Source organism: Haloferax sp. DFSO52 (assembly GCF_048158745.1).
Lineage (GTDB): Archaea > Halobacteriota > Halobacteria > Halobacteriales > Haloferacaceae > Haloferax.
On the sequence record NZ_JBLOPB010000001.1, the window covers coordinates 1 to 55,557 of the forward strand.

Here is a 55,557-nt window from a genome sequence, read left to right on the forward strand (position 1 = left end):
TCGTGGGTATAAACCCGTCGAACTTCCTCGAGTCAATCCGTGAATCGGGACGCGTTGAAGCGCCCCGAAATCGCGGTGTGTCGTTCGCATTATTCCGAAATGCCCTCGACCACTTAAGGTCGTCGTATCATCGGCACCCCGGGACGGTGTGTCATCCCAGAGAGTGCCAAACGACGATGGGTCGTATGGCGTTCGGTCGAAGCCATCGGGGGGCGTGCCCCCGTGCGCTTCTTCACATTACTTCGAATGACACGGTTACATAAAAGGCCGTCGAACCAATCGCTCTACGTCATGCGGTTTCATGGCGAGAAGTTTCATAAAATCATGATAGATTCGTGTAGACACGAACGTCTCTCGTCAGATGTCTCTCGAGCGTGTTGATATCGCGCGACTGGAGGCCGGCCGTTCATCCCCAGCGTCGTACGTACGGTCTGACCGGGTGTTGGTCGCGCAGGCGGAACTCATTGGGCTGTCGTCAAAGGGGTATCGACTTGTGCGGACTGCGCGTCGTCACCCAGCGCCGTTCGTCTCTGGGTAGATGTCTCTCGTCGTTGCTACACGTGCGTGCGCGTACTGCGCGCAATAAGAAAGTGAGTTACGACGATGAGTTACGACGACTTATTCGTCGAGGTGCTCGATACCCTTCTTGGAGACGTTCCCTTTGGTAATGTCGCCTTCCATCCAGCCCGGCTTGTCCTCGGGAGCACTGCTCTCCCAGGCCCAGGCGTCGAAGATGTGAACCTTGTCGGTTCCCTTCTCACGGAGTCGAATTTCGACTGCGTTGGATTGTGCTGCTTCTTCGGAGTCTGCTGGGTCGAGCCGTCGAGCTGCTTTGAGTGCAGCTTGTCGCGGCATGCTCCCGGAAAACACACTCGTTTCTGTACCGTCCTCCTCTCGGAGCACGAAATTCCGTTTACCGTCCTCGCGTACCATGATTTTCCACCTCTATGCCATTGAACCACATGGCACATCATAAATATATCGCCGATTTTCGACCGACGACGGGCACATACTTATATACTCCCGGTAGTTCGCCCGGTCGACGAGTCATCAAACAGCCGTGATATTTCCAAAAAATACCTCGTATTCGGACGAAAATCGCCGCCGCAAGGGATGACGGAGACAACACTTATGTATCCCCTGCGGCGAACCAACGGATAGACCCCCAGATGGTCCGGAAAAAGAAGCTCAGTCCGAGTGGCGCCAAAGACGAGAATGGCGAGTATCACAACGTCCACGTCAACCTCCACGAAGACGAACTCGCAGTCGCCGGGATGGAAATCGGTGACGAGGTGTTCGTTCGGGTTCGAGACGGGAAGATTATCATCCAAAAAGCAGACCCAGACCAGGTCGAACACGACTTCTGAGACGGGTGTGCCCGACCGTTCCATCAGTACCGTCTCCAGCGAACCGCACGTGATTCCGCGATGAACATCTACAAACTCGCCAAACCGGTTCTCTTCTCGCTCCCCCCAGAGACAGCACACCGGACGATACACGGACTGCTCCGGTCAGTCCGTAATACACCCGCCGAATCGTTCCTCGAACACCGCTACCGCGTCGACGACGCGCGACTCGAAACGACGCTGTTCGGCCTCGACTTCCCCAATCCGGTCGGCGTCGCCGCCGGATTCGACAAGAACGCCGAGATACCGACCGTGCTCACAGCGCTCGGGTTCGGACACGTCGAAGTCGGTGGCGTCACCGCGAAACCACAACCGGGGAATCCTCGCCCGCGCATGTTCCGCCTCCCTGAAGACGAGGCACTCATCAATCGGATGGGCCTCAACAACGAGGGCGCAGACGCAGTCGGTGCGCGCCTGTCCGCGGGCCCGCACCCGGACGTACCGGTCGGCGTCAACCTCGCACTCTCCGAGGTGACGGCTACCGAGGACGCACCCGAGGACTACCTGTACACCTACGAACGCGTCGCCGACGGCGCGGACTACTTCGTCGTCAACGTCTCGTGTCCCAACAGTGAGGGCTTCCGCGACTTGCAGAACCGCGACTCCCTCGAAGCCATCCTCGGCACGCTCGTCGACGCAGGCGCAGCGCCACTCCTCGTAAAACTCTCTCCTGACCTTCCAGACCCTGCCGTCGAAGACGCACTCGAAGTCGTCGACGACCTCTCGCTCGACGGCATCATCGCGAGCAACACGACCACCTCTCGTCCCGACTCGCTCAAAAACCCGAATCAGGCCGAACGCGGTGGCCTCTCCGGAAAGCCAATCGAAGGCGAAGCGACCGAGATGATTCGGTTCATCGCCGACCGAACTGATGTCCCAATCATCGGCGTGGGCGGCGTCTCCGACGCGGAAGGTGCCTATCAGAAGATTCGCGCCGGAGCCTCGATGGTCCAACTCTACACGGGCATGATATACGAAGGCCCGTCCATCGCGCGCGACATCAATCGCGGACTGCTCGAACGTCTCGAACGCGACGGATTCGACGCTCTCGAAGACGCGGTCGGTGCGGACCGATAAGAAAGCGAGTTCTCCAACCGAGCGGTCGCCGTGTTCCGCTCAGTTATTGATGATGATGAGCGCCCCGTCCGTCTCGACGAACTCGCCGTCGCCGGAGTAGGTACGCTCTTCGTTGACTTCGAACGCGTCTGCGCCGAGTTCGACGCCTGCGACGTGGAGTTCGTCGCCGACGAGTTCGTAGTCGTCCTGCGCGAGTGCCGCCTCGATATCCGGAACCTTGCTGCCGAACTTGGGACCGACGATGGAGTAGTCGAGGTCGATTCCCGAGATGACCGACTCGATAGGTGGCTCCTCGTCGGTCGACGAGAGCGAGTCGACGTGCATCACGCCGCTGATGTCGGCTTCGAAGCCGTCGATGTTGCCGTAGACCTCAACCTCGTCGATGCCGGCGTTCATCGAGAGCTGTGAGTCACTCTTGTACTTCCGAAGCGCGCCGACGACGGCCATGGCAGTCTCGCCGGCCTCGAAGTCGGCGTCGAGTCCGAGCGGTTCGGGCCACGACTGCTCGTGGACGCTCTCCGAGGAGTACATCTCGCGCCACAGTTCTTCGGTGACGTGTGCGAGGATGGGCGCGAAGAGGACGAGGAAGCGCTGGTGGGCAGTCTGCAACGTGTAGGCTGCCGAGGGGTCCTCGCCTTCGCGGAGTCGCTGTTTGGCGATTTCGAGGTAGTCGTCACAGAACGTGTGCCAGAAGAAACTCCGCAGGCTATCGCGGGCCTTCGAGAACTCGCGGTTCTCGAGTTTCTCCGTCGCGTACTCGATTTCGCGGTCCATCGAGGCCAGTAGCCATCTGTCGAGCGTCTTCAGGTCGTCGTGGTCGAACGTCTCGGGTGCGTCCTCGGTGAGGCTATCGACGAGTTTCGACGCGTTCCAGAGCTTTCGCATCAACTTCTCGCCCGCGACGAGGCCCTTTTCCTGATATGGGAGGTCGTCGCCGACGGCGCTGCCGGCGGCCCAGTAGCGGGCGGCGTCGACCGGGAACTTCTCCAGAACTTCGTCTGGCGAGACGACGTTGCCGACGGACTTCGACATCTTCTCGCGGTTCTTGTCGAGGACCATCCCGTTTATCATCACGCTGTCGAACGGCACCTCGCCGGTGTGCTCGTAGCACTTGACGACCGTGTGGAACAGCCAGAAGGAGATGATGTCGTGGCCCTGCGGGCGCATGTCGAACGGGTAGAGTTCGGGCTTGTCCATCTCGAACGCCTCACTCTCTGGGTTCCAGCCCCATCCGGCGTTGATGAGTGGCGTGAGCGACGAGGTTGCCCACGTGTCGAACACGTCGTCTTCGGCGACGAACTCGTCGTGGCCACACTCGGGACAGGTGTCGACCGGTGGGTCGTCCGAAAGCGGGTCGACCGGCAGGTCCTCGCGCTCGGCGATGACGACGTGCTCGCAGTCACCGCAGTACCAGACGGGGAACGGAATCCCCGAAGAGCGCTGCCGAGAGATGGCCCAGTCCCACTGGAGTCCCTCGATCCAGTTTTTGTACCGCGTGAACATCTTGTCGGGGAACCACTCCATCTGCTCACCTGCTTCGAGGTACTCCTCGCGCTTGTCGAGCAGTTTGATGTACCACTGGTCTTTGACGAGGAACTCGACGCTCGTGCCACAGCGTTCGTGGACGTTGACCGTGTGCGTGATGGCGCGCGTGTCGAGGAGTGCACCGACATCGTCGAGGTCGGAAACGATTGCTTCGCGTGCCTCGTGCGACGACAGGCCGGCGTAGTCGTCGGCAACCTCGGTCATCGTGCCGGATTCGTCGATGGCGACGCGAAGCGGCAGGTCGTGTGCCTGATACCACTCGATGTCGGTCTGGTCACCGAAGGTACAGCACATGACGAGACCCGTTCCCGTCTCGAGGTCGACGCGCTCGTCTTCGAGGATGGGAACCCGCTGACCGAACAGCGGCACCTCGGCTTCCTGTCCGACGAGGTGCTGATTGTCGTCGTCGTCGGGGTGGACGAAGACGGCGACACACGCGGGCAGGAGTTCGGGACGCGTCGTCGAGATGACGAACGAGTCGTCCGAGTCGGCGACGCCGAACTCGATGTCGTGGAAGTGCGAGTGTTGTTCGTCGTCTTCCGTCTCGACTTGCGAGATTGCCGTCTCACACTCGGGACACCAGATGGCAGGGGCGCGCTGGCGGTACTGCCGGTCTTTCTCGTAGAGGTCGACGAACGAGAGTTGCGAGATTCGCTGAACCTCCGGCGAGATGGTCTGGTATGTCTGGTCCCAGTCGATAGAGATGCCGAGATTCTGCATCTTCTCGGTGAACTCCGCTTCGTACTTCGAGGTGACCTCGCGGCAGAGTTTCTGGAACTCGCGTCGCTCGTAGTCCTGGTGCTTGATACCGAGTTCCTCTTCGGTCAGCAGTTCGGACGCGATTCCGTTGTCGTCGTATCCGAACGGGAAGTACACCTCCTCGCCGCGCATCCGGTTGAACCGGGCGACGAAGTCCTGGAGGGTGAAGCCGTAGACGTGGCCCCAGTGGAGACTCCCGGACACCGTCGGCGGCGGCGAGTCGATGGAGAAGACGGTGTCTGGGTCTACCGCACCCTCGGGGTACGCATACAGGTCTTCGTCGACCCACCTCTCTTGCCAGTTCGCCTCGACGGTTTCCGGGTCGTATTCTCCGCTCGGCATTGCGTTGGCGTATCTACCACTGGGTAGACTGTTAAACAACTCGGTTAGCGGCCCAGACAAACGGGTTGGGGCCGTGGAAGGAGTGCCGACGCGACCTCAGACCGACGCCAGTGCCGCGTCGAGGTCAGCGAGCAAGTCGTCGACGTGTTCGACCCCCACAGACATCCGAAGCAAGGAATCAGAGATACCGAGCGCGTCCCGTTCAGTCTGTGCGAGTGGGGAGTGCGTCATCGTCGCCGGGTGTTCGATGAGACTCTCGACGCCACCGAGACTAACCGCCAGAGGGAACTCGCGGAGATTCCCGAGGAACTCGGCCGTCCCATCGAGGTCCGTATCGAGTTCGAACGAGAGAACCCCACCGAATCCGGACTGCTGACGGGCGGCGAGTTCGTGTTGTGGGTGGGAGTCGAGGCCGGGGTAGAGCACCCGCGTGACCGCCTCGTTGGATTCGAGGAAGCGCGCAATCTCCATCGCGTTCTCCTCGTGTTGGCGCATCCGGAGCGGGAGCGTCTTGATGCCGCGAAGCGTCATGTAGGAGTCGAACGGCGAGAGCATCGACCCCATGCCGACCCGCTGGAGGAAGGCGAGTTCGTCCATCACGTCGTCGCGGTTGGTGACGACTGCGCCCCCAATCGAATCAGAGTGGCCGTTGAGATACTTCGTCGTGCTGTGGACGACCACGTCGGCACCGAGCGACAGCGGGTTCTGGAAGTACGGACTGAGGAACGTGTTGTCGACGCAGAAGAGCGCGCCCCACTCGTCTGCGACGGCCGCGATGGCCTCGATATCACAGAGGTGCATCAGCGGGTTCGTCGGCGTCTCCATCCAGACGAGGGCCGTCTCCTCGCGCATCGCGGCCGCCACGTTCGCCGCGTCGGTCGCGTCCACGAAGGACACATCGACGTCGAGTCGGTCGGCGAACAGTCGATTCAACATCGTCTTCGTCCCGCCGTAGAGGTCTTCGAACGCGACGATGTGGTCGCCGGGGCGGACCGTCGCCATCATCGTCGCCGCGATGGCCGCCGTTCCAGAGACGAACGCGAGCGCGTGTTCTGCTCCTTCGAGCGCCGCCAGGCGGTGTTCCAGCGCGTTCCGCGTCGGATTCGACAGTCGCGAGTAGAGATACTCACCCGCGTCCGGGTCGAGGAGTTCGAGGTCCGCGTCGGGGTCTACGTCAGGAATCGAGTACGTAGACGACAGGTGGAGGGGAACGACGACGTCTTCGACACCCGGTGCGGGCGCTCGCCCGTGCTCACCGTGGGTGACTGCCAACGTCTCGCGCATTAGTTCATAATCGTTCATACAAGAACCGCCGTGGAGTTACATCCTAAAGGTTTCTATCATTCTCAAGGTAAATGCACAAAAGGAATGACTGAGAATCTTAAATTACCCAAAGTAATTCTGCTGGCGTCGGTGGAGGATGCGACGGGTCGGTCTCGGAGACGCGCTTCGGTCACCTCGCAAAAATCTGCCTTCGCGAGCCCACGCGAGCGAGGGCTTGTGAGACGCACCGCGTCTCACAGTGGCCCAAAAACAAAGCTAAACCTGCCTACTGCAGCGCAGACAGGTCAAATTCGAACGCTGCGACCGGCAGTTCGAGGTCGTGTTCGACGAGCACCTTCGGGTGGAGTTCGCCGACGACACCGACGTCTTCACCGTCGATGACGACCGCGGCAGTTCGGCCGGGGATGAACGACGGATGTTCGGTTGCCGGCGTCTCCAGTTCGACGCCGAAGTCGCGGCACAACGTCGCGAGACGGGCTTTCGCGTCCTCGTACGTCGCGTCGTAGCGAGCGAGGACGGCCGCGACGTGGCGTGCCTCGGAGACACGAGTGTTCTCGCTGTCGTCGCGGTGGGCGACGTGGCCGATTTCGGCGAGGTCCTGCGGGTACGCGCGGTGGGTGTTGTTCTCCAGTACCATCGTCAGCGACGGGAGCACCCACGTCCGAAGCATCGTGTAGTCTTCGCTGTAGGGTTCGGTGATGGAGGCGGGTTCGCCACCGCCGAGCACACCGCCGGAACTGCGTCCCGGCGAGCTCCCACTCGCTTCGCTCGTGGGAACGTCAGAGCCGATTTCGATACCCATGCGCTCGTAGTTCTCTTCTTCCGAAATCATGTGGAAGTTGAGCATGTCCTCGAACCCGAGGCCGACGAGACTGTTCCGGGCGGCGTCTGCGACCCGCGAGCGCTGGTGGCGCTGGCCGACCGTCCCCACGTCGGGGTAGCGCGGTTCGAGTTCGTTGAACCCGTAGGCGCGACCGATGTCGTCGACGAGGTCCAGCGGATGGAGCACGTCCACGCGGTACGGCGGAATGGAGACTTCGTAGACCGTCTGTTCACCAAGTTCTGCTTCGACACCGAGGCCGGAGCGCTCGAAGAGGTTGATGACTTCGTCCATCTCCAACTCGATGCCGAGAATCGACTCGATACGGTCGTGGCTGACGTGTTTCGTCTCGACGTCGAAGTCGGGTTTGACGACGGTGCCGTCTTCGTACTGGACTTCGACCTGCTCGATGGTCGCCCCGCGGGCGGCCAGCGCGTAGCAGATGATGGTGCACATCCGGTCGATGGTCCACTGGTCGGTGCCGGTGAGTTCGACGAACAGGTCACGCGAGTTCGTCGAAACCTCGGTCCGCTGGCCGTTGATGACCGGCGGGAACGAGAACAGCCCGATTTCGTCGTAGATGGCCGGATAGCGGTCGTACTCGCTGACGAGGTCGGCGTACGTTCGGCCGGTCGCGTGCTGTTCGAGCACTTCGGCCGGCGTGAGTTCCTCGTTGGAGTCGAGTGCGACGAAGGTGTCGCCGTCGGGTTCGATTCCCTTGTACGTGATAGAGTTCCCCGTCGATTGCTCGGAGAGCACGTCGCCTTTCAGCATCGTCAGGTCGTGGATGCCGATGGCTCCTTTGGCGCGCTTGCGACCCATCGTCGCGTGGAGTTTCTCCTGCAGTTGGATGAGCGACTCCAGCGCGGCGTCGTCTAAGTCCACGCCGCGGATGACTGCACCCGTGACGTACGGGCGCTCGTCCGGGACGGACTCGTCGACGACGATGGTCCAGTCGGGGTCGTTCGTCTTCGGGACGGAGACGCCGCGTGCATCGCCGTACTGGTAGCGAAGCGAGCGAGCGACACCCTCGACGGAGAGGCGGTCCAGTCGGTCCGGGCCGAACTCCAGTTGGAAGGCACCGTCGTCGGTGACGCCCTCGAATTCGAGGCCGAGCGCGAACAGGTCTTCTTTGAACTCCTCGTCGGACTTCTCTTCGTGGCCGGTCAAGCGGCGCAGTTCGTCTGGTTGAACGTCGACTACGGGCATTATTTGAGCACCTCCGTCTCGCGGAGCAGGTCGAGGTCACACATCGTTCCGTGGACGTCGCGGATGTCGTCGAAACCGTACATCAGCATCAAGAGACGCTCTAATGCGAGCCCCCACGCCATCACGTCGCACTCGACGCCGAGCGGTCGGAGCACTTCCTCGCGGAACATGCCGGAGTTCCCGATTTCGATGAGTTCGCCCGTCTCGGGGTGTCGGCCGAACAGTTCGAACGACGGCTCCGTGTAGGGGTTGTAGTGCGGTTTGAACTGGATGTCCGTGATGCCGAAGTGCGAGTAGAACTCCTCGAAGGTGCCCATCAGGTCGCGCACCGAGAGGTCTTCGGCCATCACCCAGCCCTCGATCTGGTAGAATTCGAGCAGGTGCGTCGGGTCGAGCGTGTCGTTACGGTAGACCTTTTCGACGGAGAAGTACCGCTGCGGCGGTTCGAGTTCGCCGATTTCGTGCCCCGAGAGGTAGCGCATCGACAGCGACGTGGTGTGCCCGCGAAGGGCGATTGCCCGAGCGAAGTCTTCGCTCCACGGCGAGTGGTAGCCGTCGCCGTCTTCGCCGACACCGTTCAGGTGTGCGTCGCGAACACGGTCGATGAGGTCTTCTGGGATGTCTTCCATCGGCGGCACGTCGAGGGCGAAGCGGTCCCAGTGGGTCCGTGCCGGGTGGTCCTGCGGCATGAACAAACAGTCGTTAATCCAGAAGTCCGCGTCGGCGTGGGGGCCTTCCATCTCGGAGAAGCCCATGCCGACGAGCACGTCTTTCACACGGTCTGCGGTCTGTCGGAGGATGTGTTTCTTGCCGCCGCGAACCTCGGGGGCGTCGGCTTCGACGTTGTACTCGGTGAACTCGACGTCTTCCCACTCACCAGAAGTGAGCATCTCGGGGGTGAGACGGTCCACCGTCTCGGCCGCCTCGACACCCTCCATCATGGCCGTCACACCCTCGTCGGTGAGGGTGACAGCACGGATGGTCCGCTCGCGGAGGACAACGAGATTGCGAGATTCGAGTTGGTCGAGCACGTCGGCGTCGACGTCGTCGCCCGCGACGAGGGCCGCGAGTGCGGCAGCCTCTTCGTCGGCGTCGGGGTCGGCGTCCGCGTCGGGGACGAGTTCGCCCGAGTCGATGTGGCCGTAGCCTTTTCGCGCGAAGTTCGACAGCGCGATATCGACCTGTGGGCCGCCGAGTGAGGACGTGCCGATGACCTGTCCCATCGGGACCGAATCGCCGTCGCCAACGTCCATCGCAGCGCGGTAGAGTCGGATCTCTGGGAGGCCGCTGTCGGCGTATTCGACACCTTCGTCGGTTAGTTCGACGTCTTCCTCGACGGTCTCCGTGACCGAAACGAGGCCTTCGTCGCGCAGGTCGAAGGCGGCACCCGTCACCGTCTCTGGTTTCAGGTCCGTCGCCTCCGCCAACTGTGCTATCGTTCGTTCGTCTGTGGCGCTCGCGGCGTTCAACACCGCGACCTGTGATTCCGGAAGTCGCATCTGATTCGTTGTGGCGTTAGCCGTCTGGGAGTTGGTTAGCAGTTTCGAAGCCTCGCCGTGAGGGCGAGTCTGACCGGATGGGTCGGTTTCGTCCGCCGGGCGTGGTGGCGCCGGGGCGGAGTCCGCCGACCGCAAGCGGTCAGAAGAAAAAGCCGAACCCGGAGGTAGTCGGTTCGCTCACGCGCGGTCCGCGGTCGGGTTCGGATGCCATATGCGACCGAATGTGTGAGACGAGTAAAAATATTGCGCGTCGAGTCGGGGTAAAGATACTTTCATATCGACGGGCCACCCACGGGAACGAAGACGAATGCGCGATTTGACCGCGACGCTCTCGAAGATTCGACTCGGTGAAGAGGCATCACTCATCGTCAAACCACCGAACCGGCCGGACGACAGAGACGACGTGGATGCCGTGTTGGTCCAGTCGTCACCCGCCTACGAGTTCGACGACGGCGAGGTGACCTACCGGGTCGTCGAAGACGGCGGTGGCTATCAGGTGCTCGCCTCGCGCGACGTCGCCGACCCGACTCGGACACTCGGCGAACTCCGGGCCGTCGTCAACATGACCGCCTGACGAGACGGGTATTGACTTCTCTCACGCAACGTTCTCTTCGCTGAGCGTCTCGCCCGACTCGAACCGGTCGAGTGAGAGCGGCGAGATATCCACGTCACAGACATCCTCATCGAGACACAGGTCTGCCACTGCCTCGCCTGTGGCCGGCGCGTGCTGGAATCCGTGGCCGGAAAATCCGGCGGCGACGACGAACCCCGATGCGACGTCGTCTACGATTGCGTGATGGTCGGGAGTCACGGCGTACAACCCAGCCCACCCGTTGCGAATCTTCGTCTCGGGGCCGAAGTACGCCGCGCAGTCGTCGGCCCGTTCTGTCGCTTCGAGCGCCCATTCGAGGTCCATCGATTTGTCGAATCCGTCGGGGTCCACGTCGGGGTCCGACTCGGAGAAGTGGCCGCCGACGATTGCAGTGCCTTCGCGCTCTGGTCGGAAGTACGACCCCGTGTCGAGGTCGATAGTCAGCGGTGCATCGTCGGGGAGGTCACCCTCGGGTTCGACCACCGCAATCTGCCGGCGACGGGGTGCGATTGGCAGGTCGATATCGGCGAGGGCGGCGACGCGTTTCGACCACGCTCCCGCCGCACAGACGACGGCGTCTGTCTCGAACGTCTCGTGGGGCGTCTCGACGCGCCAGCCGTCGTCGGTGCGTTCGATGTCGGTCACCGGCGTGTTCGCTCGAACGTCGCCGCCGGCCTCGCGAACCGCTGCGGCGAGTCCCTGTACAGCGGAGTGTGGGTCTGCAATGCCATCGACTGACGAGTACGTCGCCGCGACGAACTGGTCGGCGCGGAGTTCGGGGACGTATTCGAGTGCTTCGTCGGGGTCGAGGAATCGACTCGGCACGCCCGCGTCGTTCTGCATCGCGACGTTCCGTTCGAACGCGTCGGCCGTCGAGTCGGTCCGTGCGAGAAACAGATAGCCCGGCCGTCGGTAGTCGATATCGACACCGAACTCGTCGGCGAACGACTCCCAGACGGGGATACTCGACAGCGAGAGTTCGACGTTCACGCGGGTCGAAAACTGGGTTCGGATTCCACCTGCTGCACGGCCGGTACTCCCGCCGCCGAGCGACCCTGCTTCGCAGACAGTGACAGACGCACCCCGGTCGGTGAGGGCGTGCGCGCAGGCGAGTCCAACGACGCCACCACCGACGATGAGAACGTGCATTGTCGTCTCTGCCTGTTCCAGCATTATGAGTGTGTCTGTGACATACTATCGAATGCCAATAGGTTCATTTCTGTTACGTGAGTATCGCATGTATGGTCCGCATTCTCTCTGCAGACGCGATCAACGGACTTCTCTCTCTCACAGAACTCTTCCCAGTCGTCGAAGAGGCGTTCGTCAAGCAGGGCCGCGGTGAGGTGGAGCGGCCATCACGACCACATTTTCCGGTGGGTATCGACGTCGACGGCGTTCGAAACGGCGTCGGAACGCTCGACCACGACGGCCACGCGACTGGGCACTCACCGCTCGGAACCGCACTGACGATGCCGGCGTACATCCACGGCCGTGAGGTGTACGCGACGAAACTCGCCGCCGTCCACGAGCACAACGTCGAACACGGCCTTCCGACGGTGAACGCGCAGGTCGTCCTCACCGACGCGACGACTGGGCTTCCGCTCGCGTTCCTCGACGGGACGACCATCACGAGCGCCCGAACAGGGTGTATCGGCGGGTTGGCCGCAGAGTATCTCGCGTCCGAGCCACTGCGAGTCGGCGTCCTCGGAGCAGGGACACAGGCACGCTGGCAGACACTCGCCATCGCCGCCGGGTCCGATATCGAATCGGTCCGAATCTACGCACCGAGTGACTCTCGTGAGACCTGTGCGTCTGCCCTCCGTGACCACGGACTCCCCGCAGAAGCAGTTGACTCTCCAGACGCAGCAGTCTCGGACGCGACTGTCGTCGTCACCGCCACGACCAGCACGGACCCGGTCTTCGACGGCGACTGGCTGCAACCGGGGACGCTCGTCGTCGCCGTCGGTGCCTACACCGAAGAGATGCAGGAACTCGATACGACGACGTTCGACCGAGCAGCGCGCGTCTTCGCAGACGTTCCCGAAGAGGTCGCAGAAATCGGCGATATACGCGAGGCAGGACTCGCGGAGTCCGACTTGATTCCGCTCTCCGAAGTGTTCGAGGGTGTCGAAGGCCGAGAGTCGGACGACGAAATTCTCGTCGTCGAGAGCGTCGGCTCTGCGGTTCTCGATGCGGCGGCGGCCGAGTACTTCTACGTGAAAGCCGAAGAACGAGGCGTCGGCGAAGATATCGGGTTGTAGCCGCCTTCTACTGCTCGGTTGCGAATTGGCGTCGCTAATGTTCGGCCGCGACACCGTGTCGTCTTTCAGACGCCACGAGCAGCAGCTTCGCTAGTGCTCAGCTGCTATTCCCCGCCGTTCTGTGTCTAGGTCGATATCGAGCGAGTCGAGAATCTCTTCGGCCTCTTCGCGTTTTTCCTGATGGTCTTCGAGGAACTCGCGCATCAGCGTCGCGGCCTCCTCTTTGCACCCGCCGCAGAGTCGCTCGCCACCGACACACTCGTCGTACACCCGCTTGGCGTACTCGTCGTCGTCGGCGGTGAGCAAGTACGCGTAGAGTTCGTAGACGGGGCATTTGTCGGCCTCACCGCCGAGACGACGCTGTTCCTCGGCGGTGTCGCGACCGCCGGTCGTCGCGGATTTGACCTTGTTGTAGCCGTCTTCCGGGTCGTCGAGGAGCGAGATGTGACTCGCCGGAATCGACGAGGACATCTTGCCACCCGTGAGGCCAGTCATGAAGCGGTGGTAAATCGAAGACGGCGGGATGAAGCCGTAGCCGCCGTGGTGGGCCTCGACTTCGCGGGCGAGGTCCTCCGCGTCCGCGATGTCGATCTCGAAGGCGTCGATGTGCTGTTCGTAGCGGCGTTTCTCACCGTCGATTTCCTCGATGAGCGCCTCGAACGCCTCGTCGGTCGCCTGTCGGGCGAAGAATCGGATGCGGGGGCGGAGCGGTTCCATCCCGGCGTTTTTGAGTTTCTCGACGGCCGAGTTGCGAACCGACTCGCTGACGAGCAGGCCGGCGGCGTCGAGGTTGGCGTCGGCGACCCACTCGGCGGCCTCTCCACAGCGCGGCACGTCGGCGTCCTCGGCGTACTCCTCGCGGGCGTCGTACGCGGCGGCGACGACCGGACGCTCGGTGTCCGTGAGTTCGAACGACGCGAACGACTCTGTCACTTTGAAGAAGCGCATCCGCGTGGCGAGGTCACGGGCGAACCGAACGTGCGGGTCCTGGTCGGGGCCGACCGGGATGACCGTCGGTTTCGGGTCGTCCAACTGCGGGTAGAGGATGTCGGCCATCTGCGTGACGACCGACTGCATGTGCGAGATGTTGGTCTCGCCGTCGAATCCGTAGATGCCCTCGAACTCCGAGTAGTTGGCCTTCCCGCCGAGTTCGAACGCGAGTCGCTGGAGGCGGTCGTTGTCCGACTGTCGGTAGAGTTCGCCCGCCTCGGTGTCGAATCCGAGGGCGATGAGCGACAGCAGGTAGTCGCGACTGTGTTCGTTGATTTCGTCCCACGGGATGCCGCGAGCAGAGTGTGCTTCCATGTCGGCGATGAGGCCGTAGGCGTCGCCACCCTGCTGTTGATGCCAGATTATCTCGTCGAAGACGAGTTTGTGGCCGATGTGGGGGTCGCCCGTCGGCATGAACCCAGAGAGGACGGCGAAATCGTCGCCGTCGCGCATGGCGTCGAGGACCGGTCGGTAGTCGCGGTGGCCGAAGATGACGCCGCGGCGCATCAGATAGTGTGGGTTCGGCACTTCGTCGAGCACGTCGTCGAACTCCTCGATGCCGAACTCCTCGAACAGTTTCCGGTAGTCGGCGATGGTCGACGAGCCCCACGGGTCGAGGGCGACTTCGTTGGCTCCCTCTGCTGTCCCTCCATCGGTGCGGATGTGCTCCGCGGGTTCGTCGTCTGTCATGGCGTGAGCCGACTGACCGAAAGCCAGTCTATCTCTCCCTTGGCGTCGGTCAGCGCAAAAACCATTCGCTTGCGGACACCGCCGGCGAGGCGAACGTCCAGCGAGAGGTCACGCGGGACGAACGTGTGGTCGGGTGTGACCACGCGCACGAGGAATTCGGAGTGCGAGAGGTTCGAAACCGTCTCGAAATCGGTGTAGACGCGGAAGTCAGAGCCGAACTTGAACCCGCTCTTCGGGACCGTTCCAGTTTCGCGGAGTGCCGTGTAGACCGCGAGCCGTCGGTCGAATCGGTCGCCTTCGACGTCGCGGCCGCAAGCGACGACATCCGACTCGGTGATGTCGAGTGCGTCGCGGCGAGCGAGGTATGCCGCTTCGAGGAGCGACAACTGGAGCGGTCCGCTGTCGGCGTTGCGGCCGTAGAGTCGCTGGCCATAGAATCCCTGTCTGTAGAGGTGGTCCACGCCATCCCACAGGAGCGCGCGGTCCGAGAGGAGTTCGGCATCGAGGCCGGATGGGAGGTCCTCGATGGCCGACCCCGCAGGTTCGTAACCCTCCGTGTCGAAGTAGGTCAAATCGCCGTCTTCGTCCACGATGGCGAGGACAACTTCGCCGGACGAAGTCCGGCGGGCCGCCGAGCTTTGCTCGACGATCTCACCGAGCGACGAGACGGGAATCGACTCACGTTCCCCGACGACGCGCATTCGGTATTCGACGACGCCGTCCCACGGGCCCTTGCCGCGCGGGTAGACGAGGAAATCCGCGCCGTCTGCGTCGTCGACGCCGGGCCACTCCTCGCGTGCGGGCGAGAGATAGAATCCCCGGTCACGCAGGTCTTTGTAGACGACGAAGTCGAGGGTGGTGCCGGTTCGCGCGAGGAGTTCGCGCAGACCCATCCCATCGACGCCGTCGATATCGCCGCGCGAGAGCAGGTGTGCGGCCTCGACAGGCGCGACGTCGAGGTCGTTGCCGCCGGTGGGTTTCCCGTACCCTCGCGAGTCGTGAAACCGCTGTCGGGCGTCGCCCGGGAGGTGGACGACACCGTCTTCGAGGCGTCCTTGCATACACGAATCGGGGGCGGGCGACGACAAAGGGTCTGCGATGCGGACGGGCCGAACGCCCGGGTGTCGCCATCGACGCGACCAGTGGCATCCTCGGTACCGACGACTCATGCGAACGCACACGTCGAGTCGAGACACCGCCGTCCGCGACTCGTCTCGAATATCGGCAGACCACACTCGCAGTCGTCCACGACGACACCCGCTGGAAGCGAAAACGCCGTCTCACACTCGGGATACGAGTCGCAGCCGGCGAGCAACCGACCACCGCGACGGATGATTCGAAGCGGTGACCCGCAGTCGGGACAGGCCCACTCGCCGTCGAATCGGTCGGTCACGTGGTCGTCGAGCGGGTCGCACTTCCAGTCGATACACACGTCGAACACGGCCCCGCGTTCGACGCGCATCGTCGGGAGGCCACAGTCGTCACACGTCGAGTCGAGGACGGTCGCGCCCGCGGGAAGCGAGAATTCGACGCCCGAGTCGAGGCCGACGACCGACCCGCCGGTTCGAACGAGCGGTTCGCCGGTGTCGGGATGATTCCCGACTGGAATGCCCGCTTCACTCGCGGGATACTCCGATCGACGGGCCGAGTCGTGCGATTCGACGGTGAGTACCTGGTCGCCGGCACGGGCGACGAGTCCGAACGAACTCGGGCCGGATTCGACGGTCAGCGAGTCGGCCCGAGTCAACCACGCGACGGGTTGGTAGCCGGAGATGTCGTGAACGAGGACGGTACGGTCGGGTTTGACCACGACGACGACGCGCCCGCGCTGGACACGGTCACGAGAGCCTTCGAAGCGGATGGTGCAATCTCCGGCAAAGACGCGGATAGATTCCATGGGCGGGCGTGGCCCCGGAATCGGACTTGAACTTTCGCGCGAAGGTTCATAGCGAAAGACGAAGACGCCAAAGACCACTGCCGCGGCACGAAGGCATTTGTCCGCCGCGACACAGGTCACCGCATGGACGCAAACGTCGTGTTGTTCGACATGGACGGAGTGCTCGTCGACTCCGAACAGTACTGGCACGCATTCGAAGACGACTGGGTCTTCGCGGAGGCCATCGAATCGGGCGACCCCGCCCACGAAGAGATTACGGGGATGAACTTCCGCGAGATATACGACTACCTCGACGAACAGTACGGGACCACCGTCACGAAAGACGAGTTCATCGCGGCGTACCACGAGAACGCAGAGGACCTCTACGGCGAGAAGGTCGTCCTGATGGACGGCGCAGAAGAACTCTTCACCGACCTCCGTGCGGCGGGCAAGAAAATCGCGATCGTCTCGTCGGCCCCGCAAGACTGGATTTCGGTCGTTCGCGAGCGATTCGGCCTCGACCCACTGGACCTCGTCCTCTCCGCCGACGACATCGACGACCCCGGCAAACCCGAACCACACATCTACGAGGCGGCGGCGGAGAAACTCGGCGTCGCGCCCGAAGACTGCATCGTGGTCGAAGACTCGGTCAACGGCATCGAATCCGCCGCCCGGTCGGGTGCGCACACCATCGCCTATCGCGGCGAGCAGAACGCCGAGTTAGACCTCTCGCAGGCCGACGAAATCGTGGACGGTCCCGAGGAACTTCGGGCCGCGTTGCTCGGCGAAAACTGAGAACGAAAACCGGGAGCGACTATTCGACTCGAACCGTCTTCGTCTCCCGTATCGGGAGGAGTGGAAGGTCGGGGAACGTCACCTCGACAGCGAACTCGAGTTCGTCGTCCGTCGCACCGAAGACGCCCACGGGAACTACGACTTCGTCTGCGAGATAGCACTCTTTTGCCGACATCTCGACGCCGTTGACGGTGACGCGGATGCCGACCGACCCGCCGCCCGTGGGGTTGGTCACGCGAATATCGTGCATGTTGCTCTCGCCGCGAGTGACCGTCTCGGGGAACGCACCCCAGTCGATTTCGGGTGCAGGGAGGTTCTTCGCGCTCTCGACGACGCGTTCGGCCACGCCCGCCGTGAGCCCAGCACGCGTGAGTTCCTTCACGCCGGCATCGACCACCTCAGCGGGCGACGAGAGACCACCCGTTGCGAGCGTGCGGGCACGACGTGGGCCGATTCCATCGACCGCCGTGAGTGCCGCGGCATCGCTGCTGACACCGTTTTCGACGCGTGCTTCGACGCGTCGAGCGAGGTTGGCCGCGCGGGCGTCCGCGAAGGTGTCGAGGAACTCACGGAGTGCCGAGAGCAGTCGGAGCGCGTTCTGGCGGATGACCCACGCGTCGCTCCGGAGTTCGCTCGGCGTCGAGTTGGCCATACTCGCGTGGAGAATCGCCAGCACCTTTCGCGGGCCGTCTTCGAGTTCGGTCGAGACGCCCGCGAGCACCGAATTCACGGCCTCAACTTCCGACTGCCGGGCAGAGACCTGCCGGAAATCGGCCGCGCCGGCGACCGCTTCGAGGATGCCGTCGGCCGTAATTCGGTCGCGGGTAGCGAGCGTGGAAAACCGGGTCGCAGTCCCGAGTCGCAGGTAGTATTTCGAGGTGAGTCGGCCCAGTGCGGTCGCGTCGATAGAGAGGTCGTCGTCCATCTCGACGAATCCGCGAGAGACGAGTCGGTCGAGCACGTCGCGGACGCGAGACCGGAGGCCGCCGAAGTCGTAGTCGCTCGGGGCAGACTGCGCCCGCCGATAGTAGAACGTCGTCTCCAGCCACGACATGACGTCGTCGAGGTCGCGAATCGTCCCCATCGCGATTTCGGCGTTGAGGTGGGCGTCGAGATCTTCGTCCAGACGCGACTCGATTTCCTTGCCCTCGCGGAGGAGGCGACGGTACTTGTTCTTGTCCGCGTGGTCGCAGACGACCCAGCCGTAGCCAACGTCGTCGTAGCCGGGGCGGCCGGCGCGGCCGAGCATCTGGAGGATGTCGAGCGGCGAGATATCGACTTCGCCTTCGAGTGGGTCGTGGTGTTTCGTGTCGCGGATGACGACACACCGCGCAGGGAGGTTCACACCCCACGCCAGCGTCGACGTGGAAAACAGCAGTTGAATCTTCCCTTCTTTGAACCACTCCTCGACCGCTTCTCTGTCGTCCCGAGCGAGGCCAGCGTGGTGGAAGCCGACGCCGTCTAAGACGCCGTTTCGGAGCGAGTCGTTGCTGAGTTCTTTCGCTTCGTTGTGGAAGTCGTAGTCGCCACGAGCACCGATTGGAACGTCTCGCTTGGCGAGTTCGTCGCGCGCTTTCGCGGCGGCGCGAACTGCGTCTTGCCGAGAGGAGACGAAGACGAGCGACTGGCCGCCGTCGCGAATGTGCGGTTCGGCGAGGTCGAACGCGCGGTAGAGACGGCGGTATTTGTCCGCAAAGGAGTTCTCGCCGTGTGTGTAGGTCTTGACGCCCGCGTGGAGGTCAACGGGTCGGTAGTCGTCACCGAATTCGAAGGTGGTCTCGGGCGGTGCGTCGAGCCACGCCGCCACGTCGTCGATGTTCGGCATCGTCGCCGACAGCGCCACGATTCGTGGGTCACACAGTCGTCGCATCCGCGAGACGGTGACTTCGAGGACGCCGCCGCGCGTCTCAGAGTCCAGCAGGTGGACTTCGTCGATGACGACGCAGTCGACGTTCTCGATGAACGAGTAGCGTGCCGAATCGTGCTTGCGGGTGGCCGAGTCCGTCTTCTCTGGCGTCATCACGAGGATGTCCGCGCGTGCGGCGCGGCGCGGGTTCAGGTCGCGTTCGCCGGTGACGACGTAGACTGAGTAGCCGAGGCTCTCGAACCGTTCCCACTCAGACTCTTTCTCGGTGGTCAACGCTCGAAGCGGGGCGATAAACAGCGCCGTCCCGCCATCGCGAAGCGTCTTGCAGATGGCGAGTTCCGCGAGCGCCGTCTTCCCGCTGGCGGTCGGTGCCGACGCGACCACGTTGTGGTCGGAATCGAGGATACCGGGAAGCGCCTCACGTTGCATCCGGTTGAACTCCTCGAACCCGAACGCGTCGGCGAATTCGGGGACCGCCTCGGCGACTTTCACCGGGGGCACCTCCGTGTCGAGACAGAAACCGAGAGCGAGGCGAAGACGAGGGTCATACAGGTAGCCGAGTCGTCCGGAGGCAAAGGCGTTTCTCCATCCGGCGGCGGCGCTCGGCGGGCGAATATTCAAAAAACTGCGGCGTGGGGACCGTTCAGGGACGATACCGGTCGATTCGTCGCTTACGCCGCGACGGCGAGTGCGGCGATGAACGACCAGTTCGTACCTGCGGTGGCTTCGGACTTCTTCGATTCAGCCTTCGACAGGTTGCGGCGGTGTTTCCAGTTCATACACTATCCTAAAATATTTACTCGAATATAAGTTTTTCAGTTCTCTGATAAATCTAACACGGTTTTACATACACATTGATGGAAAGTCGTGATGAATTTGAACCAGACGTTTTGTTTTTCGTGATGGTACTGGTCATTCGACCGATTTTGAACAACACGTGGTAGCACGGGACAACCCATCGTTGCGTCGGTTGTCCTGCGGTTTTGGTCCAGCCTGTTCTGTCAGCCATTTGACCGACAGCCGGGGTAATGCTCACGTTTTTGGCTGTCGCCTCGTAAGAATTGGGCATGCGCACGCGGCGGAAGCCAGATTGGTTGAAGATGCGACCGCCATCAGGCCGGCGCTTCACCGACATCAAAGCCAGCCTCCGAGAGCGAAACCTCAACACGGTCTGTGAGGAGGCGAACTGTCCGAACCTCGGCGAGTGTTGGAGTGGTCGGAACGGCCCCGGGACGGCGACGTTCATGCTCATGGGCGACCGGTGTTCCCGCGGCTGCAACTTCTGTGACGTGACGACTGGCGGGATGGAACCGCTCGACCCCGACGAACCGACGAACGTCGCAGACGCAGTCGCCGAAATCGGCCTCGACTACGTCGTGTTGACCTCGGTCGACCGCGACGATTTGCCCGACCAGGGTGCCAATCACTTCGCACAGACGATTCGCGAGATTAAACGCCGCGACCCGGGCGTCCTCGTCGAAGTGTTGATTCCCGACTTCCAGGGCGAACCCGAACTCGTCCAGCAGATAATCGACGCCGGCCCGGACGTTATCGCCCACAACATCGAGACGGTCGAACGGCTCCAGTGGCCGATTCGTGACCGACGTGCGGGGTACGAACAGTCGCTGTCGGTCCTGCAGTATGTCGAGGACAACTCGGATATCCACACCAAGACCTCCATCATGCTCGGCCTCGGCGAACACGCCCACGAAGTCTATCAAACGCTCTCGGACCTCCGCGAGGCCGACGTCGATATCGTGACGTTCGGGCAGTATCTCCAGCCGTCGCGAACCCACCTCGACGTGTTCGAGTACGTTCACCCCGACGTGTTCGACACGTGGCAACAGGTCGCCGAAGAGGAACTCGACTTCCTCTACTGTGCGTCCGGCCCGATGGTCCGGTCGTCGTACAAAGCGGGCGAACTGTTCGTCGATGCCCTCCTCCGTGAGGGGTCGAGTGTCGAAGAAGCCCGGCAGGCCGCGCGCGCCGCCGCCGGCCAGTAACACACGCGACGACGACACCCAGAGAGCTGTTTTTCTTCCGTCACGTTCGAGGGGGTTCCCACCGGGTCGTATCCTGAAACTTTGTGGAGATTTCCGATTATTTCTCGGTCAAACGCGGGTTCTCACTAATGACCTTCAGGAAGAATCGTTTAGAAGTCAAAATGTCCAATTTTGGGCAGCGTGAGTTTACATAGCACAGTCTGTATCGCAATATTCCGAACCAAAGTAAATTATATACGAAAACAATATAACGCCAGCGGGAGTCGATTTTTCCATGAACAGGAGGGTTCTCCCGTGAGCGTGCTTCAGCGTGACCCACAGGACCAGGTACGAGTGCTCGATGAGGACGGGACCGTCGTCGGTGAGGTCCCCGACATCGATGACGAGACACTCGTCGATATGTACCGTCACATGCGACTTGCCCGACACTTCGACACACGGGCAGTGAGCCTCCAGCGACAGGGTCGGATGGGGACCTATCCACCGCTGTCGGGACAGGAAGGCGCACAGATCGGCAGCGCCATCGCACTCGCAGAAGACGACTGGATGGTCCCCAGTTACCGCGAACACGGCGCGGCGTTGCTCCGTGGTCTCCCCCTCAAAAACACGTTACTGTACTGGATGGGCCACGAGAAGGGCAACGAGGTGCCAGAGGACGTGAATCTCCTCCCCCCGGCAGTTCCGATTGCCTCGCAGATTCCGCACGCGACGGGCGTCGGATGGTCGTTCAAACTTCGTGACGAGACGGACAAAGCGGTCCTCTGTTACTTCGGTGACGGCGCAACCTCCGAAGGCGACTTCCACGTCGGACTCAACTTCGCGGGCGTCTTCGACACGCCGAACGTCTTCTTCTGTAACAACAACCAGTGGGCGATTTCCGTCCCGCGCGAACGACAGACGCGTTCGGAGACCATCGCACAGAAGGCGACCGCGTACGGAATCGACGGCGTTCAGGTCGACGGCATGGACCCGCTGGCCGTCTACTCTGTGACGAAAGCAGCACTGGAGAAAGCCAAGAACCCCGTCGAAGGCGAAGGCCGACCCACACTCATCGAGGCGGTTCAGTACCGGTTCGGTGCACACACGACCGCCGACGACCCGACAGTCTACCGCGACGACGACGAAGTCGAGAAGTGGAAGGCCAAAGACCCCATCCCGCGTCTGGAGAAATTCCTGCGCGAGACGGGGCGACTCGACGACGAGAAAATCGAAGCCATCGAGGCAGAGATCAAACAGCAGGTGGCAGACGCCATCGACGCCGCAGAGTCCGACCCACGGCCGGAACCCGGCGACATGTTCGACTACGCCTACGAGCAGCGAACCCCGGAGATTCAAGCACAGTACGAGGAGTTCGAAGCACTCCGTGAGAAAATCGGCGACGAAGGGTTCCTCCGAGAATGAGTTCACAGAATCTAACCATCGTACAGGCGGTACGGGACGGTCTCTACACCGAAATGAACCTCGACGACGAGGTGTTGGTCATGGGCGAAGACGTCGGGAAGAACGGCGGCGTCTTCCGCGCCACCGAAGGCCTCTGGAACGAGTTCGGCGACGACCGAGTCATCGACACGCCGCTCGCAGAATCAGGCATCATCGGCACGGCCGTCGGGATGGCCGCGATGGGGCTCAAGCCGGTTCCGGAGATTCAGTTCTCCGGGTTCATGTACCCCGGATTCGACCAAATCGTCAGCCACATGGCGCGGTTTCGTACCCGCACTCGCGGGCGATACACGCTCCCGATGGTCCTGCGTGCCCCCTACGGCGGCGGCATTCGCGCACCCGAGTCGCACTCCGAGTCCAAGGAGATGTTCTACGCGCACGAGGCGGGCCTGAAGGTCGTTATCCCCTCGACGCCGTACGACACCAAGGGACTGCTCATCTCCGCGATTCGCGACCCCGACCCGGTCATCTTCCTCGAACCCAAACTCATCTACCGCGCATTCCGCGGTGAGGTTCCCGAAGAGGAGTACACGGTCCCGCTCGGAGAGGCCGCCGTCCGCCGCGAAGGGTCAGACGTGTCGGTGTTTACCTACGGCGCGATGACGCGCCCGACGCTCGAAGCGGCCGAGAACCTCGAAGAAGAGGGTATCGACGTCGAAGTCATCGACCTGCGAACCATCTCGCCGCTCGACCGCGAGGCAGTCGTCGAGTCGTTCAAGAAGACCGGCCGCGCAGTCGTCGTCCACGAGGCACCGAAGACCGGTGGCCTCGGCGGCGAAATCACGGCTATCGTCCAGGAAGAAGCACTCCTCTACCAAGAGGCACCGGTAAAGCGCGTCGCAGGATACGACGTTCCGTACCCGCTGTACGCACTGGAAGACTACTACCTCCCGTCGGTCGCTCGCATCGAAGACGGAATTCGAGAGACGGTGAACTTCTGAACAATGGCACTCAAGGAATTCAAACTCCCCGACGTCGGTGAAGGCGTCGCAGAAGGCGAACTCGTAACGTGGCACGTCGCACCCGGCGACGAAGTGACCGAAGACCAGGTACTCGCAGAGGTCGAGACGGACAAAGCGCTCGTCGACGTTCCCTCGCCGTTCAACGGAACGGTGAACGAGCTGTTCGCCGAAGAAGGCGAAATCGTCCCCGTCGGCAACGTCATCATCACCATTCAGGAGGATGGCGAGGACGACGAGGCCGAAGCGGCAGCAGCAGAGCCAGCGGCTGAAGCCGAGGCGGAATCCGAAGCCGAACCAGCCGCCGAAGAGACAGGCGATACCGGTGGTCGCGTCTTCGCCTCCCCGAGTGTCCGACGCCTCGCCCGTGAACTCGGTGTGAGCCTCTCGTCCGTCGACGGAAGCGGTCCGAGCGGACGCGTGACCGAAGGCGACGTTCGCGCTGCCGCCGAAGCAGACGAAGACGAAGCGGAGGCAACAGACGGCCCACGAGACATCGAAGTCAACGGGCAGTCCGCGACGGCCAAGCGCGACGACGGAACCGCCGCACCGGCCGAAAGCGCCGACCGCGACCGGACGCTCGCCGCGCCCGCGACCCGCGCGCTGGCCAAAGAAAAGGGCGTCAACATCGACGCCGTCCCCGCGACAGAGATGCGCGAAGGAAGCGCGTTCGTCACGCCCGAGGCAGTCGCCGAGTACGCCGACGCGCAGCGCGAAGCGCAGGCCGCAGACGCCGAAGCGGTCGCCGCCGAACCCGGAGCAGGCACTGCGACGGCCGACGCATCGGCCGCCGAGGCTGGACCCGTCGCTGGCGAGCGCGTCCCCTACAAGGGCGTTCGAAAGGCCATCGGCGACCAGATGCAGCGGTCGAAATACACCGCACCGCACGTCACCCACCACGACGAAGTGGACGTGACGGAACTCGTCGAACTGCGCTCGCAACTCAAGCCCGTCGCCGAAGAACGCGACACGAAACTCAGCTTCATGCCGTTCGTGATGAAGGCGGTCATCGCGGGCCTGAAGGACTTCCCGTACATCAACTCGCAACTCGACGAGGAGAACGAAGAGATCGTCCTCCGCGAAGACTACAACATCGGCGTCGCCACCGCGACTGACGCCGGGCTGATGGTTCCGGTCGTCCACGACGCCGACCGAAAGGGGATGCTCCAGATTGCCGACGAGATGAACGAACTGGTGGAGAAGGCTCGCACCCGCAAGATTTCGCCCAGCGAGATGCGCGGCGGTACCTTCACCATCACCAACGTCGGCGGAATCGGTGGCGAGTACGCGACTCCCATCATCAACTTCCCCGAGGTTGCGATTCTCGCCCTCGGCGCAATCAAGGACAAACCACGCGTGGTCGACGGCGAAATCGTCCCCCGAAAGGTGCTCACGCTCTCGCTGTCGTTCGACCACCGCATCGTCGACGGCGCACAGGGTGCGCGCTTCACGAATCGCGTGAAGGAACTGCTTGAAGACCCCAAGCTGCTAGTGTTAGAATAATGGTTGTCGGAGATATCGCAACTGGAACCGACGTACTCGTCATCGGTGCCGGTCCGGGCGGATACGTCGCCGCAATCCGTGCTGCACAGAACGGCCTCGACACGACGCTCGTCGAAAAAGACGCCTACGGTGGCACCTGTCTGAACTACGGGTGTATCCCCTCGAAGGCGCTCATCACGGGCTCGAACCTCGCTCACGAGGCAGGCAACGCCGAAGAGATGGGCATCCACGCCGACCCTGTCGTCGACATGTCGCAACTGCGCGACTGGAAAGACGGCGTCGTCGACCAACTGACTGGCGGCGTCGAAAAGTTGTGTAAGGCAAACGGCGTCAACCTGGTCTCGGGAACGGCCCGATTCAAAGACGAAAACGCCGTTCGAATCGCCCACGGCGGCGAAGGACAGGGTTCCGAAACCATCGAGTTCGAACACTGCATCATCGCCACTGGCTCTCGCGTCATCCAGATACCCGGATTCGACTTCGACGCCGAACAGGTGTGGTCGTCTCGCGACGCCCTCGCCGCAGGCAACGTCCCGGACCGCCTCGTCGTGGTCGGCGGTGGCTACATCGGGATGGAACTGTCCACGACGTTCGCCAAACTGGGTGCAGAGGTAACCGTCGTCGAGATGCTCGACGACATCCTCCCCGGCTACGAATCCGACGTTGCCCGCGTCGTCCGCAAGCGCGCCGAATCGCTCGGCATCGACATGCACTTCGGCGAAGGTGCGAGCGGGTGGCGCGAAGAAGACGACGGCATCATGGTGACGACGGAGACCGAAGACGGCGAGGAGAACGAGTACCGCGCCGACAAGGTGCTCGTCGCCGTCGGTCGGTCACCCGTCACCGACACGATGGAACTCGAAAACGCCGGCCTCGAAGCCGACGACCGAGGCTTCCTCAGCGTGGACGACTTCCGCCGAACCGACGTCGAGCACATCTACGCAGTCGGTGACATCGTCGCCGACACGCCGATGCTCGCACACGTCGCGTCGAAAGAAGGCATCGTCGCCGCCGAACACATCGCCGGCGAACCCGTCGCTTTCGACAGTCAGGCCGTCCCGGCCGCCGTCTTCACAGACCCCGAAATCGGCACCGTCGGCATGACCGAAGACGAGGCAGAAGAAGCCGGCTTCGACCCGGTCGTCGGACAGATGCCCTTCCGTGCCTCCGGGCGCGCCCTCACCACGGGCCACGCCGATGGCTTCGTCCGCATCGTCGCCGACGACGAGTCAGGATTCGTGCTCGGCGCGCAAATCGTCGGCCCAGAAGCGTCCGAACTCGTCGCCGAAGTCTCACTCGCTATCGAGATGGGTGCGACGCTCGAAGATATCGCCTCGACGATTCACACCCACCCGACGCTCGCCGAAGCGGTCATGGAAGCCGCAGAGAACGCACTGGGTGAAGCGATTCACACGCTGAATCGGTAACCCAGACACCGATTCTCGACTCGATTTTTCACTGCGACTGCTCACCGAGCGGTGAATCCGCCACCAAGAAGTATTTATCAGAATTCTACGAATTTATCTCGAATGCCCGCTTTGACGCGACGCGACGCCCTCCGACGAGGCGGTGTTGCACTCACAGTTGGACTCGCTGGGTGTACTACTGCGTCTCAACAGTCGTCGCAAACGCCGCAACTCGGTGAACTCGACGTACTCAATTACGACCCGGTACCCCACACGATACACGTCGTCTTGCTCGACGCTGGTGAGCCAGTGTACTGGGCCTCAGCAGACGTTTCCCCGGCCAAGAACGGCGAGCTCGGCGGCGTCGAGTTCGTGGACTTGCCGACAGAACCCGGCGAGTACGTCCTCCACGTCCGCGCCGACGACCAGCCAAAATCTGAGTGGGAAACGTTCGACTTCGGTGAGTACGAAGTCGAATGTCTCGGCATTCAAATCAAAATCGAGCACACCAACCAGAACGCGGGCAGCGACGTGTCTATCTGGAAAACGACCAACGCTCGCGTCTGTGAGAACACAGCGTCGTCAGAATAACTCTCCCTCCCGCACTCAGAACTCGCTTACCGCTCGGTTACTCGCTGTCCAACCACCACAGCGCCAGCATCGTCCCCACCACTGCCACGGCAGCGGGAATCGATTTGTCGATGTCGAATGTCGCTGTATCGAAGAGAACGACACCCTGGAACTGGGCGGCGAGGGCGAGGGCCACGAAGACGAATCCCGCCACCCACAACTCGGGTGTGTTGACGTCACTGATAGCCATTGTTCGCTCTACGACGTAGCATATGATAAGTGTTAGCAGAGAACAGACCGGTTACTCGTCGTCTGCGTCGAGGATGTTGTAGCCCTCGAACACGTTTCCGAGACGGTCCATAGAGGCGACGACGACGTCGCAGGCGGGGCGGACTGCGTCTTTCGGAACGAATCCGACCGAGAGGCCGGCGACTTCGAGCATCGGCAGGTCGTTTGCACCGTCACCGACGGCGACGGTGCGGTCCATCGGAACGTCGTGTTCGGCGGCGTAATTTTCGAGTGCGGTGTCTTTGGTGCCCTCGATGAGTGAGCCTTCGACGTCGCCGGTGAGTCGACCACCCTTCACGGGCAGGTGGTTCGAGACGATGTCGTCGACTTCGACGCCCTCTTTTTCCAGTGCTCGTTCGACGCCGCGTTTGAATCCACCGGTGAAGATGGCGACGTGGTGGCCGTAGTCACGGAGTCGCTGGATGAGTTCGGCCGCGCCGGGACGGAGTTCGACTTCGCCGTAGGCTTCCTCGGCGAGTTCTTCTTCCAGTCCTTCGAGGAGCCGGGCGCGCGAGCGCAGACTCTGTGCGTAGCTAATCTCGTCGTTCATGGCGCGTTCGGTGATGTCTGCCATCTCGGCGGCGGTGCCGTTCTTCTCGCCGAGGAGCACGGTCATCTCCGAGTCCGAAAGTGTGCCGTCGAAGTCGAAGGCGATGATTCGCATACGTGCCCGTCGTTCCCGTGGGGTTTCAAAGCTTCCGCGTCGGCAGAATCACGTCCGTCGTGAAACCGAATCGAGATGTGAACAATCGTGTGAGACACTCTCAATGTCACGATATCGGCCGTTGTGGCAACTCTTAACCCGCGTGAGTTTGTCCCTACCCGCATGAAGGTACTCGTCACGGATCCGATTGCCGACGCGGGTCTGGACCGGCTTCGCGAAGCTGGGTACGAGGTAGAGACTGCGTACGATGTCGAAGGCGACGCGCTGCTGGAAGCCATCTCCGACGCGAACGGACTCATCGTCCGCTCTGGAACACAGGTCACCGCCGAGGTGTTCGAGGCGGCACCGAACCTCGTCATCGTCGGCCGCGCTGGTATCGGTGTCGACAACATCGACATCGACGCCGCGACCGAACACGGTGTCATCGTCGCCAACGCGCCCGAAGGGAACGTCCGCGCGGCGGCCGAACACACCGTCGCGATGGGCTTCGCGGCCGCACGCTCGATTCCACAGGCACACGCCCGCCTGAAAGATGGTGAGTGGGCCAAGTCCGACTATCTCGGCAACGAAGTCAACGGCAAGACGCTCGGTGTCGTCGGCCTCGGCCGCGTCGGCCAGGAAGTCGCAAAGAAGTTCCACTCCCTCGGGATGGATATCGTCGCGTACGACCCCTACATCGGTGAGGAACGCGCCGAGCAACTCGGTGCCGAACTCGTCGGGTTCGACGAGTGTCTCTCCCGCGCCGACTTCCTGACGGTCCACACGCCGCTGACCTCCGAGACGGAAGGCCTCATCTCGACCGACGAACTCGAGACGATGGGAAGCGGGTATCTCATCAACTGTGCTCGCGGTGGCGTCGTCGACGAGGCGGCCCTCGCAGAAGCAGTCGACGCAGGCGTCCTCGACGGGGCCGCAGTCGACGTGTTCGCCGACGAGCCCGTCTCGCCCGACAACCCGCTTCTCTCCGTCGACAACATCGTCGTCACGCCGCACCTCGGTGCGTCGACCTCGGCCGCACAGGAGAACGTCGCCGTCTCGACGGCCGACCAGATCGTCGCCGCACTCCGTGAGGAACCCGTGATGAACGCGCTCAACGCACCGTCCGTCGACGAGAGCGCCTTCCCGCGTATCCAGCCGTACATCGGCCTCGCAGAGACCGCCGGCAAGATTGCCGCCCAACTCCTCGAGGGCCGACTCGGTGAAGTCGAAGTGAGCTACCACGGTGACATCGCCGCCGAAGACCTCGAACTCGTCACGGCCTCCGCGCTCAAAGGCGTCTTCACGCCGCTCGAATGGCAGGTCAACGCCGTCAACGCACCGCAGATTGCGAAAGAACGCGGCATCGAAGTCACCGAGTCGAAGTCCCGCCAGTCGGAGGACTTCCAGAGTCTCGTGACGGTCACCGTCCGCAACGGCGACGAAGAGATGACCATCTCCGGGACGCTCTTCGCCGGCGACGACCCACGCATCGTCCGCATCAATGGCTACCGCCTCGACGCCATCCCGCACGGCCAGATGCTCGTCGCCCGCAACTACGACAAGCCGGGCGTCATCGGCTTCATCGGGACGGTTCTCGGTGAGAACGACGTCAACATCGCAGGGATGTTCAACGCCCGCCGCGCCAAGGCCGGCGGCGAGGCACTCACCGTCTACAACCTCGACGACGAGATTACAGAGGAGGTCCGCGAGAAACTCCTCGCAGACGACCGTATCATCGACGTCGCCGCCATCACGCTCTGAGCAGGGCAGACGGCGACCGAGTTACGCTCCTCTCTTACTGAAACCCGAGCGACTGCGCTACTCGCCTCGCGAGACGGACACCTCTCCGACGAATCGTGGCCACGACTCGTTCTGAGAGCGACGGAGTTGACGCTCGTGGTCGAGGAGTGTGCCCACGAGGTGACGTTCCGACGGCGTCCTGCCGAGAAAACTCCGCCAACAGTCGTTCGTAGTGGTCAACGACGTCCTGTTGGTCTCGGGTAGCCGAATCGAGTTTGTCTCTGAGTTGTGTGTTGGCACGGCGAAGTGCCTCGTTTTCACGCCGAATCGACGCGACATCCCGCGGTGGAGTGGCGTCCGCGCTCCGCCGAGCGCGACCGATCTCTGCAGGAGTTCGGCCGGGGTTCGTGCTGTTTGGAGGGTACGTTCGCGACCCGGTCCCATCGTCACTGATGGTCCCGGTCGGAAGACTACTGAGCGACATCGTGTGTCACGTTGTCCCACAGCGTGAAAAGAGTGTGTCAGACGAACAACCGACACACGTCGTCGGCAGGCCGTTGTCGGGCGATTTGTCTGATTTCGGCCGACGGTGTCTCGGTTACTCTGCGAGGTGTTCGAGGACCGCGTCGGTGTCGTTCGGGACGGGTTCCGGTTCGTTGCCTGCTTCGAACGCTGCGTCGGGGTCCTTCAGCAGGTGGCCGGTCGTGAGACAGACGACTCGTTCGTCTTCGTCGATGGTTCCGTCTTCACGGAGTTTTCGGAGGCCAGCGACCGAGGCGGCAGAGGCAGGTTCGACGCCAACACCTTCGGCGGCGAGGTCACGCTGTGCCTCGGTGATTTCCTCGTCGGAGACGGCGACAGCAGTGCCACCCGTCTCGCGGATTCCGGGCAGTGCCTTCGGCGCGTTGACCGGGTTGCCGATGCGGATTGCGGTGGCGATGGTCTCGACCTCGTCCCAGCGACGAGTTTCGTCCCATCCGTTCTCGATGGCTTCGACCATCGGGGCGGCACCTTCTGCCTGCACGCCGGTCAGTTTCGGCACGTCTTCGGCGTCGAGCGCGCCGGACTGGACGAGCTCGCGGAACGCCTTGTAGAGCGCCGAAGTGTTGCCCGCGTTGCCGACGGGGAGGACGATTCGGTCGGGGTAGGTGCCGTAGTCCTCGTGGAACTCTTCGAGAATCTCGAGGCCGATGGTCTTCTGGCCTTCGAGGCGGAAGGGGTTCAGCGAGTTGAGGAGATACACTTCGCCACGGGCGGCGAGGTTCTGAACGATGTCGAGACAGGAGTCGAAGTTGCCGTCGACTTCGAGGATGCGCGCATCGTGGAGCGCGGCCTGTGCAATCTTCCCGGCGGCGACTTTGCCGGCGGGCAAGAGCACGAGCGTCTCCATGCCACCGCGAGCGCCGTAGGCCGCGAGTGCCGCAGAGGTGTTGCCGGTGGATGCACAGGCGAGTCGGCCGACGCCGAGTTCCTTCGCGACGCGAACGCCGACGGTCATGCCGCGGTCTTTGAACGACCCGGTGGGGTTCATCCCCTCGTGTTTGATGCGGAGCGTCTCGACGCCGATGTCGGATTCGAGGCGCGGAACGGTGTGCAGCGGCGTCGCGCCCTCGGGGAGCGAGACGCCTGCTTCGAACGGGAGGGCGGCGTTGTAGCGCCAGACGCCGCGGCCGTCGAAGTCGTCCCACGTCGGTGGGGACGCATACCTGACTTCGAGCAGCCCGTCACAGTGGTCACAGGTGTACCGCACGTCGTCGAACGGTGCGAACTGCTCGCCGCACTCGATACATTCGAGCCATGCGCCGTCGTCGGCGACCGCTGGCTCTTCGGGGGCGGGTGCCGTAAGTTCGAGACTCATTGCTCGGGCGGTGGCACCAGAGGGACAAAAGCAGGTGGGTTTGGGCGGCACCTGCCGGTCGGCGGGAGACGAAAGCGAGTGAAATCGGGCGGCGAGTCTACGCCTCGCCGAAGGCGTCGATGCGAGCGTGCACGTCGTCGGCCCACTCGTCTAGGGCCGCGTGCATCATCTCTTTGGCGTCCGGAAGCGGCGTCGCCGTGTACTGATAGACGTATCCGCCGGGGTCGAGCAGCCGGCGTTTTCTGTCGGCGAGGCCCTTGTCGAGAAGCGTCGTCAGTGAGCGATTGACGTTACTTCGGTCCCGCTCGAGAACGTCTGCGAGTTCTGCGACGGTGCTTCCCGGGTTGTCGAGCAGTGCGAGATACGTTCTGCTCTCGTGGCTCTGGATTCCAAACACACACGCGAGAACCTGCCCGAAGTTCGGGTCGTCGGTCTCCATCAAATCTTCCAAATCCGGTGCATCGACCATGCACATCTGTTTGCTGTCCGTCGGATTAAACCCTCACCTACCGGAGAACCGACCGATACGATTCAGCCCGACACCGAACCCAGACCCGTGGCCGACGGGTATCTACTCGTCTTTCGCATAGCCCATCTTCAACACACACTTTCGCATCCCGTCTTCGTCTTCGTGTTTGTGGAGCGTCGTCGGCGTGTCGCAGTAGAACGTCGACCCGTCGTGTCGGAGCGTTACCTCGTGGACTCCGCCGAGCATCTCGGCTCGGACGACGACACGACGCCCCGCTCGGAGCGCGTCGAGAATCTCGTCCGCGGTCAGTTCCCCGGACTCGATGTGGAGTGGTTCGGCCATATTATCACAAGACGGAGGAGCGGTATCAGTATTACCGAACTGAGACAGGTGTGCGCGTCGAAAATCAAACCGCTGGGCGAGGACAGAATCAGGGACTGACAAATCTACCGCAGCTACCACCGCGCTCAGTTCGTCGTTCCTTCCCAAACCCACGACGAGTCTACCGCAGATTCCACTACGCTCAGTTCGTCGTTCCTTCCCAAACCCACGACGAGTCTACCGCAGATTCCACTACGCTCAGTTCGTCGTGGATTTGGACCGCTCTTCCTGGTCTGTCACCGGCACCTCGACACCTTCGACAGCCTCCGCAACCTCGGTTTCTTTCTCCGTGTCGATGTGCCAGCGGTCGACTTCGTCTTCGAAATCGCGAAGCGTCTCCGAGACCTGTGTCTTCAGGTCGTCGTCGTTGACGTTCACTTCGAAGATGAACTGTTCGTCGCCGGACCCGCGTCCCACCTGCTGGATGTTGGCACTGATGAGTTCGTTGTCGAAGTAGTACGGTGCGAGTTGCGTCATCACCTTCCGGTAGACTGTGTCTTCGACCTTCCGAAGCGCCTTCCGACCGGCGGAGTCTGCCGCGCGGGCGACGTAGTTGATGGAGTCTTGCCACGATTCGACGGCTCCCTCGTTGTCGCCTTCTTCCACCTTTTCGTACGAGCGAGACAGCTTCTCTCCGGCCGTCTTCAGGTCGTCGTTGGGCGTCTTTCCCTTCTTTTCACCTTCGCCCTCTCCGACGCTGGCCTGCTTGGCAGTCTTCTGGTTTACGTCTTCACCCAGCCGTTCGTGTGACTTCGGGCGCCACTCGTCCCAGTCGTCGAACGGGCGTCCCTCGACACCGGCATCGCGGAGCGCTCGGGTGATTTGCTCACCGTGTTCGACGACCTCGCCCCAAGAGCCCCGGCGTTTGAATCCGGAGATACTCTCTTCCATGTCGTTGTCTGGACTACGTGCCTGGGAATAAAAATGCTCCGTGAGCCACGCTCACGTGCGTGAAATTCAGCGATTTCCGTAGATAACCCGCTGGGCGAAGTTGTCGAGGCGAGTCGAGACGCCTTCGAACCACGCGCTGGGGGAGACTGCACGGAGTTCTGCTTCGTCGAGTTCTATCTTCTCGTCCCCGAACGGGTCGCGTTCGCCTGGAGACGTCGCATCGACGACAGTCGTTATCGAACAACGACCACACGCCTCGCGCTTCGGGCCTGCCATACGTGCATTGTTAGAAACCATCATGAATAAATCTTGGTTTCTGAATGGTCGCGACGGGCTTATAGGGACGAACGTGGTGGTCCGTCTCATGGGATACCGCGTCGTGGACACGGACGAAGTAGAACCAACCCCAGACCGACCGTGCGAACTCCGTCGCATCGGAACCGAAGGCGGCCTCGAGAACTTCGCGCTCAACCGATTCCGGGCAGAACCGGGCGACCAGATTCCGTTGGCGTATCACTACCACACCGAACAACAGGAGGCGTTCTACGTACTCTCGGGCACGTTGTTCGTCGAGACACCCGACGAGATGCTCGAAGTGTCGGAAGGCGGCCTCTTCGTCGCAGACCCCGGAAGCCCGCATCGGGCACACAACCCCGAAGATGCGAGCAAGGCGGTCGAACTGCTCGCTATCGGCGCACCTGCCGTCTCCGGTGACGCCGAGGCGTACGACCCAGACGACAGATGAGCGACGTCGAACGACCGAACAGCGGTGAGGGACGAACCGACAGCAGTGGCCCTGCTGAGGTTGACGTTCCCGACTGGGAAGACGAGTATCTCGACCGCGTCTCGGACCGCCTGATGTTCAGCTACGACCTGGAGAAAGACTACCGGGCCGGCGGCGAGTACTTCGACCTCTTCGGGACGATGCACATCGAGACGCAAAAGCAGTTCCTCCACCGGTCTATCAACTTCGCCAACCACTACATGGACGAGTATCTGCTCGCTCGGCGGACTACCAGTGCGACGCGTGCAGAAGTCGAGCGACTCGTCGACCTCGCCGACACACTCGCCACAGAGTTGATCGAGGGCACTGAAGAACACCAGGGCACCGATTTCACCTTCGTCCTCGTCGCACCGCACATCAGCGACGACGTTCGCTCGTTCGTGAAGTCGTTCTCCAGACGAAAACTCCTCAAGTTTGGCTATCACGGCCACTACGAAGTCCACTTCGTCGTCGTCGCACCGGACGAAGAGGACGTGGTCGCGAGCGAACACGCCGACGTTGCACGTGCGTTCACCCTGTGGGAAGACCCGACTACCGAACCGACCCCCGGACTGTTGACACGCGTTCTTCGACGACTCAAACGGTGAGTCTGCGATGCAGCGCCTCGTTTTCGTGGCCATCGTTTGTCTGACTGTGACTGCTGGCTGTCTCGGTGGCGGGAAGCCACCCGTCACCGCGGCAGGTTCTCCTGCGACAGTCGATGGTGACACACTCGATTCGGCTGGGTTCGAACAGGTTGCCGCCTCCGACGAGACACACTGCTCCTCGTCGCGGGAGTAACACACGAGTGACTCAGAGAACGCTCACGAGCCGACCACCTGTCGCTCACGGCAGCAGGCCCAAAAGAAAGGCTTCGAAAGCCGGTTCGCGAGTTAGTCGTCCGACTGGCCGCCGTCGGTGACGGCAGCGCCCGGACTGTCGCGTACTTTCTGGATGTTGTCGTACCCCATCTTCACGATGGAGAGGCCGATGTAGACGAGTACCAGTGCGAGGACGATCTGCACGACGGCAGAGAGTGTCTGCACGGTCGTCATCTCCGCACCTTGGATGAACTTCACGTACAGGTTGTCGTGAAGCGCAACCCAGAGCAATCCGAGCGTGGTGATGCCCGTCATGAGGGCCATCGGTGCGCCCGTCGAGATGAGCTGCTTGGAGTCGTCCCAGTTCGCGAGCCACACAGTCGCGGTGGTCAGTGCGAGCGCCGCGAGCAGCTGGTTTGCGCCGCCGAAGAGCTGCCAGAGGGTGAGCCACGAGCCACTCGCGATGAGCACGTACGCGGGAACACCCTGGACGATCGGGTTGACGTAGCGGTGAACTGCGTACTCTTCGACCGTGGTCTCAGGCGTGCCAACGATTTCTTCGAGCATGTAGCGACCCAGACGGACGGCCGTGTCCGTCGAGGTGAGCAGGAAGCTCACGAGCACGAGCGCCATGAACGGCGCACCGTAGGCAGCAGGGATGCCGAAGGCGGTCAGGATGATACCGCCACCGTCTGCGAAGTTCGGAAGCGCACGACCGATACCGCCACCTGCGGTGACACCTGCGACTGCGAGCGTCGAGAGTGCGACAGTCGCGAGCAGGCCTTCACCGATCATCCCACCGTAGCCGATAAGACGGGCGTCTGTCTCCTTGTTGAGCTGTTTCGAGGTCGTCCCTGACGACACCAGCGAGTGGAACCCGCTGATGGTCCCACACGCGATGGTGATGAACAGCATGGGGAACAGCGGCGTGATGCCGGTCGAACCCCAGAAGCCGTTGTACGCGCTGATGTTGACCACAAGCGGTTCCGATGCAGTACCGAGGAACGTGCCCACGATGATTGCGAGCAGTGCTCCGCCGACACCTGCGTAGAGCAGGAACGACGAGAGGTAGTCACGAGGCTGCAGCAGCATCCACACTGGCAGCGCACTGGCGAGAGCAGCGTAGATGATGATGATAGGAATCCACGCCGAAACGTTCGCGTTGATAACCGTCGGCAGGAAGGTGCTTCCGCCTTCGGGAATCAGCACGAGCGGGTACTGGATTCCGATGTAGACGCTCGCGAACACACCTGCAACGAACGCAATCGTCCCCGGGATGAACGGGAGGTTCAGTTGGTACAGGTAGATACCGAACACGAACGCGAGTGCGATGTACAGCAAACTCGCCGTCGCCGCGCTCGGGAATGCGTCGAACACGATGCCCGTCACGAGGGCGAACACCGCGAGCACGAGAATGATGGTCAGGAACGCGAACCACAGCAGCATGTTCTTGCCGCGTTCGCCGACGTACTCACCGATGATGTATCCGATAGACTTTCCGTCGTGTCGCAGACTGCTCGACAGCGACACGAAGTCGTGGACACTACCGAGAAGTGGGTTTCCGATAGCAATCCACGCGAGTGCGGGGACCCAGCCCCACACCACACCAGCCGTAATTGGCCCCACGATGGGAGCCCCGCCTGCAATACTCGAATAGTGATGCCCCAGTAAGACCGGCTTCTTCGCCGGTACATACTCTTGTCCGTCTTCGTACTTGTGCGCTGGTGTGTCACGACCCTCGTCGAGTTCGACGAATTGCGCAAGATACCGCGAGTATCCGAAATACCCGACAGTAAACAGCGCCAATACGGTGACGACCAGCCAGATAACTTGTACCATGGTACTCTGCCCCAGCCAAAGACACGAAAAAGGTTACCTTAACGTTAACGATAGTTGTGAATGTTTGATTTCTAATCTACAAGAATGGAAGTAAGGAGTCTCGAAAAGGCCCAACTGTGTAAATTAGATTACACCTAGTTCGGCGTAAGTTCGACGCCGACTTCTATTTCATCTGCGACTTCCCCGAGGAAGTCGCCTTTGACTTCTGCGACTCTCGTCTCGATTGCGGCCACCAGCGGCGGAGAGAGGTCTTCGCGGAGCTCACGGAGTCGCTCCCGTTCTGTCTCGACTCTGGCTCGCAAGAACGTCGCACCCCGACCCTGTTCGTCTGGGTCAGGTTCGGGCGTCAATCGGTTGACTGCGAGGCCCTGTACGTCGAGTCCGTAGGTGTCGAGTTGTTCGACTGCTCGCTTCGTCTCCCGAATCGAGAGTTCGTCGGGGTTGACGACGAGGAAGAACGCGGCGTCGTTCTGGAGCGTCTCCTTGGCGAAGTTGAAGTCGTCGCGTCGCTGTTCGAGACGGGCGATAATCGGGTCGCCGTCCATCATTCGTCGTGGCTCGTTGTTGCCGATAGCCGCACGTTCGAACAGTTTGACCGACTGCTTTCGTTTGTGGAGGAGTCGCTGAATCCAGCCGTCGAGATACTCTGGGAGCGAGAGAAGCCGAAGCGTCCCACCGGTCGGCGAGGTGTCGAAGACGACTCTGTCGTACTCCTCGGAGTCGCGCATCACGTCGATGAAGCGGTCGAAGAGTGCAGATTCGTGCGCACCGGGCGTCTGGTGAGCCATCTCGATCTGCCGATCGATTTCGTTGACCATCGCGGGACTCACCTGCTCACCCAGCGCTCGTTTCGTCTCCATCAGGTGTTCGCGGACCTCCGTCTCGGGGTCGATCTCCATCGCGTCGAGGTTCGGTTCGTCTTCGACTGGCGAGGGGTCGTCCGTAAACTCCTGGTCGAACACGTCACGGGTACTGTGCGCCGGGTCTGTCGAGACGAGCAGCGTCGGGACACCCGCACGAGCGCACTTTACCGCGTACGCGCTCGACATGGTGGTCTTTCCGACGCCGCCTTTTCCGCCGAAGAATACGAATTTGCGCATGTTAGAAGTGGAATTGGTGCCCCTTTCGTTCGAGAAGCGACCCGCGGTCCCACATCCGCCGTTCCCACGCCTCGAACTCGGCTTCGAGGTACGGGAGGAGTTCGGCGGTGTAGTACGACACGGGCGAAGGAATCCCGAACGCATCCGGGAAGCACGCGAGCATGAACGCGTCTTCGTCGTCTTCGGCCTGTTTCTCGATCTTCTCGTAGGCGGGATGAGTTATCATTCCGTGGTAGAGGCCGCGAAGCCACTCCTCTACGAGAGAACGAAAGGACTCGATGCGCGCGGCAAGCGTCATCAGTTTACATACAAACCGATGCCGTGTCAAAAGGGTATCGCTCACGAACAACCAGGATGTTTGTGCGGCACCAGCGCCCATCCGTGTGGTATTTGGGTTCTCACCACACGACCCACGATTTCATATACGAGGACGAGGAATCGCCGCCCATGAATTCCCGAGCGGCAATTCCGGTGACCGTACTCGGCGGGAGCCTCGGAGCGGGCAAGACGACGCTTCTCAACCACCTGCTGACGAACGCTGGCGACCACGACATCGCCGTCCTCGTCAACGACATGGGGTCGGTGAACGTCGACGCCGAGTTGGTCGCAGAGGAGTCGGAGCTCACCGTCGGCGGTGGCGTCACGGAGTTGTCGAACGGGTGTATCTGCTGTGAACTCCAGGACGACCTTGAGACGGCCGTCGTCCGACTCGCACAGGAGCGGTCGTTCGACCACCTCGTCGTGGAAGCGTCAGGTGTCTCGAGGCCCGGTCCGGTCGCTCGGTTATTCGTCACCTCGCGTGCGGCCGCCCGATACGACGTGGCCGGTCTCGTCACCGTGGTCGATGCACGCCTGTTCGCGGATACCTTCGTCGGCGGCGACCCAGAACGGACCGTCGCCGAAGACAGCGACGGGTCAGTCCAACCGCTGTCTGCCCTCCTCGTAGAACAGGTCGAGAGCGCCGACTTCGTCGTCCTCAACAAGCGTGACCTCGTCACCGACGAGGAAATCGCAGAGGTTCGCGAGGTCATCTCGGCGCTCCGACCCAGCATCGACGTGGTCGAAACCACCAACGGGAAGGTCGACATCGACCACCTGTTGTCGGACCTCCACGACCCCGACGCACCCGTCGGATGGCGGGCCGTTCTCGAAGCAGAAGCCACCGAAGACGACGAGGACGAGCACGGACATGGTGACGAGCACGACCATCATCACGACGGCGAACACGGGCATGGCGACGAACACGGCCATGGTGAGGACCACGACCATCACAGCCATGGCGACGAACACGACCACAGCGTCGTCTCGCACGCGGAGGAGACCTACGGCATCACTTCGTTCGTCTACCGTCGGCGAGCACCACTCGACCCCGAGGGTGTGGCGGCCGTCCTCGGTGACCTTCCCACGTCGGTCGTTCGGTCCAAAGGGTCGCTGTGGATCGCCGGCACCGAAGACGTTCGATACACCTACAGTCAGGCAGGGCCGTCGGCGTACGTCACCGCCAGCGGGCCGTGGATTGCGTCACTGCCGGAGTTCGAACAGGACACCTACCGTCGCAACCACCCCGAAATCGACTGGCACGACGAGTACGGCGACAAACGGACCGAACTCGTCTTCATCGGTCGCGGGATGGACGAGGCGGCGCTCGTTGACGCGCTCGACGACGCCCTGCTCGAGCCGGGTGCCAGCGTGAGCGACAACCGGTACCCTGTCGAGGCGGGGACAGAGTTACCACTGGCTGAACCGGAGGTAACCCAATGAGCGACCAAGAAACCGGTGGCATCGAATGGGGTGAAGGGGACCCGCGCGTCGTCCTCGTGATGAACATCATCCTCTCGTCCATCTTCGCAACCGTCGTCATCTACGGCCTGTCGTATCTCGACCTCGCAGCGTTCACGTTCGTCAACGTCGCGTCGTTGGCACTCATTCTGTCGGCGATAACCTACGTCGTGACGAAGTAACGTACAGTACTCTAACAGGCACACCCGGTGCTCCCGGGCGACCGTTCGAACTCCATGTCGTCGCCACAGGATGGACACGACGGCGGAGCGTCTCCCTCGACGTCGAGGTCGAGAATACGTTCTGAACAGTCGTGACACCAGTACCCGCCTTTCGACTCGCGCCCCTTCCCAGACCGGTCTGCCGACTGGTTCGAGGCCATGAGCATCTCTTTGAGTGTGGTAGCGAACCCCATAGTTTCGGCTCAGTTGCCCAGTTCTTAAATCCCGTACCGGTTGGTCACCGGGCGTGCACGAGCGTCCTCACGGCGGCCTTCGAACGAGGGAACCACTCAGTAGAGTATCTGGTAGAGGATGGGAAGCATCAGTAAGACGAGGAGGCAGAAGAACGCCAGCGTGGCGTAGCCGAGGTTCTTGAAGCGTTCGCTCACCGGAATCTCACCACGGAGTTCTGGGTCCACAGTCCACACGAATCGGTAGTACGCAAGGCCCCAACACCCAACAGAAACGACGAGAGACCCAACGATTCCCATCCCGATAGACGCCCCAAACAGTGTCCCGTAGAGTGGTCCAAACGAGATGACGAACATGAACGCCAGTGAGGCCACGACGAAGAACGGGACTGGGTCGACGCCTTTTCCGTGGCGGTTCCGCAGTTGCATACCGTCCTATACGTCATACTGTGACATAGGTATACACAGCACACCCATCTCGTGAGAAGTACCGTCCTCGATGCTGTCGTCTTCGATGCTGTCGCCCTCGATGCGGTCGGTATCTGTCCGCAGTCACTCGACGTAGCGAGTACATAACGCAGCCCGCTCCCGTCGCAGTGAGACACTCTCGCGACCCACTCGTGAACTACCCGCAGGGGACCGCTAGTGGCCGATAGCCGCATTTATGTCCTTCGGGAATCCGCTTATTCGGTAAGATGCCCATCGAAGACCGAGACGACGCGTACCTCATCACACACGCGCTGGCGAAGGACACCCTCTCGCGCCTCCGAGACGTCCAGACGACGCAGGTCGCCTTCCGGAAAGGCCTCGTCAAACTCGGCCGTATCTGTGGCTACGAGATTATCGACGGTGCGATGGAGACCGAGTACGTCACCATCCAGACGCCGCTGCAGGAGACGACCGGTGAGCGTGTGAAAGGCCTCGACAACGTGGTCATTATCAACGTGCTGCGTGCCGCGACGCCGTTCGTCGAAGGACTCCTGAAGGCGTTCCCGCGCGCGAAGCAGGGCGTCATCTCCGCCGGCCGCGACGAAGAAGCAGGCATGGACGAAGACGGCGGGTTCCCCATCACCATCGACTACGTGAAACTCCCCGAAATCACCGAAGCGGACACGGTCATCGTAGCCGACCCGATGCTCGCCACCGGGTCGACGATGTGTAAAGTCCTCGACCACGTCCTCGAAAACGCGGGCGTCAACCCCGAGAAACTGTTCGTCCTCTCGGCCGTCTCGGCACCCGACGGACTCCTCCGCGTCGGCAACGAGTTCCCCGAAGTCGACCTCCTCACCGTCGCGATAGACGACTACCTCGACGAGGACGGCTACATCGTCCCGGGCCTCGGTGACGCCGGTGACCGCGCGTTTCGAACCACCTAGATTCGGACCAGTCTCCGCGGCGGCCCTGTCGCACCCCCGGTTCGGAGCGACGGAGTTCGACTCGAACGCGGGTAACGACTAAGTTACCACCCGCGCACCTCCGAATCATGGACGACACTCGGACGTGTGGAGGGAGTCTGCAATGAGCGACCCGTGCGATAGCTGTAGTCAGTCGGTCGAAGACGCACTCGCGCGGGACGTGCGCCTGCAAGTCGACCGCTCGACGGTCGACAATCAGCGACTCTGCCCGACCTGTTTTGCCGACTGGATAACGCGATACAAAGAGAAGATGTCGCCGAAGAAGTCGGACTCCGGCACGACAGACTCGGAGATAATCATCGACTGAGGGCATCTCCGGTCCAGACGAGACCGCGCTTGCGTCGTTTCGTAGCCAGTGCTCACCGCCAGGACCCCGGCGTCCGAGAGGTGTCGGTCGAATCTCCGCTAACCCCTTCTCTTCGGGTCGAAAAACGCTCGACAGTGGTCGTATTCCGTTCGACCCGAAGGTCCCGAACCACACCTCAGCAAGATGCGTGTTAATTGTTAACATACTCGAGGACACGAAGACGTCTGACGCTGCCCACCCCCTCTAGTTCGGGTCGAGTCGCACCAGACAGGCAACACTGAGCAAGGAGAGCTGACAGGTAGCACCATAACTCAGACGTGTTGACATTTGACTAGTTATCCTGTCACACTTGTACTATGTTGGCATTTCACGTATTCCTAACCAGATAGTGAATAATAATTTATGGTACATAATGTGAAAATATACACATTTAACGTTATGAGATGAACAGCCATATATATCGATTAATGCCAATGGTACTGTATGACTCGAAAACTTGACCGCAGACAGTTTATTGCCGCAACAGGCGCAGTTGGCCTCGCTGGCCTCGCTGGGTGTACCGGCGGTGGCGACGGTGACGGAGAGACGACGACCACCGAAAGCGGTGGCGAAGAGACGACGACCACCGAAAGCGGTGGCGAAGAGACGACGACCACCGAAAGCGGAAACGGCGGTTCGACCCGTCTCTCGTGGCACGCAGGCGGAACGGGTGGGACCTACTTCCCGCTCTCGAACGAGTTCAAGTCCGTCATCGAAGGATCGACCGACTTCACCGTTCAGGTCCAGTCGACTGGTGCATCCGTCGAGAACGTCGGCAGTCTCGCCCGCGGCGACGCCGACTTCGCACTGATTCAAAACGACGTCGCGTACTTCGCAAAGAACGGCACGGGCATCGAAGCGTTCGAAGGGAACCCCATCGAGAACCTCAGTGGTGTCGCGACGCTCTACCCCGAGACGATTCATATCGTCACCCTCTCCGACACGGGTGTCGAGACGCCGGCAGACCTCTCGGGCAAGACCATCAACACCGGTGACCTCGGTTCCGGGACGCAGGTCAACGCCAACCAGATTCTCGAAGCACTCGGTGTCACCGACTACAACGAGCAGAACACCGGCTTCTCGCAGGCATCCGACCAGCTGAAGAACGGCGACATCGACGCTGCGTTCGTCGTCGGTGGCTGGCCAGTCGGCGCCATCGAGGAACTCGCCGCGACCGAAGACGTCGTCATCGTCCCCGTCGACGGCGACGACCGCGAGGCCGTCAAGGGCGCAGCACCGTTCTACGCAGACGACGAGATTCCGGCCGGCACCTACGGCCTCGAGAGCCCCGCCCCGACCGTCTCGGTCCAGGCGATGATTGCAACCAACGCCGAGCAGCCTGACGCGACCGTCGAAGCCGTCACTGCGGCAATCTTCGACAACGTCGACGAACTCACTATCAAGACGGACTTCATCTCGAAAGAGACCGCTCAGGACGGCATGTCCATCGACCTGCACCCCGGCGCTCAGGCCTACTTCGGCTAAATCGCCTGCTCGACTCTCAGGTTTCGCAGTATACCAACCCAACCAACTCTTTCGATGCTTGCTTCCAATCGCACACGGTTACTCGTTGCAGCACTCGTTTTAGCACTCGCTGTCGGAGGAAGCGCCGCTGTCCCTGCCGGGCAAGTTCTCGTCGTCGAGGACGCTGAGACAGGTGAAGCGCTGCTGACAGTCCCAGTTCAGGAAGATACTACCGTCTCCATCGAGTACAACCATAGTGTCGAGAAGACACGCGTACTCGACGAGTACACGGTACGAGATGGTGAACTCGAGATGACGAGAATGGAGTTCGAGTCGTACGGGTGGGGGCTCCCAGCCTACGCTGAGGTCCACAAAGAAAACGGCTCGTACGTCTTCGACCCACCGGGAAGCTGGGAAGAAGTGTACGTCAAACCCGGCCGTATTGCGGGCCACAAACTCCACGTACGTGGGAGTACGTACGACCTCGTGGCGCTTTCCGATGCGCGCTCAGTTCGCCTACACGTCACTAACCAGTCGGTCCTCGACGCCGCCCTCCACTGAAAATGACGAACAGAACATCCGACGAGGGTCGAAGCGACGACCCCACTGACCGAAGTGTTGCCCCACGGTCCGACCACACGGGTGGAGACGAACCCGGCTCGCCACCGATTCGAACTGACGGTGGAGAGTCGTCCGACGACCGTGAGGGAGAACGAACAGACGTAGAGACGACTTCAGACGACGCCGCGAGTTCTGACGAGAAAATCTCCGAGGAACAAGCACAGGAGATGCTGGAGGGCATCGACCGAAAGCGGACCCTCACCGGGTGGGCCGCAATCGTCACCTCCTTCATCGCCATCTCCTTTTCGGTGTTTCAGATGTGGTTGGCAGCGCGTGGGTTCGACTTCACTGCGACGCTCCCATTCGTGGGCGAGGTGTCGCTGGGAGCACTCCAGCTCCTGCAGGTGAACTCGATTCACGTCGCCTTCGCACTCATCCTCGCGTTCATCCTCTTTCCGGCGACGACCGGACACGGCGCGTTTGCGACGCGTCTCGGCCGCGTCGTTCCGTCACTCGCGTCGAGTTTAGGTGAAGACCACCTCCTCACGCGTGCCGCAGACAGTGTCCGGCGGTTCGTTCGATGGCTCGTTGTCGACCCTGAACGCGAGCGTGTGACGGTACTCGACGTTCTCTTCATGGTCTTGGCCGCGGCGACGGCATTGTACATGGTGATGGAGTGGAGCGAGATTCAGCAACTCCGTATCTTCGGCCTCGAAGCAGGTCGAAGCGTCGCGGAGTACCTCGGTCCGCTCGGAATCCTCGCCGAGGCAATCAGTGCGCTCGGCATCCCGCTTGCCGACGTGTCGTACCCGTTCTTCCTCGGCATCGTCGGCGTCTTCTTGGTGCTCGAAGCGACGCGACGGTCGCTCGGGTTCTACCTGACGCTCATCGTCGCGTCGTTCATCGTCTACGCCAGATACGGGTACATCATCTCGCCGTCGACACCGCTCATCGGCGTCCTCTCTATCCCGCAAGGGACGTGGCCGAACATCATCCAGAACCTCTGGTACAACACGGAAAACGGTGTGTTCGGGATTCCCGTCACCGTCTCCGTGCAGTTCATCTACATCTTCATCCTCTTCGGTGCGTTCCTGGAGATGTCCGGTGCTGGCCAGTGGTTCATCGACCTCGCGTACGCCGCGACGGGGACCCGAAAAGGTGGCCCGGCGAAGGCGTCTATTCTCGCGTCCGGATTCATGGGAACCATCTCCGGGTCGTCGATTGCGAACACCGTGACGACCGGTGCGTTCACCATCCCGTTGATGAAGAAATCCGGGTACCGCTCTGAGTTCGCGGGTGCAGTCGAAGCGTCTGCGTCCTCTGGAGGGCAGATTCTCCCGCCCGTCATGGGTGCGGCCGCCTTCCTGATGATAGAGTTTATCGGCGTCCCGTTCTCCGATATCATCATCGCAGCGACGATTCCGGCCATCGTGTTCTTCTTCGGTGTCTGGGTGATGGTCCACCTCGAAGCGACACGGGCCGACATCGGTGGACTCGACCGCTCCGAAGTCGTCGATATCGCACCACACCTGAAACGAGGGTGGTTCTACCTCATCCCAATCGTCCTGTTGCTGTTCTACCTGCTCGTCGAGCGACTGACAGTCGCCCGGTCGGCGTGGTTCACGCTCATCGCCATCATGGCGCTGTTGTCGGTCGTCGCAGCGTACACGAAACGGACGCGTATCCCGCTCATCGGCGGCATCTTGCTCGTCTTCCTCGCGCAAGCCGCCTCCTACGCCATCACTGGTGTCGGCGCTCTCGACGCCATCACCGGTGTCAGTGGTGAACCGATGGGCATCGTCGACGGAGTTCTCGCTGCCGGTGGCGAGCTTGGTATCATCGCCATCTTCGTCAGTCTCGTCATCATGATTCTCCGACCGGGTCTCGATTCGACCCTGGTCGAATTTGACGACGCTGTCGACGAGGCGTCCCAGAGCATCGCCTCGGCCGTCTCCCGGCCGTCGCTGGCGGACGTCAACGCGTTCCGCTACGTGACGTTCATCGGGAAGTCGATGGACTCGGGTGCCCGAACGTCCACCGAAGTCGTCGTCGCCGTCGCCGCCGCGGGTATCATCCCCGGCGTCGTCAGTGCGACGGGTCTCGGTCCGAACCTGACGGCACTCATCAAAGCAGTCGCAGGCGGGTCTATCGTCCTGCTCTTGATCTTTACCGCAATCGCCTCTATCATCCTCGGAATGGGGATGCCGACGACGGTGACGTACATTATCCTCGTCTCCCTACTCGGCCCGGCGATTGCCCAGTCGTCAGATATCCCGCTGTTGGCAGCACACCTGTTCATCCTCTACTTCGGGGTGATTGCAGACATCACACCACCGGTGGCAGTGGCAGCGTATGCCGCGTCTGGGATTGCCCGGTCTGACCCGTTCCAGACCGGGGTCCAGGCGTTCTCGCTGTCACTCAACAAGGCAATCGTCCCGTTCGCGTTCGCGCTCACACCGGGCATCCTGCTCCTTCGCGGCCGTGGTGAGCAAGCCGCCGTCATCACAGGAGCAGATGTCGCCGACATCGGGTACTTCATCCCCGAAGTCGTCATTCCCGTTTTGGGTGTCTTCATCGGTGTCATCGCACTGGGTGCGACGGTCATCGGCTACTTCTACAGTCGCGTGAGTCGCGTCGAGCGCGGTCTGTTCGTCGTCGCAGCGTTCCTGCTCATGGCACCGGCACTGGTGTTGAACGCCGTATTCGACCTCGGCGGCGCACTCGGCCTCGTCGGGGCCGTTCCCAACACGGTCACCGTCGACCTCGCGATGCGATTCGCAGGTGGCATCCTCTTCGGTGCACTCGCACTGAAGAACCGCCGCGAAGCAGAACAAGGAAAGCGCGAGACTCCTGCAGGGTCGCCCGAACCAACCGACTAACGTCGGTTCGCGTTCATTCTGCGCGACTCCCGTCGCGTCCGGTTATTCTATTTCGACACGGCCACTCGTCGCACTCCGGAGTCTGTCACGCAGACTGTCGGCGTCGGCGACGGGGACGCGAACCGAAAACGAGACGCGCTGGTCGTAGTCGGCGTCGAACTCGACACCAGTCGATTCGAGGATGCCGCGAACACTGCCCGAGTCGTCGTATTCGACCGTCGCAGTGAACCGTTCGTGCGGAATCTCTTCGACGATTCCGGCCGCGTCGAGCGCTTCTTTGACGGCACGGGAGTAGGCCCGTGCGAGGCCGCCGACGCCGAGGTTGGTCCCGCCGTAGTAGCGGGTCACGACTGCGACGACGTTGCGAACGTCCTGCTGAACGAGGACGTTGAGGGCGGGTTTTCCCGACGACCCGGTCGGTTCACCGTCGTCGCTCTGGTACTCTCTGAGCATGACGGTTCCACCGCCGGGAACGGCCGACGACGCTCCCCCTGCCGGGACACGATAGGCGGGGACGTTGTGTGTCGCATCCGGATGCAGTGCTTCGATTTCGTCGATGAACGCCTCCGCGTCTTCGACCGTCTCCGCGGGCGAGATGTAGCCGATAAACTCCGACCCTTGCACCTCGAATCGCGCTTCGGCCCGCTCCGCAACGGTACGGTAGGCGTCAGTCATGACTGCGAGTTGGCGTCGCGGCATGCAAAAGCGTTCGCACCGGGCCGGTAACAGGGCCGCAGATTACTGCCCGCAGGCGTTCGCGTACGACGTACACCCGTTCTGGATGCAGACTCCACAGAGATGGCGCGTTCGCGAAACCTGCGTGTCACAGCACATGCAACTGCGAGCGTGACTCATACGATACAGTAGCGGGAAATGACATATGAATCTTATTCATTAATTGACAGAAACTCACACAATCGAACAGGCACGTTCGGCCGGTCACGCGATCGTAATCCGCCTGATGAACGAGAGGCTCGACAGTTCGTTGAGCAACTCACCGGGAATCGCCTCGTCGGTGATGATGTAGAGTTTCGGGTCGTCGGTGAACTCGGGGTCTTCGCTTATCGTCTGGCGGATGGAGATGCCGGCATCGGCGAGTTTCGAGGTGACCGTTGCGACGATTCCGGGTTCGTCGGCGTTCGCGACCTCGACGGTGAGCACAGACAGATCGAGCACTGGTGCGAGGTCCATCAGACTCGGAATCGAAGAGATGTTCTGGAAGATACGTCGCAGTTCTTCGTCTGCGAGGATGGCATCTGTCGTCGAATCGACGACTCGTCGGTCGACTCCCGCCTCACGGGCGATGCCAGTGTTTGGAATCTCGATACCGCCGGAGACGACCCGTCCCTGGTCGTTCACGGAGAATCCGCGTTCTAAGAGCAGTCGAATGACAGCCTGTTGGCTCGGACTGCCTTCGAACTTCTCCATAATCTCGTCGAACATTCGTCGTCTCGCAAATTTACGGCCAGATACATTAAGTGGTGTGTCGGAGATGCGACGAAGTTGCCCACGCGTATCTCGGTTTATTCGGACGAGTACAGGTTCGGCACGAGGCTTTAACCGTCGTGGCGAAGACGCGTGGACCATGCGCGAACTGAGCACGTGCGACTTCTGCGGCACTGGCGCTGTCGGTGTCTTCGAGGTACTGCCACCGGCACTCACACCGGCCGAAGACCAGAAACGGGTCGTCCTCTGTGACCACTGCCAAGCGACGCTGACCGACGTCATTTCGCCGCTTCTCACGCGACTCGGTGTCGATGCCGACCGCTCGTCGGACCGCCAGACACAGTCTGACGACCAAACAGTTCCAGACGACCCCCCGGCAGAGCTGGGTGCATCCGCGACGACGACGAGCGCGGACGAATCGACTGGGGGTGTCGCATCGGTCGATGTGAGCGCCGTCGACGCCGCTCCATCACCGTCGGAATCGGCCGACCACGATTTGGCTGACACGCTTGGTGACGAGTTAGTGGCGGACGACGGGTCGACGGCAGACGACGACGGGTCGACGACAAACGACGACGAACCCGAAGACCACGGTGCCGACGAATCGGACACGACGGAATCGGCTGCCGACGACACCCTGACGGAGCCACCGAAGTTCAGAAAGGTCGTTCGTATCCTCCAGAACCGCGAGTTCCCCGTCGAGCGCGCCGACGTCGAAGCACTGGCGTCGAACGCCTACGATTTAGACGACGAACAGGTTGCAGATATCTTCGACTACGCGGTCGAACGTGGCCTTCTCGTCGACGACGGTGGGACACTCCGAAAGCCCTGAGCGCGGCCCGTCCTCGTCCCGCTGAAAAACGAGTTACAGTTTTCCTTTGGTACTCGGCGTATCCGAGCGACGTGGGTCGACCCGAGTCGCATCGTCGAGTGCGCGTGCGAGCGCCTTGAACAGCGCTTCGACTTCGTGGTGGGCGTTTTCTCCCTCGACACTGGCGTGCAAGGTGAGCCCTGCGTTCATCGCCAGCGACATGGCGAAGTGTTCGGCCATGACGCTCGTGAACTCACCGACGGACGGTTGGGAAAAGTCGCCGGAGAAGTCGAAGAAGGGGCGACCAGACACGTCGACGACGACGGACGCGACTGCTTCGTCCAGCGGGACCTTTCGGTCGGCGTAGCGGACGATGCCCCGTTTGTCGCCGAGCGCCTCCGTGAACGCCTCTCCGAGGACGATTGCCACGTCCTCGACGGTGTGGTGGTCGTCGATGTGCAGGTCACCGTCGCACTGGACCGTCAGGTCGAACAGCCCGTGTTTGGCGAAGGCCTCCAGCATGTGGTCGAAGAATCCGATGCCGGTTTCGACGGCGGCGTCACCGTCTCCATCGACGGTGAGTGTGACGTCGATGGTCGTCTCGGATGTCTCGCGGGAGACGGCCGCGGTTCGGTCGGCGTCGCTCATATCGCGTTCGAGGGGGGCCGGGCATATAGGAATTCGCGTCGGTGGCGACCTGCGAACGTGATTCGTCGGCAGTCGTCGGAGCGTGGTGGGACCAGTCAAAAGAGGAACAGCGTAACTCGTCGTCTATTCTTGCACTTCTCCTTGGCTGTCTTCGTTCTCACCTTCGCCAACTTGGTCGTCTTCGGTTCCCTGTACGTTCGAGCTATCGCATGGCACTGGTCGGGTGAATTCGATTCGAATCGCCTGCCCCTTCGCCACTACGTCGATGGTCGCATCACAGGACACGTCGGCGAATTCGAGTTGGCGGGCCTCACCGTGCTCGATCGTCGCCGACTTGGTGGTCGAAGCGCCATTGTCGTGAACCTCGACAACCACGTCCAGTGACTGGTCACTCGAGACGGTGTTGGTTAGTTGGACCATCAGGTTCTGAACGTCGTCTACCTCCGCAGCGTACCCGAGCGCTGCCACGTCGTCGGGGGCGACGTTCACTGTCGTGCCACGCTCCAACTGCGTCGTGCTGAGACTCTGTGTGCCAGTGGCCGTCACCGCGAGGACTGAGACGAACACGACAGCCACGACGATTGCTCGAAGTCGCATCAGTCGTCAACCTCCGGCGGTGGTCCCTCGTTTCCAACTCGCATCGAATAGCGATTGTGATAGGCAAAGACAGACGACGAAAAGAGGAACGTAATCGCGACGAACTCGGCCACTGCCACGTCGGAGACGACCGAGAACGGATAGAAGTTGAGCCACGCAAGCGTGACGAGAACGGTCGCACCCAGAGAAAGAAGGAAGAAGTAGATACTCCACGGAATCTGTCTGCCCGAGACAGTTTCGAGATAGACGTCGAGCTCCTGGCCGTATTCTGTGAGTTCGACCGTTCCGCGACGTTGGTCGTAGTGGATGAGACCCAGTTCGTCCATCTTGGGCGCGTGAAACTGGTACAGCGACGTGTGGACGTTCTTCCGGTCACCGTACGACAGAGACCCCGGCTCCGACCCAAGTTCCCAGGCGGCGACCTGTGTCGAGACGTCCGACAGCTCGACCGGACCTCCAGAATCGATTTGCTTCAGGTGGTGTAAGGCGTACCGCCGTCGCCGATTACTCAAGGCCTCGAACACGTCGTCGCGCGTCGGTGCCCTGATGGTCGTGTACGTCGTGTCCGGTGTGGTCCGGAACTCACCTTCGTTTATTGATTTGGATTTGTTCATGTTCCCCCCGTGAAGACCGCAGTTAGCCTCTACCGTTGGTATGTAACTGTCCACTGAGAGTCGCTTAGTTAGAGACATTGTATTGTCAAAAGTCGAAGAATAACCCAATGGTAGGAACGTTTGTTAGCGTTGAAAGACTATCCTAACGGACTGTTGCTGGAACTCAAGGGCCCCATTTCTCTGACCCTCCGGACCCATTTCCAAATCACTATGGTCGATTGTTGAACCGGGGGAGCCTCTTTGCGTCAGTTTGTGTCTGTCTATTACTACGTGTCAACCCAGTGATGTTGAGAGTGACGCGTCTCCGACCGATGGTGGCAGGCGCGTGGAGAATACCAAGGAGAAACTCATGCAACGACGTAAATTCATAGTCGGATTGGCATCGCTCACCGCTGGTGCGAGTGCCGCAGTAGGAACAGGTGCATTCTCGAACGCGACAATCCCGGACCGCGCCGTGACTGTCAACGTCGAAACAGACGACAATGCGACAATCGCACTCGTTCCGGGTGCCGACCCAGACATCAGTCTCGTGAACGGTCAACTCGCAATGGACCTCACCGGGAGCAACGGAGAGGGTGTGAACATCAACTCTCTGTACACGTGGGGAGACCACACCGACCCAGCGAACGACTACGCGTTCAAGATCGTCAACAACGACGAGTCGGAGTACGACGACGTCGTGTTCAAGTACGAACTTGATGACGACAGTTGGGTGGACAACGCGACGACCTACGACAACGAGTCGTTCATCAAGTTCAGCGTGTACTCACCACCACAACCCAACGGGTACTGGGGCTTTATGAAATGTCCGAACAACCAACTGGCGACACCGAACCCGGTCTCACGTAATATGCCGACGAGTGGGCCCGTCGACTTCACTCCCGGTCAAGTGCTGTACGTCGTCATCGACGTCGACACGACTGGTGTCGACGCGACTGTCGCGGACGACCTGTCTGGAAAGCTCTCCATCGAAGTGTCGGGAATCGGAGGAAACTAAGAGAGACACCCCTCTCCGCCAGTCCGGACGTTCGAGATAGGTCCGCTGGTGGATGCACCGGTTTTTCGGATGGAGGGTGAACCAACCGCAATTACCGAATTACAAAGGCTCAAACACTGTGACTCGATTCCCCACACGGCTCGTCGAAACCGCCATTTTCGCACTCATCGTTCTCTTCGTACTTTCAGTCGTCCTCGGCGCAGGACTCGGTCGGCCAGTCGTACTCGGGTACGTCGAAACAGGGAGTATGAAACCTGCACTCTCACCGGGAGACGGGTTCGTCGCGGTTCCCAGCGAGTTAGTCGGGTCGTTCGACACAGGAGACGTCGTCGTATTCCGTGCAGAGCGACTCAATGGAGGTGGCCTCACGACGCATCGTCTCGCTAGTGAGACAGCGAACGGATACACGACGAAAGGAGATGCAAACCCCTCGCTCGACCAGGCAGCGGGAGAGCCACTGGTCAGTGAGACACAGATTGTTGCGAAGGTACTTACAGTCGGTGGCGAGGTCGTCGTGATTCCGCACCTCGGGACGGTGATTACCGGGCTGCACGATGTGATGGGGGCGCTCTCAGACGCAGTCAGCGGATTCGTCGGGTTCGAATCGAATAGTAACCTTCCATTCGCACTTCTGGGCGTCGTCGCGGCGTCGTTCATCTATCTGTGGGACGTGTGGAAGACGTCCACCAGTACGGGCCGTGAGCGAAAGCGGACACAGAACGGAGGAACAGAAGTACGAACTGTCGCGCTCGTGATGGCTAGCCTCTTTGTACTCGCTGTAACAGCAGCAATGGTCGTTCCCTCGGGGGCAACCATGTACGACTTCGTTAGTTCGAATCACGACACGCCAGGGACGAACGTCATCGGTGTCAGTTCGTCAGAAGAGACGACGTACAACCTCGAAAATACGGGTCTCTTTCCTGTAGTCTCATTCCTCCACACCAACGGTGACGGAATTGCAGTCACATCTACCACGGTAAACGTCGCACCCAACGCAGACGTTGCAGTGCCGGTAACGCTGACGGCACCTGACGAAACTGGATACGTCCGGTACTTCGTGGTCGAACATCGCTACATCGCCATCCTTCCCACGTCCGTTCTCTACTCCCTCTACATCATCCACCCATGGCTTCCCATCGTCGTCATCGACACCCTCGTCGGAATCCCATTTTACCTCCTCGGCGTCGCCTTGCTCGGCACAGGTCGCATCCGCGTTCGGTCGAAGAACCGAACACTCCCACTCAGTACACGCATCCGACGCCTGATTCGAACTCGATAACAACCCGAACGACGAGTTAGTCGGAGACTTGCTAAGATACGTTGTCACGTTCGGGTACGTATGCGAGCCATTGCTCACCTTCCACACCGACCAGTCAGATCAGCTGACATCCAACAACTCAACGACAGTGACCACCTGTACGTCGTCCCCTACGGTGGGGTCGAAGAAGATGGAGAGATGCACATCTACGCACTCAAACTCCTCACCGGCTCGACGGCCCACGCACTCGGGTTCGACGATTCAGCGCAAACGTGGCAACAGTTGTCCAGCACCGAGGCAGCGAACATCGCCGACACTGAACAGAATCTGGACGATTCACTCGACGACTGGGTTCGCTTACAGTACGGCGACCGGTTCGAAGTCACGAAACTGAGCTGAAAAACCGGCAGATTCCCCCACGAGGCCGCGTTAGCACCGGCCGAATCGACGGTATCCGAGATTAGCCGATGAGTTACTAATCTCATGACAGGTCAATCTGTTTCAAATGACGGACAGGAATATTCGGATACAGGGGGTGGTTGCAGACTATTTCGTCGTGGTGGTCATCGTTCTCCTGGTACTCGCGTCAGTCGGGGCGTACACCGGGTACATATCGTACGTTAACCCGGGAACGCATGTCGAAGAACGTCGAGGGGCATCGTGGGCGACGACCGCGGAGTTCGAGCACGCGGCGACTGTTTCGAAGCCGAACTCAGTCTACGACGTGGGAACGGCGCTCGAAGACCGCCCGGCGTACTTTAGCGCAATCACGCCGGTACTAGACGGAGTGTTCGTCTACGGGTACACCGCCAGTGAGAGCGGTGACCTCGTCGTCGATACCCGGTCAGAGCTCGTCTTGCAGTCGGTGAAGCGCGACCAGACTGGAAGCGCCGAATCGCCCTACTGGCAAATCAGTCGAACGATAGACGACCCAGAGGAAACGCGTCTCGCCCCCGGTGAAACCATCAACACACACTTTTCGGTCGACGTGAACGAACTCGCCAACAAGAGCAGCGAGATCGAAGAAGAACTCGGCGGAACGATTGGAACCACCCAGTCGTTCGTCCGTGTCACTGTCGACATCTCCGGAACCGCCAACGGCGAAGCAGTCGACAAAACAGAGGTGTACACTCTCCCAGTCGGTGTGGGGAGCGTCTACACCGTAAGCAACCCTGGCGAGATGACCGAAGAGTACGTCGCGACCCAGCAGGTTGTCGTCCCGAACGAACCAGACCCGCTGATGGGAACGCTATCGGCGATTCTGTTCGTCCTGTCGCTCACTGCACTCGGCGTCATCGTCGTGAAAAAGCAGACCGGGTCGCTCGAACCGACAGCCTCTGAGCGCGAGTACCTCGCGTACCGAGAGTCTCGCTCAGACTTCGACGAGTGGATAAACCGCATCGAACTGCCCTCGTCGGCGTTCGACCTGCCGATGGCCGAAGCCGCGTCACTCGGGGATCTCGTCGACTTCGCTATCGACACCAACAACAGCGTTCTCGAAGACCCTCACGACGGGACGTACTACGTGATTCACAGCGGCTACCTGTACGTCTACGACCCCCCAATCATCCATGGCGACAACCACACCGACGTGGACGAACACCGCGAATCAGACGCTGGAGCTGATTCGGTTCCGGTGTCCAGTGAGTCGTGGGTCCAAGATTCGGTTTCAGGGTTGACAGACCACACAGAACCGTCGCGTGAGACAGACTCGTCGTAAGTAGGACCAGAGGACGGACGGTTTCTTGGTCGTCTCACCAAGTTCAAACCAGCCATATTAGCGTTGTGGCCGCGTCAGACACCTGTCTGCCGAGAACTTCATATCTTCCGACGGATACTGTGAGGTATGCATCGTAAGGGAGCGCTGGTGGCCGGATACACCATCTGTGTTGGGGGACTCCTGTTGACCGCACAATCAGAGGTTGCCGTCGCACTCGGTCTCGCACTCGTGTCGCTGGCGGTGGGAGCGACAGCACTCGCAGAAGGTACTCAGAACAACAGATGACGTGGGTGGAGCACGTCTCTCGTTCGGGCCGCGAGTAGCCTCGCGCTCCGACTCAGGCGTCCATCGCTTCTTCGAGCGTGAACCGCCCTTCGTAGAGTGCCGTGCCGACGACAGTCGCGGCCGCACCCGCGTCACGAAGCGCCGCGATATCGTCAAGTGAGGCGACGCCACCGGAGGCGACGACGGGGATATCGACCGCGTCGACGACACGAGACGTGGTTTCGAGGTGGACGCCTTCGAGTTGCCCTTCGACATCGACGTCAGTGAAGAGAATCGCTGCAGCACCGAGTTCTTCGTATCGAGCAGCGGCCTCAGCGGGGTCGAGGCCGGTTCCTTCGGTCCAGCCGGAGACGACGACTTCGCCGTCTTTCGCGTCGAGGCTGACCATCACACCATCTGGGTAGTCCGCCGCAAGTTCGGAGACGATATCGGGGTTTTCGACGGCTGCAGTTCCGAGGATGACGCGGTCCAGACCACGGTCGAGGAGGTCACGAGCGCCGTCGGCAGTGCGAATGCCGCCGCCGAGTTGGACCGGAACGTCCACTGCATCGAGCACGGCATCGACCGCCGGTGCGTTCTTTCGCTCGCCTTCGAATGCGCCATCGAGGTCGACGAGGTGGAGTGTCTTCGCACCAGCGT

At 61.4% G+C, this 55,557-nt stretch carries 57 protein-coding genes (1 of these 57 only partly in view); 28 read left to right on the forward strand and 29 right to left on the reverse strand.

The window, feature by feature from the left end; genetic code table 11:
- Positions 1-618: 618 nt before the first annotated feature.
- Positions 619-933, reverse strand: coding sequence for a non-histone chromosomal MC1 family protein (locus ACK3SC_RS00005; protein ID WP_416838067.1), 315 nt, complete (start codon positions 931-933; stop codon positions 619-621).
- Positions 934-1,169: 236 nt separating this feature from the next.
- Here ACK3SC_RS00005 and ACK3SC_RS00010 point away from each other — a divergent pair, with 236 nt between their 5' ends.
- Positions 1,170-1,367, forward strand: coding sequence for a hypothetical protein (locus tag ACK3SC_RS00010; RefSeq protein ID WP_004044784.1), 198 nt, complete (start codon positions 1,170-1,172; stop codon positions 1,365-1,367).
- Between the two features lie 60 nt (positions 1,368-1,427).
- Entirely contained in the window at positions 1,428-2,483 is a 1,056-nt protein-coding gene (locus ACK3SC_RS00015; protein ID WP_416838068.1) for a quinone-dependent dihydroorotate dehydrogenase, read from the forward strand.
- 39 nt (positions 2,484-2,522) lie between these two features.
- Here ACK3SC_RS00015 and ACK3SC_RS00020 read toward each other — a convergent pair whose 3' ends face one another.
- The 4 genes from ACK3SC_RS00020 to ACK3SC_RS00035 all read right to left on the reverse strand — a co-directional run bounded on the left by ACK3SC_RS00020 (position 2,523) and on the right by ACK3SC_RS00035 (position 9,941).
- On the reverse strand, positions 2,523-5,129 hold the full coding sequence (locus tag ACK3SC_RS00020; protein ID WP_416838069.1) for a valine--tRNA ligase: 2,607 nt from the start codon (positions 5,127-5,129) through the stop codon (positions 2,523-2,525).
- Positions 5,130-5,225: 96 nt separating this feature from the next.
- A complete protein-coding gene (locus ACK3SC_RS00025) occupies positions 5,226-6,431 on the reverse strand; it encodes a trans-sulfuration enzyme family protein (RefSeq protein WP_416838070.1) in 1,206 nt (401 codons plus the stop codon).
- Between the two features lie 247 nt (positions 6,432-6,678).
- Entirely contained in the window at positions 6,679-8,442 is a 1,764-nt protein-coding gene (gene pheT / locus ACK3SC_RS00030; protein ID WP_416838071.1) for a phenylalanine--tRNA ligase subunit beta, read from the reverse strand.
- The gene (locus ACK3SC_RS00035) at positions 8,442-9,941 is read right to left on the reverse strand and encodes a phenylalanine--tRNA ligase subunit alpha (protein WP_416838072.1); all 1,500 of its coding nucleotides are present in this window, start codon (positions 9,939-9,941) and stop codon (positions 8,442-8,444) included. Before ACK3SC_RS00035 ends, pheT begins: the two co-directional genes overlap by 1 nt.
- Positions 9,942-10,248: 307 nt before the next feature.
- On the opposite strand from ACK3SC_RS00035, the gene ACK3SC_RS00040 reads away from it, so the two are divergent.
- Positions 10,249-10,515, forward strand: coding sequence for a hypothetical protein (locus tag ACK3SC_RS00040; RefSeq protein WP_416838073.1), 267 nt, complete (start codon positions 10,249-10,251; stop codon positions 10,513-10,515).
- 21 nt (positions 10,516-10,536) lie between these two features.
- Here ACK3SC_RS00040 and ACK3SC_RS00045 read toward each other — a convergent pair whose 3' ends face one another.
- Positions 10,537-11,682, reverse strand: a complete 1,146-nt coding sequence (locus ACK3SC_RS00045; RefSeq protein WP_416838074.1) for an NAD(P)/FAD-dependent oxidoreductase — start codon at positions 11,680-11,682, stop codon at positions 10,537-10,539.
- A 92-nt stretch (positions 11,683-11,774) separates the two neighbouring features.
- Here ACK3SC_RS00045 and ACK3SC_RS00050 point away from each other — a divergent pair, with 92 nt between their 5' ends.
- A complete protein-coding gene (locus ACK3SC_RS00050) occupies positions 11,775-12,794 on the forward strand; it encodes an ornithine cyclodeaminase family protein (protein WP_416838075.1) in 1,020 nt (339 codons plus the stop codon).
- 90 nt (positions 12,795-12,884) lie between these two features.
- Here ACK3SC_RS00050 and ACK3SC_RS00055 read toward each other — a convergent pair whose 3' ends face one another.
- From ACK3SC_RS00055 to ACK3SC_RS00065, 3 genes are all read right to left on the reverse strand, one after another.
- Positions 12,885-14,474, reverse strand: a complete 1,590-nt coding sequence (locus tag ACK3SC_RS00055) for a tryptophan--tRNA ligase (protein ID WP_416838076.1) — start codon at positions 14,472-14,474, stop codon at positions 12,885-12,887.
- Positions 14,471-15,535, reverse strand: a complete 1,065-nt coding sequence (gene endA, locus ACK3SC_RS00060; protein ID WP_416838077.1) for a tRNA-intron lyase — start codon at positions 15,533-15,535, stop codon at positions 14,471-14,473. Before endA ends, ACK3SC_RS00055 begins: the two co-directional genes overlap by 4 nt.
- A 104-nt stretch (positions 15,536-15,639) precedes the next feature.
- Positions 15,640-16,371: a DUF91 domain-containing protein gene (locus ACK3SC_RS00065; RefSeq protein WP_416838078.1), complete on the reverse strand. Its 732-nt coding sequence runs from the start codon at positions 16,369-16,371 to the stop codon at positions 15,640-15,642.
- Between the two features lie 123 nt (positions 16,372-16,494).
- Between ACK3SC_RS00065 and ACK3SC_RS00070 the strand changes: the two genes are divergently transcribed.
- On the forward strand, positions 16,495-17,145 hold the full coding sequence (locus ACK3SC_RS00070) for an HAD family hydrolase (protein WP_416838079.1): 651 nt from the start codon (positions 16,495-16,497) through the stop codon (positions 17,143-17,145).
- 19 nt (positions 17,146-17,164) lie between these two features.
- Here the strand turns inward: ACK3SC_RS00070 and ACK3SC_RS00075 are convergent, their stop codons facing one another.
- Positions 17,165-19,504: a DEAD/DEAH box helicase gene (locus ACK3SC_RS00075; protein WP_416838080.1), complete on the reverse strand. Its 2,340-nt coding sequence runs from the start codon at positions 19,502-19,504 to the stop codon at positions 17,165-17,167.
- A 575-nt stretch (positions 19,505-20,079) separates the two neighbouring features.
- Here ACK3SC_RS00075 and lipA point away from each other — a divergent pair.
- From lipA to ACK3SC_RS00105, 6 genes are all read left to right on the forward strand, one after another.
- Complete coding sequence (gene lipA, locus ACK3SC_RS00080; protein WP_416838081.1) at positions 20,080-21,015, forward strand: lipoyl synthase; 936 nt, start codon at positions 20,080-20,082, stop codon at positions 21,013-21,015.
- A 294-nt stretch (positions 21,016-21,309) separates the two neighbouring features.
- Positions 21,310-22,416, forward strand: a complete 1,107-nt coding sequence (gene pdhA, locus ACK3SC_RS00085) for a pyruvate dehydrogenase (acetyl-transferring) E1 component subunit alpha (protein WP_416838082.1) — start codon at positions 21,310-21,312, stop codon at positions 22,414-22,416.
- Positions 22,413-23,396, forward strand: a complete 984-nt coding sequence (locus ACK3SC_RS00090; RefSeq protein WP_416838083.1) for an alpha-ketoacid dehydrogenase subunit beta — start codon at positions 22,413-22,415, stop codon at positions 23,394-23,396. Before pdhA ends, ACK3SC_RS00090 begins: the two co-directional genes overlap by 4 nt.
- Positions 23,397-23,399: 3 nt before the next feature.
- On the forward strand, positions 23,400-24,917 hold the full coding sequence (locus ACK3SC_RS00095; protein ID WP_416838084.1) for a dihydrolipoamide acetyltransferase family protein: 1,518 nt from the start codon (positions 23,400-23,402) through the stop codon (positions 24,915-24,917).
- The gene (gene lpdA, locus ACK3SC_RS00100; RefSeq protein ID WP_416838085.1) at positions 24,917-26,344 is read left to right on the forward strand and encodes a dihydrolipoyl dehydrogenase; all 1,428 of its coding nucleotides are present in this window, start codon (positions 24,917-24,919) and stop codon (positions 26,342-26,344) included. The genes ACK3SC_RS00095 and lpdA overlap by 1 nt, the downstream gene beginning before the upstream one ends.
- A gap of 102 nt (positions 26,345-26,446) precedes the next feature.
- Positions 26,447-26,914, forward strand: coding sequence for a hypothetical protein (locus ACK3SC_RS00105; RefSeq protein ID WP_416838086.1), 468 nt, complete (start codon positions 26,447-26,449; stop codon positions 26,912-26,914).
- A 37-nt stretch (positions 26,915-26,951) separates the two neighbouring features.
- Here the strand turns inward: ACK3SC_RS00105 and ACK3SC_RS00110 are convergent, their stop codons facing one another.
- Both ACK3SC_RS00110 and serB read right to left on the reverse strand, forming a co-directional pair.
- Entirely contained in the window at positions 26,952-27,143 is a 192-nt protein-coding gene (locus ACK3SC_RS00110; protein WP_416838087.1) for a hypothetical protein, read from the reverse strand.
- A gap of 51 nt (positions 27,144-27,194) precedes the next feature.
- Complete coding sequence (gene serB, locus ACK3SC_RS00115) at positions 27,195-27,845, reverse strand: phosphoserine phosphatase SerB (protein ID WP_416838088.1); 651 nt, start codon at positions 27,843-27,845, stop codon at positions 27,195-27,197.
- Positions 27,846-28,007: 162 nt separating this feature from the next.
- Here serB and serA point away from each other — a divergent pair, with 162 nt between their 5' ends.
- The gene (gene serA, locus ACK3SC_RS00120; RefSeq protein ID WP_416838090.1) at positions 28,008-29,585 is read left to right on the forward strand and encodes a phosphoglycerate dehydrogenase; all 1,578 of its coding nucleotides are present in this window, start codon (positions 28,008-28,010) and stop codon (positions 29,583-29,585) included.
- 34 nt (positions 29,586-29,619) lie between these two features.
- Here the strand turns inward: serA and ACK3SC_RS00125 are convergent, their stop codons facing one another.
- From ACK3SC_RS00125 to ACK3SC_RS00150, 6 genes are all read right to left on the reverse strand, one after another.
- On the reverse strand, positions 29,620-30,048 hold the full coding sequence (locus ACK3SC_RS00125) for a hypothetical protein (RefSeq protein WP_416838091.1): 429 nt from the start codon (positions 30,046-30,048) through the stop codon (positions 29,620-29,622).
- 114 nt (positions 30,049-30,162) lie between these two features.
- Positions 30,163-31,422: a threonine synthase gene (gene thrC / locus ACK3SC_RS00130; RefSeq protein ID WP_416838092.1), complete on the reverse strand. Its 1,260-nt coding sequence runs from the start codon at positions 31,420-31,422 to the stop codon at positions 30,163-30,165.
- 97 nt (positions 31,423-31,519) lie between these two features.
- A complete protein-coding gene (locus tag ACK3SC_RS00135; RefSeq protein WP_416838093.1) occupies positions 31,520-31,891 on the reverse strand; it encodes a helix-turn-helix domain-containing protein in 372 nt (123 codons plus the stop codon).
- Positions 31,892-31,993: 102 nt separating this feature from the next.
- Entirely contained in the window at positions 31,994-32,233 is a 240-nt protein-coding gene (locus tag ACK3SC_RS00140) for a hypothetical protein (RefSeq protein WP_416838094.1), read from the reverse strand.
- 237 nt (positions 32,234-32,470) lie between these two features.
- Complete coding sequence (locus tag ACK3SC_RS00145) at positions 32,471-33,163, reverse strand: DUF5828 family protein (RefSeq protein ID WP_416838095.1); 693 nt, start codon at positions 33,161-33,163, stop codon at positions 32,471-32,473.
- 66 nt (positions 33,164-33,229) lie between these two features.
- A complete protein-coding gene (locus tag ACK3SC_RS00150; RefSeq protein ID WP_416838096.1) occupies positions 33,230-33,439 on the reverse strand; it encodes a hypothetical protein in 210 nt (69 codons plus the stop codon).
- A gap of 88 nt (positions 33,440-33,527) precedes the next feature.
- On the opposite strand from ACK3SC_RS00150, the gene ACK3SC_RS00155 reads away from it, so the two are divergent.
- From ACK3SC_RS00155 to ACK3SC_RS00165, 3 genes are read left to right on the forward strand one after another with little or no spacing between them, the layout of a single operon-like run.
- Entirely contained in the window at positions 33,528-33,908 is a 381-nt protein-coding gene (locus ACK3SC_RS00155; RefSeq protein ID WP_416838097.1) for a cupin domain-containing protein, read from the forward strand.
- Positions 33,905-34,534, forward strand: coding sequence for a hypothetical protein (locus ACK3SC_RS00160; protein ID WP_416838098.1), 630 nt, complete (start codon positions 33,905-33,907; stop codon positions 34,532-34,534). Before ACK3SC_RS00155 ends, ACK3SC_RS00160 begins: the two co-directional genes overlap by 4 nt.
- Positions 34,535-34,541: 7 nt before the next feature.
- Positions 34,542-34,727, forward strand: a complete 186-nt coding sequence (locus ACK3SC_RS00165; protein ID WP_416838100.1) for a hypothetical protein — start codon at positions 34,542-34,544, stop codon at positions 34,725-34,727.
- Positions 34,728-34,819: 92 nt separating this feature from the next.
- Here ACK3SC_RS00165 and ACK3SC_RS00170 read toward each other — a convergent pair whose 3' ends face one another.
- The 3 genes from ACK3SC_RS00170 to ACK3SC_RS00180 all read right to left on the reverse strand — a co-directional run bounded on the left by ACK3SC_RS00170 (position 34,820) and on the right by ACK3SC_RS00180 (position 37,984).
- Positions 34,820-36,586, reverse strand: coding sequence for a carbon starvation protein A (locus ACK3SC_RS00170; protein ID WP_416838102.1), 1,767 nt, complete (start codon positions 36,584-36,586; stop codon positions 34,820-34,822).
- A gap of 134 nt (positions 36,587-36,720) precedes the next feature.
- Positions 36,721-37,686: an ArsA family ATPase gene (locus ACK3SC_RS00175; protein WP_416838103.1), complete on the reverse strand. Its 966-nt coding sequence runs from the start codon at positions 37,684-37,686 to the stop codon at positions 36,721-36,723.
- Position 37,687: 1 nt separating this feature from the next.
- Complete coding sequence (locus ACK3SC_RS00180) at positions 37,688-37,984, reverse strand: hypothetical protein (RefSeq protein ID WP_416838105.1); 297 nt, start codon at positions 37,982-37,984, stop codon at positions 37,688-37,690.
- Positions 37,985-38,133: 149 nt separating this feature from the next.
- Between ACK3SC_RS00180 and ACK3SC_RS00185 the strand changes: the two genes are divergently transcribed.
- Positions 38,134-39,447: a CobW family GTP-binding protein gene (locus tag ACK3SC_RS00185; RefSeq protein ID WP_416838106.1), complete on the forward strand. Its 1,314-nt coding sequence runs from the start codon at positions 38,134-38,136 to the stop codon at positions 39,445-39,447.
- Positions 39,444-39,647: a hypothetical protein gene (locus ACK3SC_RS00190; protein WP_416838108.1), complete on the forward strand. Its 204-nt coding sequence runs from the start codon at positions 39,444-39,446 to the stop codon at positions 39,645-39,647. The genes ACK3SC_RS00185 and ACK3SC_RS00190 overlap by 4 nt, the downstream gene beginning before the upstream one ends.
- Positions 39,648-39,658: 11 nt before the next feature.
- Here the strand turns inward: ACK3SC_RS00190 and ACK3SC_RS00195 are convergent, their stop codons facing one another.
- Both ACK3SC_RS00195 and ACK3SC_RS00200 read right to left on the reverse strand, forming a co-directional pair.
- On the reverse strand, positions 39,659-39,880 hold the full coding sequence (locus ACK3SC_RS00195; RefSeq protein WP_416838110.1) for a hypothetical protein: 222 nt from the start codon (positions 39,878-39,880) through the stop codon (positions 39,659-39,661).
- Positions 39,881-39,976: 96 nt separating this feature from the next.
- Complete coding sequence (locus ACK3SC_RS00200) at positions 39,977-40,306, reverse strand: hypothetical protein (RefSeq protein ID WP_416838112.1); 330 nt, start codon at positions 40,304-40,306, stop codon at positions 39,977-39,979.
- Positions 40,307-40,572: 266 nt separating this feature from the next.
- Between ACK3SC_RS00200 and upp the strand changes: the two genes are divergently transcribed.
- From upp to ACK3SC_RS00225, 5 genes are all read left to right on the forward strand, one after another.
- Positions 40,573-41,253 (forward strand): uracil phosphoribosyltransferase, encoded by a 681-nt coding sequence (upp, locus tag ACK3SC_RS00205; protein WP_416838114.1) that lies wholly within the window; start codon positions 40,573-40,575, stop codon positions 41,251-41,253.
- A 142-nt stretch (positions 41,254-41,395) separates the two neighbouring features.
- Positions 41,396-41,599, forward strand: coding sequence for a hypothetical protein (locus ACK3SC_RS00210; protein WP_416838115.1), 204 nt, complete (start codon positions 41,396-41,398; stop codon positions 41,597-41,599).
- Between the two features lie 483 nt (positions 41,600-42,082).
- Entirely contained in the window at positions 42,083-43,123 is a 1,041-nt protein-coding gene (locus tag ACK3SC_RS00215; RefSeq protein WP_416838116.1) for a TAXI family TRAP transporter solute-binding subunit, read from the forward strand.
- Positions 43,124-43,177: 54 nt separating this feature from the next.
- Positions 43,178-43,663 carry a DUF1850 domain-containing protein gene (locus ACK3SC_RS00220; protein WP_416838117.1) on the forward strand — a complete coding sequence of 162 codons (486 nt, stop codon included), beginning with the start codon at positions 43,178-43,180 and terminating at the stop codon, positions 43,661-43,663.
- Positions 43,664-43,665: 2 nt separating this feature from the next.
- A complete protein-coding gene (locus ACK3SC_RS00225; protein ID WP_416838118.1) occupies positions 43,666-46,542 on the forward strand; it encodes a TRAP transporter permease in 2,877 nt (958 codons plus the stop codon).
- A gap of 42 nt (positions 46,543-46,584) precedes the next feature.
- On the opposite strand, the gene ACK3SC_RS00230 is transcribed toward ACK3SC_RS00225, so the two are convergent.
- The gene (locus ACK3SC_RS00230; RefSeq protein ID WP_416838119.1) at positions 46,585-47,217 is read right to left on the reverse strand and encodes an IMPACT family protein; all 633 of its coding nucleotides are present in this window, start codon (positions 47,215-47,217) and stop codon (positions 46,585-46,587) included.
- A 264-nt stretch (positions 47,218-47,481) separates the two neighbouring features.
- On the reverse strand, positions 47,482-47,985 hold the full coding sequence (locus ACK3SC_RS00235) for an ACT domain-containing protein (protein WP_416838120.1): 504 nt from the start codon (positions 47,983-47,985) through the stop codon (positions 47,482-47,484).
- A gap of 142 nt (positions 47,986-48,127) precedes the next feature.
- Here ACK3SC_RS00235 and ACK3SC_RS00240 point away from each other — a divergent pair, with 142 nt between their 5' ends.
- The gene (locus ACK3SC_RS00240) at positions 48,128-48,820 is read left to right on the forward strand and encodes a hypothetical protein (protein ID WP_416838121.1); all 693 of its coding nucleotides are present in this window, start codon (positions 48,128-48,130) and stop codon (positions 48,818-48,820) included.
- Positions 48,821-48,853: 33 nt separating this feature from the next.
- Here ACK3SC_RS00240 and hisB read toward each other — a convergent pair whose 3' ends face one another.
- The 3 genes from hisB to ACK3SC_RS00255 all read right to left on the reverse strand — a co-directional run bounded on the left by hisB (position 48,854) and on the right by ACK3SC_RS00255 (position 50,658).
- On the reverse strand, positions 48,854-49,447 hold the full coding sequence (gene hisB, locus ACK3SC_RS00245; RefSeq protein ID WP_416838122.1) for an imidazoleglycerol-phosphate dehydratase HisB: 594 nt from the start codon (positions 49,445-49,447) through the stop codon (positions 48,854-48,856).
- Between the two features lie 123 nt (positions 49,448-49,570).
- Entirely contained in the window at positions 49,571-50,044 is a 474-nt protein-coding gene (locus ACK3SC_RS00250; protein ID WP_416838123.1) for a hypothetical protein, read from the reverse strand.
- Entirely contained in the window at positions 50,044-50,658 is a 615-nt protein-coding gene (locus ACK3SC_RS00255; protein WP_416838124.1) for a hypothetical protein, read from the reverse strand. Before ACK3SC_RS00255 ends, ACK3SC_RS00250 begins: the two co-directional genes overlap by 1 nt.
- Before the next feature lie 349 nt (positions 50,659-51,007).
- Here ACK3SC_RS00255 and ACK3SC_RS00260 point away from each other — a divergent pair, with 349 nt between their 5' ends.
- The 5 genes from ACK3SC_RS00260 to ACK3SC_RS00280 all read left to right on the forward strand — a co-directional run bounded on the left by ACK3SC_RS00260 (position 51,008) and on the right by ACK3SC_RS00280 (position 54,918).
- Positions 51,008-51,655 carry a hypothetical protein gene (locus ACK3SC_RS00260; protein WP_416838125.1) on the forward strand — a complete coding sequence of 216 codons (648 nt, stop codon included), beginning with the start codon at positions 51,008-51,010 and terminating at the stop codon, positions 51,653-51,655.
- A gap of 118 nt (positions 51,656-51,773) precedes the next feature.
- On the forward strand, positions 51,774-52,934 hold the full coding sequence (locus ACK3SC_RS00265; protein ID WP_416838126.1) for a S26 family signal peptidase: 1,161 nt from the start codon (positions 51,774-51,776) through the stop codon (positions 52,932-52,934).
- 60 nt (positions 52,935-52,994) lie between these two features.
- Positions 52,995-53,312 carry a hypothetical protein gene (locus tag ACK3SC_RS00270; protein WP_416838127.1) on the forward strand — a complete coding sequence of 106 codons (318 nt, stop codon included), beginning with the start codon at positions 52,995-52,997 and terminating at the stop codon, positions 53,310-53,312.
- 106 nt (positions 53,313-53,418) lie between these two features.
- Positions 53,419-54,633, forward strand: a complete 1,215-nt coding sequence (locus ACK3SC_RS00275) for a DUF5305 domain-containing protein (RefSeq protein WP_416838128.1) — start codon at positions 53,419-53,421, stop codon at positions 54,631-54,633.
- A gap of 126 nt (positions 54,634-54,759) precedes the next feature.
- A complete protein-coding gene (locus ACK3SC_RS00280) occupies positions 54,760-54,918 on the forward strand; it encodes a hypothetical protein (RefSeq protein WP_416838129.1) in 159 nt (52 codons plus the stop codon).
- A 52-nt stretch (positions 54,919-54,970) separates the two neighbouring features.
- On the opposite strand, the gene hisA is transcribed toward ACK3SC_RS00280, so the two are convergent.
- On the reverse strand, positions 54,971-55,557 hold the 3' portion of the coding sequence (gene hisA / locus ACK3SC_RS00285) for a 1-(5-phosphoribosyl)-5-[(5-phosphoribosylamino)methylideneamino]imidazole-4-carboxamide isomerase (RefSeq protein WP_416838130.1). It continues 130 nt past the right edge of the window; 587 of the gene's 717 nt are visible here — the last part of the coding sequence; its start codon lies off the right edge, out of view; its stop codon occupies positions 54,971-54,973.

Excerpts from the sequence above, each read along its gene's own strand:
- ACK3SC_RS00165 (WP_416838100.1), top strand. The coding sequence starts at position 34,542 with ATGCAGCGCCTCGTTTTCGTGGCCATCGTTTGTCTGACTGTGACTGCT.
- ACK3SC_RS00215 (WP_416838116.1), top strand. The coding sequence starts at position 42,083 with ATGACTCGAAAACTTGACCGCAGACAGTTTATTGCCGCAACAGGCGCA.
- ACK3SC_RS00280 (WP_416838129.1), top strand. The coding sequence starts at position 54,760 with ATGCATCGTAAGGGAGCGCTGGTGGCCGGATACACCATCTGTGTTGGG.
- ACK3SC_RS00160 (WP_416838098.1), top strand. The coding sequence starts at position 33,905 with ATGAGCGACGTCGAACGACCGAACAGCGGTGAGGGACGAACCGACAGC.
- ACK3SC_RS00005 (WP_416838067.1), bottom strand. The coding sequence starts at position 933 with ATGGTACGCGAGGACGGTAAACGGAATTTCGTGCTCCGAGAGGAGGAC.
- ACK3SC_RS00035 (WP_416838072.1), bottom strand. The coding sequence starts at position 9,941 with ATGCGACTTCCGGAATCACAGGTCGCGGTGTTGAACGCCGCGAGCGCC.
- ACK3SC_RS00235 (WP_416838120.1), bottom strand. The coding sequence starts at position 47,985 with ATGTTCGACGAGATTATGGAGAAGTTCGAAGGCAGTCCGAGCCAACAG.
- ACK3SC_RS00250 (WP_416838123.1), bottom strand. The coding sequence starts at position 50,044 with ATGCGACTTCGAGCAATCGTCGTGGCTGTCGTGTTCGTCTCAGTCCTC.
- ACK3SC_RS00125 (WP_416838091.1), bottom strand. The coding sequence starts at position 30,048 with ATGTCGCTCAGTAGTCTTCCGACCGGGACCATCAGTGACGATGGGACC.
- serB (WP_416838088.1), bottom strand. The coding sequence starts at position 27,845 with ATGCGAATCATCGCCTTCGACTTCGACGGCACACTTTCGGACTCGGAG.
- lpdA (WP_416838085.1), top strand. The coding sequence starts at position 24,917 with ATGGTTGTCGGAGATATCGCAACTGGAACCGACGTACTCGTCATCGGT.
- ACK3SC_RS00070 (WP_416838079.1), top strand. The coding sequence starts at position 16,495 with ATGGACGCAAACGTCGTGTTGTTCGACATGGACGGAGTGCTCGTCGAC.
- ACK3SC_RS00025 (WP_416838070.1), bottom strand. The coding sequence starts at position 6,431 with ATGAACGATTATGAACTAATGCGCGAGACGTTGGCAGTCACCCACGGT.
- ACK3SC_RS00170 (WP_416838102.1), bottom strand. The coding sequence starts at position 36,586 with ATGGTACAAGTTATCTGGCTGGTCGTCACCGTATTGGCGCTGTTTACT.
- ACK3SC_RS00275 (WP_416838128.1), top strand. The coding sequence starts at position 53,419 with ATGACGGACAGGAATATTCGGATACAGGGGGTGGTTGCAGACTATTTC.
- ACK3SC_RS00015 (WP_416838068.1), top strand. The coding sequence starts at position 1,428 with ATGAACATCTACAAACTCGCCAAACCGGTTCTCTTCTCGCTCCCCCCA.
- ACK3SC_RS00155 (WP_416838097.1), top strand. The coding sequence starts at position 33,528 with ATGGGATACCGCGTCGTGGACACGGACGAAGTAGAACCAACCCCAGAC.
- ACK3SC_RS00105 (WP_416838086.1), top strand. The coding sequence starts at position 26,447 with ATGCCCGCTTTGACGCGACGCGACGCCCTCCGACGAGGCGGTGTTGCA.
- ACK3SC_RS00135 (WP_416838093.1), bottom strand. The coding sequence starts at position 31,891 with ATGGTCGATGCACCGGATTTGGAAGATTTGATGGAGACCGACGACCCG.
- upp (WP_416838114.1), top strand. The coding sequence starts at position 40,573 with ATGCCCATCGAAGACCGAGACGACGCGTACCTCATCACACACGCGCTG.
- ACK3SC_RS00045 (WP_416838074.1), bottom strand. The coding sequence starts at position 11,682 with ATGCACGTTCTCATCGTCGGTGGTGGCGTCGTTGGACTCGCCTGCGCG.
- ACK3SC_RS00200 (WP_416838112.1), bottom strand. The coding sequence starts at position 40,306 with ATGCAACTGCGGAACCGCCACGGAAAAGGCGTCGACCCAGTCCCGTTC.
- pheT (WP_416838071.1), bottom strand. The coding sequence starts at position 8,442 with ATGCCCGTAGTCGACGTTCAACCAGACGAACTGCGCCGCTTGACCGGC.
- ACK3SC_RS00220 (WP_416838117.1), top strand. The coding sequence starts at position 43,178 with ATGCTTGCTTCCAATCGCACACGGTTACTCGTTGCAGCACTCGTTTTA.
- ACK3SC_RS00185 (WP_416838106.1), top strand. The coding sequence starts at position 38,134 with ATGAATTCCCGAGCGGCAATTCCGGTGACCGTACTCGGCGGGAGCCTC.
- ACK3SC_RS00195 (WP_416838110.1), bottom strand. The coding sequence starts at position 39,880 with ATGGGGTTCGCTACCACACTCAAAGAGATGCTCATGGCCTCGAACCAG.
- ACK3SC_RS00175 (WP_416838103.1), bottom strand. The coding sequence starts at position 37,686 with ATGCGCAAATTCGTATTCTTCGGCGGAAAAGGCGGCGTCGGAAAGACC.
- endA (WP_416838077.1), bottom strand. The coding sequence starts at position 15,535 with ATGCAAGGACGCCTCGAAGACGGTGTCGTCCACCTCCCGGGCGACGCC.
- ACK3SC_RS00150 (WP_416838096.1), bottom strand. The coding sequence starts at position 33,439 with ATGGCAGGCCCGAAGCGCGAGGCGTGTGGTCGTTGTTCGATAACGACT.
- ACK3SC_RS00190 (WP_416838108.1), top strand. The coding sequence starts at position 39,444 with ATGAGCGACCAAGAAACCGGTGGCATCGAATGGGGTGAAGGGGACCCG.
- lipA (WP_416838081.1), top strand. The coding sequence starts at position 20,080 with ATGCGCACGCGGCGGAAGCCAGATTGGTTGAAGATGCGACCGCCATCA.
- ACK3SC_RS00010 (WP_004044784.1), top strand. The coding sequence starts at position 1,170 with ATGGTCCGGAAAAAGAAGCTCAGTCCGAGTGGCGCCAAAGACGAGAAT.
- ACK3SC_RS00040 (WP_416838073.1), top strand. The coding sequence starts at position 10,249 with ATGCGCGATTTGACCGCGACGCTCTCGAAGATTCGACTCGGTGAAGAG.
- ACK3SC_RS00255 (WP_416838124.1), bottom strand. The coding sequence starts at position 50,658 with ATGAACAAATCCAAATCAATAAACGAAGGTGAGTTCCGGACCACACCG.
- ACK3SC_RS00260 (WP_416838125.1), top strand. The coding sequence starts at position 51,008 with ATGCAACGACGTAAATTCATAGTCGGATTGGCATCGCTCACCGCTGGT.
- ACK3SC_RS00020 (WP_416838069.1), bottom strand. The coding sequence starts at position 5,129 with ATGCCGAGCGGAGAATACGACCCGGAAACCGTCGAGGCGAACTGGCAA.
- ACK3SC_RS00270 (WP_416838127.1), top strand. The coding sequence starts at position 52,995 with ATGCGAGCCATTGCTCACCTTCCACACCGACCAGTCAGATCAGCTGAC.
- ACK3SC_RS00050 (WP_416838075.1), top strand. The coding sequence starts at position 11,775 with ATGGTCCGCATTCTCTCTGCAGACGCGATCAACGGACTTCTCTCTCTC.
- ACK3SC_RS00145 (WP_416838095.1), bottom strand. The coding sequence starts at position 33,163 with ATGGAAGAGAGTATCTCCGGATTCAAACGCCGGGGCTCTTGGGGCGAG.
- hisB (WP_416838122.1), bottom strand. The coding sequence starts at position 49,447 with ATGAGCGACGCCGACCGAACCGCGGCCGTCTCCCGCGAGACATCCGAG.
- thrC (WP_416838092.1), bottom strand. The coding sequence starts at position 31,422 with ATGAGTCTCGAACTTACGGCACCCGCCCCCGAAGAGCCAGCGGTCGCC.
- ACK3SC_RS00210 (WP_416838115.1), top strand. The coding sequence starts at position 41,396 with ATGAGCGACCCGTGCGATAGCTGTAGTCAGTCGGTCGAAGACGCACTC.
- ACK3SC_RS00065 (WP_416838078.1), bottom strand. The coding sequence starts at position 16,371 with ATGGAATCTATCCGCGTCTTTGCCGGAGATTGCACCATCCGCTTCGAA.
- ACK3SC_RS00225 (WP_416838118.1), top strand. The coding sequence starts at position 43,666 with ATGACGAACAGAACATCCGACGAGGGTCGAAGCGACGACCCCACTGAC.
- ACK3SC_RS00090 (WP_416838083.1), top strand. The coding sequence starts at position 22,413 with ATGAGTTCACAGAATCTAACCATCGTACAGGCGGTACGGGACGGTCTC.
- ACK3SC_RS00055 (WP_416838076.1), bottom strand. The coding sequence starts at position 14,474 with ATGACAGACGACGAACCCGCGGAGCACATCCGCACCGATGGAGGGACA.
- serA (WP_416838090.1), top strand. The coding sequence starts at position 28,008 with ATGAAGGTACTCGTCACGGATCCGATTGCCGACGCGGGTCTGGACCGG.
- ACK3SC_RS00140 (WP_416838094.1), bottom strand. The coding sequence starts at position 32,233 with ATGGCCGAACCACTCCACATCGAGTCCGGGGAACTGACCGCGGACGAG.
- ACK3SC_RS00095 (WP_416838084.1), top strand. The coding sequence starts at position 23,400 with ATGGCACTCAAGGAATTCAAACTCCCCGACGTCGGTGAAGGCGTCGCA.
- ACK3SC_RS00110 (WP_416838087.1), bottom strand. The coding sequence starts at position 27,143 with ATGGCTATCAGTGACGTCAACACACCCGAGTTGTGGGTGGCGGGATTC.
- ACK3SC_RS00240 (WP_416838121.1), top strand. The coding sequence starts at position 48,128 with ATGCGCGAACTGAGCACGTGCGACTTCTGCGGCACTGGCGCTGTCGGT.
- ACK3SC_RS00230 (WP_416838119.1), bottom strand. The coding sequence starts at position 47,217 with ATGACTGACGCCTACCGTACCGTTGCGGAGCGGGCCGAAGCGCGATTC.
- ACK3SC_RS00180 (WP_416838105.1), bottom strand. The coding sequence starts at position 37,984 with ATGACGCTTGCCGCGCGCATCGAGTCCTTTCGTTCTCTCGTAGAGGAG.